This is a genomic window from Ruegeria sp. CE12 (assembly GCF_056537525.1).
The window spans coordinates 114,925-171,389 of sequence record NZ_JBQFRS010000006.1; the positions used below are offsets into that span (position 1 = coordinate 114,925).

A 56,465-nucleotide genomic window follows, 5' to 3' on the forward strand; every position below is an offset into this window, starting at 1 on the left:
GCGTCGTGCCAAGACAACGTTTCAGGTGTCCGGACGGGCAGGGATTGCGAAGTGTTCGGCATCAAGCGGGCGTATTGATCTGCGGTATGACCTCGATTTCACACGGGTCGACAGGGCCCGGTTGGAACAGGCCATCTCGACACTTATTGCGGATCTCTGGGAAGAGGATGATCTTACCCACGGGTAAGAAAATGATATTTGGCTTGAATTTCAGCAATGGCGCCGGAGAGAGTTCCGGCGCCATTTTGTTTGCAAACTATCCCAGCAGATCCGTCGCCGGGTTCTCGGCAATATCGACGTCATCGTAGTATTTCTGGGCCTGAGCGAGCGAGCGATGCAGGGAGAGGCGCATTGCAGCCTGAATCGGCGCACCGTCCAGCGCCGCCTGTGTCAGGAAGCCGGAGCGCAGCCCGTGCGGTGAGGCATAGTCTTCGGGCAGGCCCGCCAGTTTCAGCCGGTGCCGGACAATCTGATAGATCGCATCGGGTGACAGGCGGCGCTTGAGTACGCGATCCGCTTTGGAGACAGGGCGGAACAGCGGCCCATCGCGAATTTCGCCAACCTCGATCCAATGGACCAGCGCCTGTGCGGCGCGCGCCTTGAGCACCAACCGGGGTGTTTCACCTTTCTGGGTGGTTTTGGTTTCCAGCAGCGAAAGCCAGATCAGCCCGGCCTTGTTGAAATCCTTCAGACTGACATCTTCGCACCGCAATCCAGCAATCTCCGAACGTCGTCTACCACCAGAAGCCCAACCCAGCATCAAGATGGCGCGGTCGCGGCAATCTCGCCGGGACCCACGACAAGTGGACAGCAACTGCTCGAGCACATCGCGGGTAATCGGGTGCTGCGATTTCGGGGCAGGGGGACGGGCCATAGCCCGGCGCGCCTTGGCGCGCGTCTGTTTGACCTGGGGCGCATCAAAAGGGCTGGTCAGGTTCTTCATCCGGTGGAATGCCAACCAGGACGCGATGCGCCGGTCCAGCGTGGACGAGGCCGGGCAGGTTAGCGTCTTGCGCAGTCCCTGCGCAATCAGCATGTCCGCTGTTTGCCGGGCGATGTCCGCCTCAGATGCGCTGCTGAGATCGCGGGCGTGATCGAGAATGAAAGCGAGCGCTGTGGCCTCGGATTCCGGCCAGGCCAGTGCGGCACCAAACCGGGCAGATTTCCATGCTGTGATGTAGACCAGATCACGTTCGTAAGCCCGCAAAGTGTTTTCCGGGGTTCCTCGGATATACAGGTCACTCAGCGCCTCCTGATCGACGAGCGTTAGGGCAGGGGGAGTGGCTGGCAGATATGGGACAGGAGGCTTCATGACCGCCATTCTGTGCCGGTTTTCTGGTGAAATCAATCATACATGATAAGAGATACTTATCAAATGTAATGATGAGCGAGTCAAGTTTCTAATGTAACGAACAAAATATGCGAATTATGCGCATAACGGAGGCAGGCATATTGTAAACCAACAAAACTACTGGAAACTGTCACAATTTCTGAACAATGCTGAAGGAGGCAGAAGAACAGCCGACACCCTGTCAAATGCATAGGCTGCTGCTGCAGGGAGTTTTCGGGCGTTAGTCGATCTCTTGCCATCACGCAAACTAGGTCAATGCCTGCCCAATTAGCCTTCAAGGGGTTTTTGAGTGTCGAAGTTCGGCTTTGGTTGACCTTTGGTTTGATGTAGCGATGGGTCGGTTTCGACACGGTGTTGACGCTATGACCCCGTAGGTAAGACAGTTCGTCATGAGCAAACGTGTTTCGAAAGCCCATTTAAATGGATGCCGTTCTCTGCGATCAGTGATTTTATACGCCGTTTGAGCCTAACGTCGTTTCGTACCGAGGGTGTGCGAGTTTGAATACTTGTTGGCGGGGCGCGGCATCATCGTCAGTCACGAAACGATTTGTTCATGGTGATTAAACTCGGACCTCAATTGGGAAGGTGTTTCCGCAGTATCGACACTCGGTGAAGGCTGGCGTTTCTATGCCGGGAATGATCTTCTAAAGTTGCATCCTTGTTTCTTAGAGACCGCTGCATCGTGGCCATGCTGAAGAAAAACGAATTGACCGAGATTCTGGTTCTGGTCACGCCGCATTTCAATCTTGCGGCGACGATGGCGTTTTTGGACCCGTTCAGGGCTGCAAACTACCTGGCTGGAAAACAGCTTTTTCAGTGGTGTGTAGCGTGTGAAACCGGCACGTATTGCCAAGCCAGCAACGGGGTGGAAGTTGCGGTCAGGCCGCTGGATTCCATTAAGCAATCACGACCAGACATAGTCGTTGCGTCCAGCAGTTGGACGCCCGAAGCTTTCACCAGTGAGCCCCTGCTTTCTGCGATACGCAAATACGCACGGACTGGCAGCTATGTTGCAGGGATCGATACCGCGGCCTTCATCCTGGCCGAAGCAGGTCTCTTGCGGGGGCGACGTGCCACCGTCCATTACGAGCATATAGATGCTTTCGGTGAGAAATATCCAGAGACTGAGGTGTGTGAGGATTTGTTCCTTCACGAAGGCAATATCGGTACTTGTTGTGGCGGGACTGCAACCGGCGAATTTGCACTATTTCTGCTGCACGGGATTGTCGGCGATGCACTGACAAACGATTGCGCGAAATATCTGTTCTATCCCAATCTTCGTGGGCTGGGCGCACATCAGACCGACAGCCAACTGGAACCTCTGGGAAACACGGCGCCGCCCAAGGTCCGGAAAGCGATCGTGATCATGGAGCAGCACTTGGAAACGCTGATTGCCATTCCCGAGCTGTGCAAGCTTGCTGGGGTTTCTCAACGTCAGTTGAATCGCCTGTTTCAGGAGTATGTGAAGACCAGTCCGCAATTGTATTACCGGGATATCCGGTTGGACCGGTCGAGGGGGTTGGTCACACAGACTGAGCTTCCCATCTCCGAAGTTGCGCAGGCCTGCGGTTTTCCAAGCCAGGTCCATTTTGCACGTGCTTACAAGCAACGCTTTGGTCTGCCTCCAAGTCAGGATCGGATCGAGGGCAGGGTACCGTTCGAGTTTCGGGCCTGGCCGATGTACCGTCCGGCTGTGGGTGTAAGGGATGGCGAATAAAGTTTAGTCTATGGCGATTAGACTGCCCGCACCATTGTGGTTTTTGGCAGATCATACCTTTGCAAACCGGCAGGCAAAGGAGTGTCCAAAATGACAGACCTACCGACCCAGGCTCAGTTCGCGACCATCGCTGAGGGCTATTCGGCGGATGCGGGCAATTCGCAATCTCTGAAAGCCGACGCTTATGTAAAGCAAGAGTGGTTTGCTGCCGATCAGCGTGAAATCATAGCAAAGTCTTGGCAGTGGGTTTGCCACGTTGAGAAACTGCGGGAATCCGGGTCGTTTGTGACAATCGAAATAGCTGGGCAACCTATTGCGGTGGTTCGGGACCGCGAGGGTGTTCTTAGGGCGTTTTACAACGTCTGCAAACATCGTGCACATGAGTTGCTGAAAGGGGAGGGCAGTACGACCCGTATCATGTGCCCCTATCATGCGTGGGTCTACAAGTTGGACGGTCAGCTGGTACGTGCGCCGGAAACTGAACATCTTGAGAATTTCAGCACCGGTGAGATCTGTCTCGATCAAGTTCAGGTCGAAGAATTCGCTGGCTTTGTTTACGTCAATCTGGATCCGAGCGCGGCTTCGCTGAAAGAGCAGTCAGGTAGTCTGGAAACTGAAATCCGCCATTGGGCACCTGACATTGACCAACTCACCTTTGGTCACCGCCTGACTTATGACATCAAGTCGAACTGGAAGAATGTCGTCGACAATTTTCTGGAGTGCTATCACTGCCCCACCGCGCATAAGGATTTCTGCGATCTGGTGGATATGGATACCTACAAGGTCACCACACACGGCATCTATTCCAGCCACATGGCGGATGCGGGGAAGTCGGCAAATACCGCCTATGATGTTTCCAACGCGACCGTGCGCACCCATGCGGTCTGGTGGTTGTGGCCGACAACCTGCCTCATGCGCTATCCGGGACGATCCAGCATGATTGTCCTGAACATCATTCCCGTAGGCCCGGATCGGACATTGGAGACATACGACTTTTTCCTTGAAACGCCCGAACCCGATGAAGGCGAACTGGATGCCATCCGGTATCTGGATGAAGTCCTGCAGGTCGAGGACATCAGCCTGGTCGAAAGCGTTCAGCGTGGTATGAGTACGCCCGCCTTCACCCAAGGACGCATTGTCAATGACCCGACCGGATCGGGAAAATCCGAACACGCAGTTCACCACTTTCATGGTTTGGTTCTGGAGGCCTATGCCGGGGCCGTCAGATGACGCGGCCCAACATCGTTGTCATCATGGCAGATCAGCTGGCCCCACATTGGACCGGAGCCTACGGCCACCCGATCGCCAAGACGCCCCATATCGACACGCTGGCGGCGCGGGGAATGCGATTTGATGCGGCTTATTGCAATTCGCCGCTTTGCGCACCGTCTAGGTTTGCCTTCATGTCGGGCCAGTTGATCAGCCGCATCGCCGCCTATGACAACGCAAGCGAATTCCGCGCTTCGGTCCCGACCTTTGCGCATTATCTTAAGGCGTTGGGATATCGCACCTGCCTGTCCGGTAAGATGCACTTCGTAGGCCCCGACCAGAAACACGGGTTTCAGGATCGCGTCACCACCGATATCTACCCCTCCGATTTTGCGTGGACCCCAGATTGGGAGGCTCCGGACGAGCGCATCGATAAGTGGTATCACAACATGCAGACGGTCAAGGAAAGCGGTGTCGCTGTCGCCACTTTCCAGACCGATTACGATGACGAGGTCGGTTTTGCTGCGCGTCGCTGGCTGATTGACCGGGGACGCGAACGCGCGGCGGGGCAGGATACACCCTTTTGCATGGTGGCCAGCTTTATCCATCCGCATGATCCCTACGTCGCCAAACCCGAATGGTGGGACCTCTATGATGACGATGAGATTCCCATGCCCGAATTTGTGCCTGCGCTGGATGAGCAGGATCCGTTTTCGCGCCGGGTGATGGATGGGATCGAAGCCAGCGTGGTGCCCCTGACCGAGGAAGAGGTGCGCCGCGCCCGCCGCGCCTATCTGGCAAATGTCAGCTATTTTGACAGCAAGGTCGGTGAAATTGTCAAAGCCATCGAAGATATCGGTGAAAGCGACAACACCATCATCATCGTGACAGCAGATCATGGCGACATGCTGGGTGAGCGTGGGTTGTGGTACAAGATGAACTTCTTCGAACACTCTGCCCGTGTGCCGTTGATTATGGCGGGCGCGAGTGTTTCCCATGGCGTAGCCGGAAACGCTTGCTCGCTTCTGGACCTGTTGCCAACCTTCATCGACATTGCTGGTGGCAGTGCAGCGACTTTGGGCGAACCGGTGGATGGCCGTTCCCTGATGCCGCTCGCGCGTGGCGAAGCCGACCCGGTGGACGAAGCGATCGGCGAATACTGTGCCGAGATGACGCCCTATCCCGTTTTCATGATCCGGCGCGGGCCTTTGAAGTACATTCATTGTGATGCCGACCCGCCTCAGCTTTATGATCTGGCTCAGGACCCGCTGGAAACGAAAAACATAGCTAATGAGCCCACTTATCGCGATGCTGCCGCAGCTTTCGCCGCAGAAGTGACCGAGCGATGGGACAGTGAAGAACTGCGTCGCAATATTATCGCCACTCAGAAATCCCGGCACGCGCTGCATGCTGCGATGGAGGCAGGGGCCGGAGAACATTGGGACTACAACCCGCCGTCTGACGCCAGCCAGCAATATGTGCGCAACCACATGGATTGGACTGTGGCCGCCGAACACTATCGTTTAAACCCGAGGACACCCGATGACAGGAAAACTTGAAGGCAAAACCGCTTTGGTGACTGGCGGGCGCGGTGGCATTGGGCGTGCAATCGTCGCACGCTTCCTCCGCGAAGGTGCCCATGTCTTCGCCGCCGATCTTACCCCGCAGGGTTCGCTGTCTGAACATGACGAAGATGGCAGCGTCTTTGTCAAACTGGACGTCACGCAAGAGACCGACGCAGTCGCGGCGATGGAGCGGGTCAAATCCGATACTGGTAAGCTGGATATCTTGGTCAACGCTGCAGGGATCGAGATTGAAAAAACCATCGAGGACACTTCGCTGGAAGAATGGAACCGCAGCTTTGCTGTAAACTGCACCGGCACGTTTCTGACTTCGAAATACGCACTGCCGCTGATGCGCAAAGCGGCCCAGTCAGGGACCAGTGCCAGCATCATTAACTTCGGTTCCTATGATGGGTTCATCGCTGATCCGGGTCTCGCAGCCTATTGTGCCACCAAAGGGGCAGTCCATGCGTTGACCCGTGCGATGGCCTGCGATCATGGACCAGAAGGCATCCGCGTCAACGCCATTTGTCCGGGCTATATCGATACGCCAATGCTGCAAAGTTTCTTCACCGGTGATGGTTCCGGCGCTGGCGGGAAAACCATTGATCAGCTGCAACAGGCGGTGCGCGATGTTCACCCGATGCGCACCTATGGCACACCCGAAGACATTGCCAATCTGGTCAACTGGCTGGCCTCGGACGAGGCACGTTATGCCTCGGGTCAATTGTGGGTGCTGGATGGCGGGCTGTCAGCCCAGGTGCAGCAGATGAAGCTCTGAGGATCGCGCCATGCCAAAGCAGAAGTCTGTCATCATCACCTGCGCTCCGACCGGGGGGATTCACACGCCCACCATGTCCGAGCATCTGCCGATCACGCCTAGCGAGATTGCAGCCGCATCAATCGAAGCAGCTGAAGCAGGCGCTTCGATTATCCACCTTCATGCACGCGACCCGGAAACCGGAAAGCCCGATCCAAATCCCGACCTGTACATGGACTTCCTGCCACGGATCAAACAGGCCACGGACGCGGTCATGAATGTCTCGACCGGTGGTGGTCTGGGCATGACCCGCGAAGAACGCCTGCGCGCCGCCGTGAAAGCGTCGCCCGAGATGGCAAGCATGAATATCGGATCGATGAATTTCGGCATTTTCCCGATGAAGGATAAGTATTCGAACTGGAAACACGCGTGGGAGCCCGAGTTTCTGGACATGACCCGCGATTTCATTTTCCGAAATACCTTCGCGGATATCGAATACTGCATAAAGGAACTGGGGCAGGGCCACGGCACCCGATTTGAATTCGAATGCTATGACCTCGGCCACCTCTACAACCTCGCGTGGATTCGCGATCAGGGTTGGATCGACGGTCCGGTTTTTGTGCAGATGGTGTTTGGTATTCTGGGCGGTGTTGGCGCCGACCTCGATAACCTGATGCATATGCACACTATCGCCAACAAGCTGTTCGGGGATGAGTATGAATGGTCGGTTCTGGCCGCCGGTCGCTTTCAGATGCCTTTTACGACCCAAAGCGCATTGCTGGGTGGCAATGTCCGCGTCGGGATGGAGGATAGCTTGTACATCGGACCCGGCGAAAAGGCCGTATCCAGCGCTCAGCAGGTCCGGAAAATCCACGACATCATCGAAAATCTCGGCCTTACCGTCGCCACCCCCGCCGAGGCGCGAGTTCGTCTTGGGCTTAAGGGTGGCGATCAGGTTGCCTTCTGAAGGGGGAAACATGCAGACAAACATGCTGATCAATGGCGAGATGGTTGCGGGCGACGGTGCCGAGCTGCCCATTGTCGACCCAGCCACCGAGGCAGAGATTGCGCAGGTGAATGAGGCCAGCCCAGAACAAGTCGAGGCCGCAGTGCGTTCGTCCGAAGCAGCCTTTGAGAGCTTCTCGCGCAGCACCCCGGCGGAACGGTCCGCGCTGTTGCTGGCTATCGCGGATTGCCTTGAAGAAAATCAGGATGAACTGGCCGAGCTAGAAAGTTTGAACGCTGGCAAACCCTGGCCCTCGGCTCGTGACGATGAGATGCCGCTGACAATCGACACATTCCGGTTCTTCGCCGGGGCGGCGCGAACGATGTCTGGTTCTGCCGCAGGTGAGTATGTGGCGGGCCATACCAGTATGATCCGCCGCGATCCGGTTGGGCCAGTCGCGGCCATCGCACCCTGGAATTATCCGCTTATGATGGCCGCCTGGAAGCTGGCCGCTCCCATTGCCGCAGGTTGCACCGTTGTCCTGAAACCCTCGGAACTCACGCCGTTATCCATGTTGCGAGCCGCTGAGCTTTTGAACGATATTCTGCCTAAAGGTGTTATGAATGTGATACATGGCGCCGGTCCGACTATCGGAGATCAATTGATCAACAGCCCCGGGATGGAGGCGATTACAGTAACCGGCAGTCCTGCCACTGGCATGGCGGCGATGCGGGCTGCGGGCAACCAGATCCGGCATGTACATCTGGAATTGGGTGGCAAGGCCCCGGTGATCGTCTTTGACGATGCAGATATTGAGGCCGTTGCCGAAACGATCAGGTTTGGCAGCTTCTTCAACGCGGGTCAGGATTGTGCTCAGCCTTGCCGCGTGCTGGTACAGGATGGTGCCTATGACAAACTGGTCGCGGCAATTGCGGCTCAGGTCAGCCAAATCCAGATCGGTAGGCAGAAGGCTGAAGGCACTGAAATGGGCCCGGTGATCTCAGCCAGCCAGCGTGACCGTGTAGCGGGCTTTGTTGACCGCGCCCGAACCAGTTGCGAGGTCGTAATCGGTGGCGCCTCAGGCGATGGTGCGGGTTACTTCTACAAGCCGACTGTTTTGGCCAATGTAGACAACGATGCTGAAGTGGCCACTCATGAAGTTTTCGGCCCCGTCGTCTCAGTCTCTCGTTTCAGTGACGCCGAAGACGCCTTGCGCATTGCCAATTCTGGTCGTTATGGGCTGGCCTCTTCGGTCTGGACCGCAAATGTCGGTCGCGCAATGGAGATGACCAGCCGACTGCGTTACGGCTTTACCTGGGTCAACACCCATGGGGTAGGGACCCCGGAAATGCCATGGGCTGCGATGAAAGGGTCCGGAACCGGCTGTGACATGAGTGTCTATGCCCTCGATGCCTATACTTCGATCCGTCACGTCATGGTGGCACACTGATGCGGTTGGCTGGGAAAAGAGCACTGGTCACCGGTGGTCGTCAGGGTATCGGGCGCGGGATTGTTGAAGCCTTTTTAGCCGAGGGCGCAACTGTTAGCACATGCGGGCGCGGCAACCGGCCTGAGGGCCTGCCGGATGCGGTAACCTGGTACAGTGCGGACGTATCTGACGTGGGGCAGGTCGAAGAGCTGGCTCAAGCCGCCGGCGCCGCCGATATTCTGGTCAACAATGCTGGCGTGCAGGTTGAAAAGACCGTCGTGGACAGTACCGATGCCGATTGGGATCTGGTCATCGGTGCCAACTGCCGGGGCGTTTTCAATATGTGTCGGGCGTTTATTCCGGTCATGCCGCAGGGCGGTTCGATCATCAATATCGGGTCGATTTCCGGCAAGGTCGCGGACCCATCCCTGGCGCTCTATAACGCTTCAAAGGCTTTTGTTCATGGACTGACACGCTCGATCGCGGTGGATCATGGCCCAAAAATCCGCTGCAATGCGATCTGTCCAGGCTGGATCGAGACAGGCATGTTGGACGCTGGTTTTGATCTGTCCGATGACCCGCAGGCAGCCCGAAAAGACGCGCTGTCCCGGCATGCCACACGCCGGTTTGGCCAGCCTGCCGACATTGCCGCCATGGCCGTTTGGCTGGCGTCGGATGAGGCAGGGTTCGCCACCGGGCAGTTGTTCACCATCGACGGCGGCATGACTGCCGCATCACCGATCAACACAGGGTTATTCTGATGGTAGAAATCTCACATACTGCTGTTCTGGGCGCGGGCACTATTGGCGCCAGCTGGACCGCCCTGTTTCTGGCCTCGGGCCGGTCTGTAACGGTCTACGACCCCGCCGATGGTGTGGAAAGCGGCGTACGCGCCTATATCGACCAAGCCTGGAAATCCATGGATGAACTGGGTTTGACAACACGAGGTTCCCCCGATCAGGTCTCCTTCGTTCGTTCGGCACGCGAAGCGGTTGAGGGCGCGGATTTCGTACAGGAGAACGTCCCCGAACGCTTGCCGATCAAGCACGCAATTTTTGCTGAGATCGAACCGGGTATTGCGCCGCATGCTGTCATCGCAAGCTCGGCTTCCGGCCTGACGCTTGGCCAGATGCAGGCAGGTTGGCAAAACCCGGGTCGCTTTATTCTTGGCCATCCTTTCAACCCGCCGCACCTGATTCCGCTGGTCGAAGTGATGGGCAACGACCTGACTGACGCAGATGCGGTGTCCACGGCCGAGGCATTCTACAAGGACATCGGTAAGGTCACTATCCGCGTTAACAAGGAAGTCCCCGGCCATGTCGCCAACCGATTGCAGGCGGCTGTCTGGCGCGAGGCCATTCACTTGGTGCAAACCGGTGTCGCCAGCGTCGGAGACGTCGACAAGGCCATGTCCGCTGGACCTGGGTTAAGATGGGCCGCCATGGGGCCGACGACACTCTTCAGCCTTGGTGCTGGATCAGGCGGTCTTCCTGCTTTTTGTGATCACTTCGCCGACACGTTCAATGGCTGGTGGGATGATCTTGGAACACCCCAACTCACTCCTGAAGTTGCAGAATTGCTAGGACAGGGTCTGGCGGCATCGCACAACGACACATCAGTCGAAGAACTTGCCGCTTTGCGCGATGCGAGAATTGTGAAGATGCAGGCGGCTTTAACAGAAGTGAAAGAGGGAAAGTGACTATCAAAAAGCAAAATGCAGCCCAGAAATAGCAGGGCTGCCACCTATTCTGCTTGCTGTGCACTCAAGGGAATTTGTGACTGAACCCTTTGGGACCAAAAAAAATCCACTATGGGTTGGGAACAACCATTGTGTGTTCCGGTTTCCAGCTCAGCCAAATTTCGCCGCCTTCTGGTAGGTCCGGGATGTCCTGATCGCGCGCGATGACCTTGAATGTGTTGCCGCCGTTTTCCAAAACACAGGTCGCCATTGCGCCAGCAAAGATGCGTCGGACCAATGTTGCGGGGATCTTGGAAATCTCATCCCCGCCGGGTTCCGAGGTTGAAATGCTCATGTTCTCGGGCCGGACAGCGAGAGTAGACTGCTCTGTCGCCCCGCTTGGCAGCTTGATATCCGCCCCGGCAGAGCTCAGCGCTGTGCCGCCCTGAGCGGTCAGAATGTTTGCTTCACCCAGAAACTCGGCTGTGAAGATATCGACGGGGTTATTGTACACCTCCCGTGGTGGGCCGGCTTGAATCATAGTGCCCTGTTTGAGGATGCCGATCTTGTCGGACAAAGTCAGAGCCTCCTCCTGATCGTGGGTTACAAAGATCGTAGTAATCCCAATCTCGCGCTGGATGCGCTTTAGTTCGATCTGCATATCCACACGCAACGACTTGTCCAGCGCTGACAGAGGTTCGTCCAGCAACAGCACTTTGGGATTGGTCACGATTGCCCGTGCCAATGCCACGCGCTGTCGCTGCCCGCCAGAAAGCTGGTGTGGTTTTCGGTCGCCTAACTGGCCAAGCTGAACAAGCTCTAGCGCCTCACCCACACGGCGGCGCTCTTCTGCGGCGCCTACTTTGCGCACGCGCAGACCAAAGCCCACATTGTCCGCCACTGTCATGTTGGGAAACAGGGCATAGTTCTGAAACATCATCCCGATATCACGCTTTTCGACCGGAATGTTTTCGACAGATTGGTCGCCGATATAGATCGAGCCGCTATCCGCAAAGATGAAACCCGCGATGGCGCGAAGCAACGTTGTCTTGCCACTGCCGGATGGGCCGAGCAAGGCAAAGAACCCGCCGTTCGGGAAATCCATGGTGACATCGTTCAGCGCCTTGAGCGACCCAAAGGTCTTGGTGACGTTCTGGACAGAGACTTCGGCCATCAGCGCTCTCCTCCGAAATTTGAAAACCGGGCTGCAAAGAGCATTACGGCCATTGAGATGACGATTATGATTGTCGAGATTGCGTTGATTTCCGGTGTGAAGCCTTTGCGGATCGACGTGTAGATCAGCACCGGCAAAGTACTGTCACCGGGTTCGGACAGGAAATACGAGACGACGAACTGGTCAAAGCTGACCGCGAAGGCGAACAGGGCACCTGCAATGATACCCGACGCAATCCATGGCATGGTCACGCGTCTGGTCACAGTCCAGCTGTCTGCGCCCATCGATCGAGCAGCTTCTTCCAGAGTCACATCAAAGGTCGCCAACCGGGCGCTTACCACCACGATCACATAAGGCAGAGCGAGAGCGACATGGCCAATCAGAACAGAAGGTGTACCACGCCCCAATCCGACGCCGTAGAAAAAGATCAACATTGCTGTGCCGGTGATGAGCCAGGGGATTGCGATCGGCGGGAACAGCATGACCTGCAGAAATCGCTTTCCGCGAAACTCGAACCTGAAAAGCGCCAGAGAAGCGGCCGTCCCCAGAGTTGTGGCAATCACCGTTGTCGCCAGCGCGATAAGAACCGACCGGGTCGCGGCATTCAGGATCTCGGTATTCTGGCTTAGCTTTTCGTACCAAGTCAGTGAGAACTCAAACGGCAGCTGATAATATTGCGAGGCGTTGAATGACATGAACGCCATGACGATGATTGGCGCGTAGAGAAAGAACAGGATCAGCGCAAGCCAGGCTTTTCCGATCCAGGCGAGATAAGTCCCCTTCATGTCTGAGCCCTCCGCAGAACCGGGCTGGCGGTTGCCAGGATCAGCAACACAACTGCCAGCAGGATAAATGACAATGCGGCTCCCAATGGCCAGTTGAAGACAGCAACGAATTGGTCCTCGATGACGGTGCCAAAATATGTGCCAACGCGTCCGCCTAGGATGCGGGGTTCCATGAATGACCCGACTACGGGCACAAATATCAGCACGGCGCCCGCCAACAGGCCCGGCAGCGAAAGAGGGAGAATGAGGCGCCACAGGATGGTCAACTTGTTAGCACCCATTGAGCGGGCGGCATCAATCAAGCTGTCGTCGATCGCCTGCAGCGCCAGATACGACGTCAGGATCACATAAGGCAGGTAGGAATGAACCAGCCCGATCACGATGGCCGGAGTCGAAAACATCAGGTTCACATCCACCTCAAAGGGCAGAATTGCATTCAGGCCCAAATCAAGCACACCGTTCCCGCGCAGCACGATCGCCCATGAAAAGATACGAACCAGTGAGTTTGACCAGAAGGGTAGGATAACCAGCAGAAACAGTGCCTCACGTGATTTTCCCTTGATCACCTTGGCCAACACATAGGCGCAGGGAAATCCCACAAGCACCGATACCGCGGTCACCGTCAGGCCGAGCTTGATGGATTTCCACAGCAGCGTTGCATAGGTCGAGGTTTGAAAGAACGCCTGGTAATTGTCTGCCGTGTAACGCCATTCGGCATCGCCAAACGGCACATCCGACAGAAAGCTGAAATAGAGCATCGCCGACAGCGGCAGAAAAATTGCCACTGTCAGCCAGATATACGCGGGGGAAAGCAACGAGGCTATCTTGAGCCTGTCCTGACGGGCAAGAACCGTTGACATGTCTGCTTTCTCCCTTGCTTTGGCCTGATTATTGCGCAGCCTTCAGGCCTTGCCACAGTTCCAGGTACTTCTCGCGGTTTTCATCGGAGACCGGACGCTGGAACTGCACACGGGCCACAACGGCAGGATCGCCCAGAACGCGCTTGTTGAATGCGTCATCAGGCAGAGCAGCAGCGGCCTTGGCATTTGCCGAAGCCGGGGCACCGCTTTCGGCCCATTTCACATAGAATTCCGGGTCAATCATCCAGTTGATAAAGGCGTGTGCTGCCTCTTTCTTGGTAGAGGTTTCAGGGATGGACAGCCCGTCAAGCCAACCGATTGCGCCTTCATCAGGGACGACGAACTGAACCGGCAGACCAGAGGCCATCGATCTGCTTGCAGAACCGGACCAGAATGTCGCCACGTCCAGATCACCGGCGGCCATGAACTGGTTCCAGTCGTTCTCCGAACCCCAGTAGGTTTTGATCTGTGGCATCAACGCCGCCAGCTTAGCCTCAATGGCATCCAGATCCTGAATGTCATTGATGTCCTGACCGGTGGCGATTGCAGCGAACTGAACCGCCTCCAGCGCATCGTCGCGGATCGACACCTTGCCTTCATGTGCTGGATCCCAGAACACCTCGATCGAGGTTGGCATTTCGCTGAACTCATTGGTGTTCACTGCAAACGAGGTCAGGCCCCACGTCCAGGGCACACCATGTAGCGCACCACCTGCATTCAGGTCCTGATTGGTGGCCATGTTCTCTGAGACATCGCTAAAGTTGGCAACAAGCGAGCTGTCAACCGGCCCAATCAAACCTTCGGCCTGTGCCTGAGGAGTGAAGGCCGCATTGATCAGAACCACGTCATAGGCACCCGGATTGGTCCGCAGCTTTGTCAGCATCTCCTGTTCCGAGTTGAAGTATTCATGAACAACGGTGTGACCGGTGGCTTCGGTAAACGCAGCGATGGCCCAGTCCTGATCGGTGCCATAGCCCTGCCAATTCAGAACGCGAATTTCATCAGCCAGTACGACCGTGCCCATGGTTGTGAGGGCAACTGAGGTTGCCAGAAAGATGTGTTTGTTCATTGTCGTCTCCCAGTTGGATGGTCTTTAGCTTCGGTTCTCGATCAACCAGCCTCTTTCTTGCTCAGGGCGTTTTCGACGACCGCTTCGGTTGGGGCTGTCGCCGGTCCTTTTTGTGTGGTCGACAAAGCTGCTGCGACATTTGCGTAAACGGCAGCTCGTTTTGGTGTTTCGCCGCGTGACATTCGGGCAATGAAACTGCCGATATGAGTGTCACCGGCCCCATTTGTGTCCAAGGCCTGAACACGGAAAGGTGCGATGTGTTCTAGGGTACCCTGCCGGGCCAGAATGCAGCCGTCTTCGCCCAGACGCACTACGACACCTCCGTCGCCGGGGCGTGTTTCAGCGAGTGTTTTGGCGGCTTCGGCCGGATCAGCGCGTCCTGTCAAAACCGCTGCTTCCCGCATATTCGCGCTGATCCACGTTGCTCGGGTCATCGCTGCCTGAAGAGCCTCGCGATTTAGTGAGGCGACTATGGGCGACGGGTCGAAAACCAGGTTGCGTAATTTGTCGTCACCGGTCAGCCATTGGTGTAGCGACTGACGCGATCCGGCGTAGTGCAAGGCATAACCCGACAGCAGCGTCCAACCGAACTCATGAAAGCTGATCTGAGTCAGATCTTCGTCAGTTACATGCCCCTCGGCACCGTCGCTGGCCACGAACGTTCGCTCGCCTTGCGGGTCGATCATCACGGTACAGCAACCCTGATCGCGGCTGAGATCCTGTGTCCGCAGGAAAGGAATACTCTCAGTGTTGAGGCCTTCGCGAACAATTTTGGCAAACGGACCGGACCCGATCGAGCCACCGTAGAACACCATCATGCCAGCGCGTTTCGCGGCGACCATCGCGTTGAAACCACCGCCCGGCGTGATTGAGAAACCTTTGACAATGGCTTCTTCACCTGGCGCGGGCACGGCTTCGACTTCGTAGAGAAGGTCGGCAACGACACCGGACATCTGCAAGAGGCGATTGGTCATCTCGGTGCCTCCGTCGTGTCGCGTGGCGCATCTGCTGATACGCCGCGTAGGGTCAACAGTTGTTCTGCCGTCGCTTCGATTGCGAGGTCATTTGCCGAGCGGACAGGGGCAAGCACCTTAGGGTCAATACTCTGGATGCCAGCGCAGGCACCTGCCATCGCGCCAGCAATCGCACCGATGGTGTCTGTATCGTCTCCTATGTTGGCCGCGATCCGAGCGGCTTCCCAAACATCACCTGAGGCCATTCGCACTACACCGAATGCCGCCGGGACAGATTCATATGATGCGACAGACGTTCCCACTAACTGCGCAAATTCGTCAGCAGCGATACCTGTGTCCGCAAGGTTCAATGCGTAAGATATCCGCTTGCGCATATCGGTTTCACCTGACCGGTAACCGCGTTCCTGCCCCTTCTCGGCAGCATCCAAAGCGGCTGTGATCGCAGCGTCGTAATCAAGCCCGTCCACGCCGCTGCTGACAACGGCAGCAACTGCCGCGGCTGCGGCGATCGCCTCGCCTGTGTTGTGCGTCATCCGGCAGGCCAGTTCGACGCGGTCCAGAAAAGTGTCGGATGGTTCGTATTTGGTGGCAATTCCAACCGGGGCGATCCGCATCGCAGCGCCGTTCGTTGTACCATTGCGTCCGGTTTCAAGTGCTGACTCCCCGGCCAGCATCGCGGCGAGCGCTGCTTTGGAGGACGGCCCCAGCAAATCGCGCAAACCCCGCGCCCTGACATCGCGTTCCCAATCCAGCAAGTCCTGTGCCCAAAGCGCCTCGTCAAAGCCATTGCAGTCTTCGACAAGGCGTTTCGCCAACAAGAACGCCTGCTCGGTGTCATCCGTCACCTGTGCCGCCCGAAGGCCGTGCGAAACGGGATGATCCGGGTAAGGCGCGACATAGGTGGTGATATCACCATAGTGGTCTGCGATCTGCTGTCGCGACAGGGTTTGGGATGGCATGCCCAATGCATCCCCGATTGCCATACCGGCGAGGGCACCACACGCGCGATCATATGCCAAGCCTCTGTCCGTCAACGCTGTCAAAACTCCATTTGCAGACCGAACAGGTCCGGATCCAGAATGCTTTCGACGTATTCCAGGGTTGCCCCGTCGGCTGAACGCGTCAGACGACAAAGCCGCAGCATTGGCTCTCCCTTCTCACGCCCCATCACGGCCGCATCCGCCGCGCTGAGGGCAGGCAGCACTCGGGCCCATTCTTTTCCCCCGTCGACGCTCAGCCCGCGAAGCCGCAGCGTTTCCGTCAATGACCCATTTTCAAGGCCGTTCTCCAGGATTTCGGAAAATCCAGAACGCCAGGCAACGCGACTGCGTTCGAGCGAAACGCCCTGACCGGTTTTCACGCGAAACCGTAAGCGGTCGACGATCAGGAAGTCGGTGTCGGTCAAATCCGGTACATCAGTCAGATCCATTCCCCCGCGCGCAAGACGTAAGACGCGGGTCGCGAGTTCGGTGTCACCCGAGGACAGCGCGACACTCCATCCGGTGCGGTCGTCGATAGTTTGACCACCAAAGGTCACAAACGATCCGATCCCTCTCCGGGTCGTGATCAAGCCTTTGCGGCAGAGGATTTCGAGGCTTTTGCGCACGGTATTTCGACTGACCGAAAACCGTCTGACAAGCTCATTTTCGCTGGCTAACGGTGTCCCGTTTCCAAGCCCGCCGGACCTGATCTCTTCTTCCAGCTGATGCGCTATTCTGACCGACTTGGAGGCTCCGATCAGATCGCTACTTGTTGATTCTTGTTCAAGCTTGTTCATACATGTACCTTATTCAGATTCGAAAACCTGTCAACAACGGTATTGGGTTCATTCGCCAGTTGGAAACTACCGCAGAGAATGGCAGCAGCAGGTTCTCTGCTGCTGACCTATAAAAATGTAACTGGGGTGTGCTTTCCGCAGCGAGGCACTTGCTGAGATGGACATTGTTTTCTAAGGTTCTGCGAACACAGTCACAATCTACAACGGGAGGGCACAAGCTGAACATGCGTATCATCCGCCGACTTCAGCATGGTCCCCGTTTCGCCCTGTAAATACGTTTGCAGGGCGGGTCCGAGAAACAACATTTCAATCGGTCTGCCCAAAGCCGCATCGCGGCACCTCCTAGTATGAGCAGAGACTCCGATGACTGTTATGAATATCAACGCATTAAGCGTAATCCGTGGTGACCTTCTTTTTGACAATCTGAACCTGGCAATTTCCAAAGGTGATCGCATTGGATTGGTTGCCGCGAATGGCCGCGGCAAGACAACACTTTTGGAATGTATGACCGGCCAAAACGAACCGACGACCGGGCAAATCATCCGAGCGCGCGGTTTGCGAGTTGGATATGTGACCCAATACGTTCCAGATCATGCCTTTGCCAAAACGCTCTACAATTGGGTGTTGGACGCCCTTCATGCCGAGCAGGCGGAATATGAAAGCTGGCGGGTGGATGTGGTGCTTGATGACCTGAGTGTTCCGTACGAGTTACAGCATAGCCCACTCAATGAGTTGAGCGGTGGTTGGCAAAGGACTGCACTGTTGGCCGCTGCCTGGATTCAGGAACCAGATATCCTATTGCTTGATGAGCCAACCAACCATTTGGATCTGCGTCGCATTGGACTGCTCCAAAGCTGGTTGTCTGGGTTGCGGCGTGATGTAGCAGTTGTTGTGTCATCGCATGATCGAGCATTTCTTGATGCGACGACTAACCGAACACTGTTTTTGCGCAGGGAGCGATCACACGCTTTTCCGCTCCCGTTTTCGGCAGCACGCACAGCGCTTGATGAAGCAGACGCCGCTGATCAACGGCGGTTTGCTAATGATTTGAACAAGGCGCAGCAGTTGCGCAGACAGGCGGCAAAGCTCAAGAACATTGGCATTAATTCCGGGTCTGACCTTTTGATCACGAAGACCAAACAGCTAAATGATCGGGCGGCGCAGATTGAGGCGAGTGCCAAACCCGCCCACCGGGAACACAGCGCAGGTGGTATCAAACTGGCCAACAGTGGAACTCATGCCAAAGCTCTGGTCACTTTGGATGACGCACGGGTTGAAACCCCGGACGGTCGGCTGCTGTACAAGACTGGGCGGAAATGGATTTTGCCCGGAGACCGCATCGTACTTTTGGGGGCGAATGGCACCGGGAAAACCCGATTGATTGAGATGGTACAAGATGCACTTTCTGGAGGCGGAGGAGAGGTCAGTTGTGCTCCTTCGGTTGTGCCAGCGTATTCTGATCAACATCTAAGCCAGCTTTCGAATAGCGAGACGCCGATGACGGCTGTGGCGGGGCAGTTTGACATAGGTGACCAACGCGCACGCGGCGTACTGGCGGGTGCGGGCGTGAAGATACAGATGCAAGATACCCGGATCGGAGCGCTGTCCGGCGGACAAAAGGCGCGTTTGGCGATGCTGATATTACGGCTGAAAAATCCGAATTTCTACTTGCTAGATGAACCGACGAACCATCTTGATATCGAGGGACAAGAGGCTCTTGAGGATGAATTGATCACACATAGTGCATCCTGTCTGCTTGTTAGTCACGATCGCAGTTTCTTGCGCAATGTCGGCAATCGGTTTTGGCTGATCACAGGGAAGGGACTGGAAGAAACGGACAGCCCAGAGCCGTTTCTGACAAAAGAGATGGGCTGATCGTGTATCCGGTGCCCTAGTAAATCTCTGAAGGTTAGCCATCGTGAAGCGGGCATTGATGTCTTTGCTGCGAAAGCTCATTTGTCCGCTTCACCGCCCAATGCGAACCACACAAGTAATGCCCGGTTTCTGCACTATGTGACGGCTATGTAAGCGAGACGCCAAAATCAGACCAACGGCAACCCCCGGCTTGAAGGACTTGCTCAGGCTTTGAATATCTCGATCTCCTCACGCAAACCGCGGACGGAATGGTATCCGACCGACTTCAAGTTATGCGCCAGGTGTTTTGCGACGCTCTTTGTTATCAGCATCTTTTCATCCAGCGATTTGCACAGTTCCTGAACGCGACTGGCCACGTTTACTGCCTGACCGACGACCGTGAAATCCAATCGGTCGGGGCTGCCGATGTTGCCGAAGGTCACCTGTCCAAAATCAATACCGATTACAAATTCTATGGCTTCCCGACCTTGCTCTGAGGCTTTGTCGTTAAAACCGCGCAGATTTACCAAAGCTTGATGCGCCGCTTGAACAGCAGACCTGCAAGAGGCTTGAACGTCGTCAGAGTTGAATACGGCAAGTATGCCATCCCCCATGAATTTGAGAACATCGCCACCTGCATCCTGAATGGGTGATACAACCATCTCGAAATACTCACCCATCATGTTCAGCAAATCGGTTTCGGACCAGGTTGAGGCTTTCTCGGTAAAGCCACGGAGGTCCGCGAACAGTATCGCTGCGGAAACCGTCTTGTGTTCGCCTCGTTTTATATGTCCCTGACCGACTTCTTCTGCGGGGCCGCGACCCAGATAGGTTTGAAGAAGACTCATCTGAGAATGGCGCATTGCGATGGGTTCCAAAGCAGCGGCAAGAGCGTAGCGCGTGTCTTCAATGTATCTGATGTGCTTGTCCGAAAACCCAGTTTTCGCATTCGAGGTGAAACTGGTGCCCTGAACCGATCCATTGCCATGTTCCAGTGGGATGGCCAGAAAGTCTGTGGCACCGGCTTGGGTAAGCTCGGAATAAACAGGGTGTTCAGCCGCGAGATCGAGATCAATCAGGCGTTTGCGCAGAGGACGCCGCTGAGTGACGACATACTCAAAAGGACTGCCGTGCCAAGCGCTGGTCGACAGAACTGTGGTCGGCACAGTGTAGCGGTGGGTTTCCTCGGGTGTCCAGATGATCCCCCACGCACTCAGCAGTGGGTTGGAGTAATTCTGAGCAATCCGTGCACGGCTCAACGGTACGCCAAGCTTCTCTAATCCTTCGCAATAACTTTTGACGATTTGCACCTCATCGCCAAGCAATCGACCTTTGGAAATCAACCAATGGTTCAGGTGATCAATCTCGGACACGGTTCTCTCGCAATGTGTTGGCGCACATACAATCTATACACCGTTGGCAGTGAAAGCACCTATGCTGGCTCGAAGGGTGCGATTTTTGGGGCGACGTTGAAAAGGCAGGCCCTCGCTGACCACTGTGTTGCGCCGATGGTAGCGACCAAGCCATCCCGATCACTGTCGTTTGTTTTGCGCTTCCAAGCAGTACAATTACTGCTGCGTGTGCGGAAACGGTGTTGTCGCGATACTGCCAAAAAAGCAGCCGCCCGTGTTTGCCGCAGCGATCTTGCTCAGTCGAAACCACTGACCACAGACCTATTGCAATAAGTCGACGGGGTGAGATTTCCCGACGAACTTTGCCCAAAAATCTGACTGAACTCAAACGATGACCACCGCGTCAGCAGTCTAAGCGCGAGTTCCGTATGAGATCAGCTCTGACAAAAAATGCCTGGGACATTTGTGGTATAAGAACGCCCCGGGCTCCAATTCCAATCAACCGTTCAGATATACCGTTTCACCGGTATCTATCGCCTGTTGCGCAGCTTGCCCCATTCTAACGGCCCAGAGACCGTCTTCTAAACTCACGTCCGGTTTGGCCTTTTCGCCGCGAAGCAAAGCCAGAAAGCCCTCATGCTGATAATAGGTTGACCCGTTGTGATCCCCGGCTGCCAGCAGGCCGGGCTCCACTGGAGCGTCCACTGACACAGGCCCTTTTGGATTGCGTGGACTAACGATTACCTTTGGTGTTGGTGCGTCACCCAGGTGATCCGGCCAGAAGCGTCCGGGTCCGGGTACAAGCGCTTCGATTTTGGCATCCGGCCCAACAGCCGATATTTCTTCTTGATAGCGAGATCCTTCGGCGAACATGCAAAGTTCCAGCATAGCGCGTGCACCTGAAGCAAACTCGGCAATTACATAGCCGTGGTCGAGAATGTCCGGAGATTTGCCGTCGTAACTCTCGTCCAGATGGTTAACGGCCTGCCCCCCGCTCGCGGTGATACGCACCGGGTCAGATTTCAATATCAAGCGCATGAGATCGAAGAAGTGGCAGCATTTTTCAACAAAAGTGCCACCCGTATTGCGGTTGAATCGATTCCAGTGCCCGACCTTTTCAAGAAATGGAAAGCGATGCTCGCGGATTGATAGCATCTTTACACCACCCGTCGCCTCAGCCTTTTCGATCAGAGCTGCAATGGGAGGCATATACCGGTATTCCATAGCAACCCAGATCGGGCACGGGTAATCGCGCTGTACCTGCTCCAGCCGATCCAAATCCCTTGAATCCGTGAACAGTGGCTTCTCTACCAACAGAGGCAGCGGGCGCGTGTCAGCAACTTCGCAGATCTGGTCCACATGCAGATGGTTCGGGCTGGCAATGACGATACAATCCAGTTCTTTAACCGCCAGAAGCTCCTGGACTGAACCTACCATGATTGCGGTCGGTGTAATCTCCGCTGCCGCAGCGGCCATCTTTGGATCAGGTTCAAATATTGCCGTTACACGAGTACCTTCCAGCAAGTCGATATTGTGAAGGTGCTCTTGCCCCATCATGCCGCATCCAATCAGCCCGTAATTGATGGTCCGGGTCATGCGTGCTTCCTTTTACTTTAAACGTTGGACGTAGTTGGCCCGATCCGGATCGAACCATGTTTTCGAGAACTCAACGGGTTCGGCGCTTTCCGACCAGCTGAAACGTTCGATATAGCCGGCTGCTTCGCCTGCCTGTTTAGTGAAATTGGGCGGCGTCCAATCCGGTAATGGTTGGACTGAAACCCTGTCTTCGGCCCTTGCGATCCAAAAACCCAGTTGGCGCTGATAGTAGCGGTAGAGAGAGTCGGAAAGCAGGCTCTGGTCGATCAATCCCGCTGATTCGTCGAGCCAGATTTCCTCGACCGCAATAATTGTATCATTCAGGTAGCGCATCCGGCGCACCCTTGAGCCTGCATCAGAAGCTCCGAAACTTGGCAGATCGGCCGGCTTCTTCAGATGATCAACTGACAGGATATCTGCGCGCGGCAATCCGCCCCCTTCAGGTAACTCAAGCCTGAACATCGCGTAGACGCTGTCTTGTGTTCCGGTCTCGCGAATATAGTTGCCCGAACCTTGAATGCGCTCCAGCATCCCTTTTTTTTCCAGCTCAGCGAGCGATTTTCGCAACGTCCCAACCGAGACTTTCAATTCCGCTGCCATCTCACGTTCAGGCGACAATCGTTCACCATCAATCAGGCGGCCCGCTGCGATATCGCGGATCAGCAGTTCTGCGATCTGGATGTAAACCGGCAGTGCGTTCGGATTTCTGTCGGATGCGTTCATGTGGGGCGCTTCACTCGGTCGCAGGAAAAATTGATACACTATTGATCTACATCAAAGCGATTGCTACGCAAGAGGAAAAGCGAAACCGACGCGGAGAGCGACTCAGATGACCATCGTCCCAATCACATCGCCCGATCTGGAAGCGGTGGAGGTGTCTTGGTTCGCGGCGCTGTGTTCAGATGATTATCAGTTTCTGGGTGTGCCTGATGGTGACTTGCGGTCGAGCTGGGAGCATTGTTCCGGCATCGTGAGAGAGGCCGAGGCGCAAGGATTTCGCAACATCCTGTGCCCGTCATCGTATCAGGTTGGTCAGGACACGCTGAGCTTTGTGGCGGGATGTGCGCCAATCACTGAAAAGATCAACCTGTTGGCCGCCGTGCGTTGTGGCGAGATGCAGCCGATCATGCTGGCCCGCACCATCGCTACGCTGGATCACATGCTGAAAGGCAGGCTAACCGTCAACATCATCTCGTCTGACTTCCCTGGTGAGAAAGCCGACAGTGCGTTCCGCTACCAGCGTTCGCGCGAAGTGGTCGAGATTCTGAAACAGGCGTGGACACAGGATGAGATCAACCATGCTGGTGAGGTCTACAACTTTTCGGGTCTGACGACTGATCCGGCGAAACCCTATCAGACTGGTGGTCCGCTACTTTATTTCGGTGGCTATTCTCCGTCCGCTTTGGACCTGTGCGGCGAACATTGCGACGTTTACCTGATGTGGCCCGAAACCAAGGATCAACTGGCCGAGCGGATGAAGGCGGTGCACGCGGTTGCGGAAAACTATAACCGGACGCTGGATTACGGACTGCGCGTGCACATGATCGTTCGCGATACCGAGGCCGAAGCTCAGGAATACGCAGATTACATCGTCTCCAAACTGGATGATGAATACGGTCGCGCCATCCGCGAACGCGCTTTGGACGCGACCTCTTTGGGCGTCGCGCATCAGGCGAAGAACCGCGATCTGGCAGACGAGTATGGCTATGTCGAACCTGGTTTGTGGACAGGCGTTGGTCGTGCACGCTCGGGCTGTGGTGCCGCGCTGGTCGGGTCGACCGATCAGGTTATGTCCAAGATCGAAGAGTATCAGAAGATGGGCATCCGAGCCTTTATCTTCTCGGGCTACCCGCACCTGGACGAAGCAAGACATTTCGGCGTCCGAGTGATGCCCAATCTGAAAACCTGCTCGCTGCCCGAAGCTTATGGGCGCGTGCCTGCAACCACCCCAGCGACTCCGCTGGGCAACGGAGTTCGTCGCTGATGCAACGTGTGAAACTGTCTGACACGCTGGAAATGAGCCGTCTTGTCTATGGCATGTGGCGCCTGGGCGACGACAGCGATACCTCGGCAGCCCATGTCGAGGCAAAGATCCAGGCCTGTCTGGATCAGGGCATCACCACCTTCGATCAGGCCGATATCTACGGCGACTACAATGCCGAGGCCGTTTTGGGTGCTGCCCTGCGCGAAAATCCTGCACTGCGCCAGAAGATGGAGATTGTCACCAAATGCGATATCGTGGCGCCTTGCGGACGGTATTCGCATGCCAAAGTTAAGTACTACGACACATCACGGGCGCATATCCTGAAGTCGGTCGAGACGTCTCTGTCCGAAATGGCCATCGACCATATCGACCTGCTGCTGATCCACCGCCCCGATCCGTTCATGGACCACAATGAAACGGGTGCTGCACTGGATGAGGTCGTCGCCAGTGGCAAGGTCGGCGCGGTTGGCGTGTCCAATTTCCGTCCTTGGGATTGGTCCCTGCTGCAATCGGCTATGAAAACGGAACTAGTTACGAACCAGATCGAGATTTCGCTGGGTGAGATTAGCCCTTTCACCAATGGCGACCTAGCCTTTCACCAACAACATGGCCATCCGTTGATGGCGTGGTCCCCACTGGGCGGCGGTTTGCTGATGGCCGGAAATCCGCCGGTCGGTGTCGTTGCGGATGAGATTGCGGAGGAATTCGGCGTCGATCGAGCCGCTGTTGCGATTGCCTTTCTGCTTGCCCATCCGGCCAACATTCTGCCGGTTCTGGGTACAAACAATCTGAACCGGATCACACGCGCCTCGGACGCGCTCAAAGTCAAACTGGACCGTGAAAGCTGGTATCGTCTGTATGAGGCGGCGCTGGGACATGAGGTGCCATGATGAATGCAATCTCACGCGACATGACCCACACATTCGTGCCGCACAAGGACGACACTCGAACCCTGCGCGATGCCTTTGGCCGTTTTGCCACCGGCGTCACCGTCGTGACCTGCGACAGCGAAGATGGGCCGATCTGTATCACCGCCAACAGTTTCTCGTCCCTGTCGCTCGATCCGCCGTTGGTCATGTGGGCCGGTGACCGCAATTCGCGCCGGTTTCGTTATTTCCACACGGCACGCCATTTCAGCGTGCATGTTCTGTCAGCCCAACAGGCCGAGCTGTGTTTTGGTTGCTCAAAGGACGCTCATGCACTGCGCAAGATCGAACATGACCGCTGTGAAAACGGCACCCCTTTACTGCCGGGCAGCCTTGCCCGGTTCGAATGCGAGCAGCACGCTTATCACGATGCAGGCGATCACGTGATCGTGGTGGGCAAAGTGCTGAAGGTCAGCATGGCGGATGGAGACGCGCTGACCTTTTATGCCGGAAAGCTCGGCCAATTTGCGCATCACTAAGCGCAATATGACGACTGCGGGGCCAACTCGCGGCTGACAATGGGAGGATCCGCATGGGCGGATTGACGTCGGTGCTGGCACCGATTGCATTCGTAAACGAAACCGTGCTGCGATTGGGCCGCGCGGTTGGCGTTGTTGCGATTGTGCTCATGGTGATCGCAATCCTGATTCAGGTTTTCTTCCGATACGTGCTTAGCAACGCTTTGCCCTGGCCGGATGAGGCCGCGCGGTTCTGCATGCTATGGATGACCGGTTTGATGGCGCCGACCGCGTTTCGGCGCGGCGGGTTTGTGGCCATAGATATGCTGGAGCGACTGCTGCCTCGCAACATTGGTCAGCTGCTAAACTTGTTCCTGTTTGCCATCTCGTTGGCTGTGTTGTTGGTTGCTGTGAAAATCGGCTGGTCCGAAGTCACTGGCTTTGGTGGAAAGTTCGCAACTGCTGCTTTGTACCTGCCGACATCTTTCAGTTTTGACGAATGGTTCCGCATTCCGCGCAGTTGGATGATGGCGTCGCTGCTTGTTGGGATCGTATTGCTGATCTCGGTGAATATCGAACTCATACTGCGGTCCTTCATCACGCTTATTGGCGGTGGTCACCTGTTGCCGGAAATCCCGGATGCCGCGGTGGGGGCCGAATAAATGCTGATCTGGTTCCTGCCCACTTTCCTTGTTTTCCTGCTGATCGGCCTGCCGGTCTTTTTCGCTCTGCTGGCCGCGCCCGGCATTCTGCTTTGGCTAAACGGTCAGACGAATGACATCACGCTGCTTTATCGCAATGTCTACAATGGCATGGACAGTTTCCCACTGATGGCGATCCCTTTCTTCATGCTGGCCGGAGAGCTGATGAATCGCGGCGGCATTACTATCCGTCTGGTCGAGTTTTCACAGGCTTTGATGGGGCATTTGCGCGGTGGGCTTGCGCATGTGAATGTACTGAGCTCAATTTTGTTCGCGGGCCTTTCGGGGTCTGCCGTGGCGGACACTTCGGCGCTTGGGTCGATGCTGATCCCGGCAATGGAGAAACAGGGCTATACCCGCAAATTCGCGGCGGCGATTACAGCGGCGAGTTCCGTGATCGGACCGATCATTCCGCCTTCGGGCATCATGATCATCTATGCCTACGTAATGGGCGAAAGCGTGGCTGCTTTGTTCCTTGCCGGTATCGTCCCCGGAGTGATGGTTGGTGTCGGCCTGATGCTGATGATCAAGGTAATGGCCGACCGTTATGATTTCCCGGTCGCCAGCCGCAAATACACCTGGCCCGAGCGTCGTCAGGCCAGCCTCAAGGCGTTCTTTCCGCTAATGACCCCGGTCATCATTCTGGGCGGCATTCTGGGCGGCATCTTCACCCCGACCGAAGCCGCCGCCGTTGCCGTGGGGTATGCCTTCATCATCGGCTTCTTTGTTCTGCGCACCCTGAGTTTGAAGGAAGTGCCCGAGGTTCTCAGCAATGCGGGCATGACCTCGGCCGTCGTGCTGTTGCTGGTTGGTGCAGCGATGGCGTTCAAAACTGTGGTCAGCCTCAGCCACGCGCCGGAGCAACTCGCCTCGTTGATCCTCAGCCTGTCGGAGAACCCGCTGATCCTGCTGTTTCTGATCAACCTGCTGCTGTTCATCGTCGGCATGTTCCTGGATGCAGGCCCTGCGATCATCATTCTTGGTCCGATCCTGGGCCCTATCTTTACGAGCCTCGGCGTCGACCCGATCCATTTCGCCATTATCATGAGCGTCAATCTGACCGTCGGTCTGGCCACACCGCCGATGGGGCTGGTGCTGTTCGTGGCCGCCGCCGTGTCGCGCGAACGGGTCGAAACCATTGCCAAGGCAATCCTGCCGTTTCTGGCGGTCGAAATCATCGTGATCTTTTTGATCACCTATATTCCCGAACTATCCATGACGATCCCGAGAATAACGGGATTTGCAAACTGAACTGAGTATCACAGGGAGGAAACGCATGCTCAGAGAATTCTTCAGAACCGCAGCGGTGGCGACGTCGCTGCTGGCTGCATCCGCCATCACGGCGACAGCGGCTGATTACACTTTGCGCGCTACGGCCAATTCGAATGAAAACGACGAAGATTATGACGGCCTGATCGTCTTCAAAAATTACGTCGAAGCGGCCTCGAACGGTGCGATCGAAGTCGAGTTGTTCATCGGCACGCAACTGTGTTCGAACGGCGCGGAATGCCTGCAAGGTGTGGCTGATGGCACTATCGACATCTACATCTCTACCTCTGGTGGTGCTTCGGGTATCTTCCCGTACGTTCAGGTCCTAGACCTGCCTTACCTGATGGCCGATGACCGTGTCGCTGAGCGCGTTCTGTCTGGTGATTTCACGCGCACAATGCGCGAGATGGCGCTGGAGGATTCCGGCGGTGCGATCCGTCTGATGACCATCGGCAATACCGGCGGCTGGCGCAATTTCGCGAACACGCAACGCCGCATTGCCGAACCCGCCGACATGGAAGGGCTAAAGATCCGCACCGTGGTCGCCGACCTGCCTCAGGAACTGGTAAAGGCTTTGGGCGCGTCGCCCACTCCGATCCCGTGGCCTGAGCTGTTCACCAGCTTCCAGACCGGTGTTGTTGAAGGATCCAAGAACGGCATCACCGACATCATGGGCATGAAATTCCCTGATGCTGGCCTGCAATATGTCACGCTGGACGGCCACGCCTACATGGGTGCGCTGTGGTGGATGAATAACGCCAAGTTCCAGGAGATGCCTGAAGACCTTCGCCGCGTGGTCGTTGATGGTTTCTACGCTCTGCAGCAGGCCACTTTTGCCTCGCCCAAGCGCAAGTCAATCCAGGCCTACGAAGATTTCGTTGCAGGCGGCGGTGATCTGTACGTTCCGACACCCGAGCAGAAAGCCGCGTTCAAAGATGCTGCTACGCCTGTTTACGAGTGGTTCCAGTCCAATGTGGCCCGTGGTGATGAGATCTTTGCTGCACTGACCGAAGCTGTTTCGATCGCAGAAGGCGAGATCAACGCGTCACGCGATGCAGACCTGAACTAACGATGGTGGGTCGGGCCTGATGGCCCGGCCCTCACCGAAACGGGTACATCCACCCTTTGTAGTCGTTGACCAGAACATGCGCCTTTTCGATTTGCTCCGGCGACATTTTCTTGACCACTTCCTCAAGGCTGATCGCCGCGTCGGGATCGCCGCCAATAGCGCTGAGCGTGTACCACATATATGCCCGCACCAGATCGGGCGCTGGCATGCCCAGACCCAGTTCATAATACCAACCGACGCCGGATTGCGCCCCGGGATGCCCTTTCATCGAGGCGCGCAGGTACCATTCAAAGGCCCGCTCATAGTCCTGCTCGACACCCAGACCAAGGCCATACATCACACCGATCAGTTCTTCGGCCTCGGCGTTGCCCGAGCGTGCTGCTGGCAACAGTTCCTCACGCGCGGCTTCGAACTCACCTGCCTCCATCATGTCACGGGCCTGCTCCAGCTCGGCCAGCGCCGGGGTCGCAAGAAGACAAAGGGCAAAAACAAACTGGCGCATGGGATGGCTGCTTTCCTCTGGGCCGGAACGGCAATGGCACAGGAGTTGCCACGACCGCTGACTGATGACGATTTCCTGTCCTTTGATATGGAACAGGCCGCCATCGGTCATCAACTGTTTTACGACCCGATCCTATCGGGCAATCAGAACATATCTTGTGCACATTGCCACCATCCGGATTTAGGCACGTCGGATGGGTTATCGCTGGGGATCGGAGAAGGTGGGGAAGGTCTGGGGCCTGACCGCACACCGGGAACCGGACCTGACAAAATCCGCAAACGCATACCCCGCAATTCTCCGGGTTTGTGGAACCTTGGGGTAAAGGAAATCCATACTGTCTTTCATGACGGTCGCCTCAGTATCTCAGATATTTACGGCAACGGCTTTAATTCCCCTGCACAGGAATGGTTGCCCGACGGGCTGAACTCTCTACTAGCTGCTCAGGCATTGTTTCCACTGACCTCGCAGTTCGAAATGGCAGGCAACGTTGCCGAAAACCAAGTGACTGGGGCTGTGCATGATCGCATCGACAAAGGTTGGCCGATTTTGGCGAAACGCGTCCGTACCAGCCCATACTACGGTCCTGCGATGGTTGCTGCCTTCGATGAAGTTGAGACTGCTGAAGAGATCACCATTACCCAGATCGCAAACGCGCTGGCAGCCTTCATGGCAATCGAATGGCGCAGCACGGATAGTCCGTTCGATCAATATCTGGCTGGTAACACCAAAGCCCTGACGGCTGCCCAAAAAAGCGGTATGGACCTGTTTTATGGAAAGGCTCAATGCTCCTCTTGCCATTCCGGCCCGTTGATGACGGATCAGAGGTTTCACGCCTTGGGTGTGCCGCCTTTCGGTCCGGGTCGAACCCGGCAATGGGATCCGTATGCCCGTGATGTCGGACGCATGGGTGAAAGCGATCGTCTGGAAGATGCCTATAGGTTCCGCACGCCTATGCTGCGCAACGTGGCCCTGACCGCACCTTACGGTCACAATGGTGCCTTTCCCGATTTGGAAAGCATCATTCGCCATCACTTAGATCCTCACTCAAGCCTGGAGAATTGGAAACCTCAAATGGCTGCGTTGCCAAAAGTTCCATGGTTACAAAAAACTGATTTTTTGGTTTGGGAAGACCGGTTTGAGATGGAACGTCAGATCAGAAAGATCGACATTGATCCGATCCAACTTACAGAGCCGGAAGTCCAAAACCTAATTTCTTTCATGCACTCTTTGACAGGGTTCAGCGTAAATTCACCGAAATTTGGTGTGCCCAAGGGGTTTGTTCCTTAACCCTCCCGCACATCCCTAGTGCTGTTGGGCAAAACTGAACTGCATCCGCAGCATTGTGATACAAATTCGAATGGCGCCGTTGGACCGTTCGCGATTTGCTGCAGTTGCAATGCTCAGACCATCGATGAAAGTCTGATCAAGGCTCGAAGTATCAGTCAAAGCGCACTGCAGAGAACGGCGGTTTTGAACCCAAAGCAACCGAAACAGCAAGGTGCACAAACGTCTACTATTCGTCGGTCTGATTGTAGGCCTAGTGTTGCTCGATCCCGATCGTTCGGAAGGGGAAATGGTATGCATACTATGAAGGGCATCACAGTAGCTTTACCGGGCCAGCCGTTCAGGCAGAGCAATTCTTACAAAACTGTATATCAGCGGTGAGTTGGATTTAAGGCTCAAACATCACTTCCTTTCAGATAGACGAAAGGACAAGATATGAGTTCCCTAACAGCCTTTTACCCCAGAGTTTGCAGCATTCTCAATGCGATGTTCCTCGTCCCATTCGTTGTACTCTTCGGGCTGATGATGTCGGTCTTTGCACTTGGGCTATTTCTGATTTCGGTTGGGGCTTTGTTGGCGATTGGCAAGCAGGTCGAAGACGCAAATCTCAAAGTGCCTCAACCTTCAAACTGAATATCCAAAAATCAAAGCGGTATTCCCAATGTCTCCTAAAACTCTGATCCTTGCTGCCATGTTCGTATTGGCGCACTTTGTTCTCGTTGGCCCATTTGTGCCATTCGCCAATTTTTTTCCTGCCAGTCTCGGGGCATTGTCGATGAGTTCAATGGCCCTGTCGCTGATTTTGGCAGCGCGATGGCGGGTCGTTGATCGCGTGATGGGCGGGCCGGACAAATCGTACGGCGCACATCGATGGCTGGGTTTCTTTGCCCTCGCCGGTGCGCTCGGGCATTGGGCGACTGCAGAGACCTTTGGTTCAGGGGTGGTGCCACTATTGGCGGAAAGTGGTGAAAGCTTGGGTTGGTACGCTGCGATGGGTTTGCTTCTGCTGACGTGCGCTGCGATGGTGCGGGCGATCCCCTATCACTTGTGGAAAGCCAGCCATATGCTGATGGGGCCAGTTTTTCTGTTGGCAGCGTATCACACGTTCTTTGTTGCAAGCCCTCTTGCGGTCGGTGTTGCACCCTGGACGTTGATGGCTGTGGTCTCGGTTGTTGGCTTGCTTGCTTGGGGCCAAACCTTACTACGCAAGTTTGAGTTGACGCGACTAGTGACCGTCGAAAACGCAACTCCCTTTGAGGGTGGTGTGGATGTAACGTTTCGCGCTGACAACCCGCTGCCCGCGTTTCAGCCCGGACAGTTTGCAACGATCGCCCACAATAGGGCTCGCGCCGAACCTCACCCCTTTACAATTGCTGGCGGCGACGAAACCTCACGCCGTTTCGTGATCCGCGCTGCCGGGGACTGGACCGATGAGTTCGTCAACACCGTCACCGCAGGCGACCAATTCCGTCTCGGGCGCGGTGTCGGGCGTTTCCTGCCGCAGGTTCGAGCGAAGCGTACAGAACAACTTTGGGTTGCGGGCGGGGTTGGAATTACGCCATTTCTGGCGGCGTTGGAGCGCATGGAGCCTGACAGCAGCGCCCGAGTGAGCCTGATTTACTGCATTAGATCCAGAGAGTCGGCTGGAGCAATGGCTGACGTCGAACGTCACGCTGCCCGACTGCCGCAAGTTGACCTCTATGTCCTCAGCGATATTGAAGGGGACAAGCTGACGCCAGCGCGTCTGACGCAGATCATGCGCGACATGCAGGCAGAGTCACAGGTCTATCTATGCGGCCCAGAAGGACTGAAATTGATGGTCACGACCGCGTGGGAGATGCTCGGTAAAACCGGCCGCGTCCACAGCGAGCGCTTTGACTTCAGGGGTGCCTACGGATTGACGGATCTCATATACATCGGCAGACCTGCTCTTGAGGCGGCGCGAAACTGGATGGCCGGACGAAGGGAGATGACCGATGCGGCTTCTGGTACTTGAAGATGATCCTAAGCTTGGCCCTTGGGTGGAACAGGGACTGCGCGAGGCGGGCCATGTGGTCGATCTGTTCACGGATGGCAAGGATGCGCTCTTTGCCGCGATAGATCAAAGCTATGACGTCTTGGTACTGGATCGCATGGTGCCCGGTCTGGATGGTTTGTCCGTCCTCAAGGCATTGCGGCAGGCCAAAGTGATCGCGCCCGCAATCTTTCTGACGGCGTTGAGCGAAGTGGACGATCGGGTTGAGGGCCTGCGTGCCGGGGGCGAGGACTACTTGGCCAAACCGTTCGCCTTCAGTGAACTTCTGGCACGGATCGAGGGCTTAGCTCGGCGCCCCGGTGCCTCTGAAGAGACCGCTTCCCAACTCACTGCCGGGGATATTACCATCGACCTGCACAAACGCACCTGTGTGCGTCAGGGTATGCCTGTGGACCTGAATCCCAAGGAGTTCCTGTTGCTTGAGGTATTCTTGCGCTCAAAGGGACGCGTACAGACGCGTACCATGTTGCTTGAAAAAGTATGGGACATGAATTTTGATCCCACGACGAGCGTTGTCGAAACCCATATCAGCCGCTTGCGTGGAAAGATCGAAAAGCCTTTTGGCGACACGGTAATCCGCAACATTCGCGGCACAGGTTATGTTTTTGAACAGGTTTAGCTCTTTGTTTCGCCTGTCGGCGATACGGCAGGCTCTGGTGTTGCTGACACTTTTTTCGATGATCTCAATCGCTGCGTGGGGGGGAACCTACTGGCTGGTTCAACGCGAAATGAGGCGGACGGTGGACGCAAGGCTGAGCAATCGGATGGAGATTGCGGTCCAGGCCTTGGCGGCGGGCGAAGCCTTACCCGCACCTGATGATGGCGAAAGCGCTCGGTTGATAGAGGATACTGGACGCCTTGGCTTCTGGACTGATCCGGAGCAGGGTGCCGAAACGCGCTATCTTCAGCGCCAAACCCCTCAAGGCGTGATCTTGTTGGGTGAAAACACGGAGCGGCAAGAAGAACTTCGTCATATTCTGGCGGCAGGGATGCAGATTAGCCTTTTGGGCAGTCTTCTTGCCGCTGGCTTGGCAGCCGTGTGGATGGCTCTGCGGGCGCAAAAGCGATTGAACATCATCACTGGTGGTTTGGCGGACGTTGCCCGTGGGCAGTTGGACAAACGCATTGTTCTGGAGGGGAACGATGACCTTAGTCTAGTGGCAGACCGCATCAATTCGACGACTGCACGGCTTGAGCAGGCAATGGCGGACATGCGCGTGCAGTCCTCGAACATTGCGCATGACCTGCGTACGCCGTTGGCAAGACTGCGGGCAGAGATCGAGACCTCTTTGAGCAAACTGGTCGAGAATGGCCGCTCCGTCACAGAAGGTGATCTTGGGGAAGCATTGGATCAGATTGACCAGATTACGGGGACGTTTGAGGCTTTGCTTCGATTATCCCGCATCGAAAGTGGAGCAGGGCGCGCAGATTTTAAACCGGTCTCTTTGGATGAGCTGATTGATCGAGTGCTGGAGACGTTCAACCCTGTTGTTGAGGAAGCTTGCCATGAACTCGTGGTCGAAAAAGCGGCACCTGCGCAGGTGCATGGTGATCCGGATCTACTGATGCAGCTTTTGGCCAACCTGATTCAAAACGCGCTCCGATATGGACCCGAGGGCCAGAAGATCACCTTGCGGTGCCATCAAACCCTGCTCTCGGTTAGCGACGAAGGGCCCGGAATTCCCTTTGCAGAACGTGAACGCGTTCTCCAACCGCTCTATCAATTGAAAGCGGATCGCCAGGGTGAAGGGCTCGGATTGGGCTTGTCTCTGGTTCAAGCCATTGCGGACCTTCATGAGGCGGAACTGTCGTTGTCGGACGGACCAAAGGGTCACGGTCTGACAGCCACGATCCGTTTTCCAGCTCAAGCAACATTGTAAGTTCCGAGTAAATCACAGGACAGTTTGATCGGTGACACCTCTGCCAAAACAGGCAGGAGAGTTCAGAATGTCACCGTCAAAGAAACGCCGTCTGCGGCATCTGTTATGGATGGTCGCCCTTATCTCACTTGTTGGTGCAACTCTTTATCCCAGCGATATGGAGGGTCATTATGCAGTTTCCCGGAATGGCCATGACAATGCTCTGGTCACGGGCGTTGAAGATTATGGGCGACACTTGAATACGCTCATTCCGATTGGCACGGCAATCGTATTGCGAGACATCAAGGGTCTTTGGCAAATTGCAACTGTGGTTGTCGCAGGAACAGCTGCGACACACGGACCAAAAAGGCTTCTCAATGACGTCGAAGTGTTTGGCACCCGCCTGGGCCAAAGGCCAAACGGGGGCGATTACAATCTGCCTTCGGGCCATTCCGCCCTCGCCAGTGCCGGCGCCTACATAGCTGTCAGGCGATACTGGAATTGGTTCGGCATTGTCGTCTGGCCGATCCTTCTGCTTACGATGTTTGCGCGCTACATGCTTGATGCTCATACGATATCAGCCACCATCGCTGGTGCCATCGTCGGAATGCTTGTCGCCGATCTTTTTGCCCGCCCATGTTTGCGTTTTCGTCGTCTCATCGCAGGTCGCGTATCGCGACCGGCCCTTCGAGGCAAAACTGTCGGCAATCGCGTTGCTTCGACTTGAGAGAAAGAACCATCCGAGCCGCGATCACTGACAAAACTGTAAGTCCTTTGAAAGCGCGACGTGACCCCCGGCGACTAAGTTTTCCTGCATCAAAGCTTGAGGCAGTGCCTCACAAAAGGAGCATACAATGAAATTTCTTCAGATCATCGCAGTCACAACATCGCTTAGTGTTATTGCGGTTCCAGCTATTGGACAAAGCGTTGAAAATACACCTTTGTCCATTGATGAAGCCATTGCAATCGCGCTTGAAGCCCAACCCGGCACAGTTGCCGAGGCCGAGCCGGAGCAGTACGAAGGTCGTCCTGTGATCGACATCGAAATCGTGAACGACGCAGGGCAAGAAGTGGAGTTCAAAGTCGACGTCGAAACCGGTCAGATATTGAACCAATGGATCGATGATGATCCCTCCGATGACCCAATCACGACGAATACGCTGACGGACAACACTAATGCCGAACCCTATGTGGAGCGGAGTATCCCGCTCGATTGGGCCCTTACAGCAGCATCTGCCGCTCAGGAGGCTTGCTCGGATCTGGGTTTTGCCACGACCGTCACAGTGGTCGATCAGCGTGCGTTGCCTCGTGTACAGTTGATGCGCGAAGGCGCGTTTCCGCACACCGTCCACACCAGCAGTCGCAAGGCCATTACGGCAGCATCGCGTCGGGAGGCAACAGCTGTCATCGAGGCCGAGAATGAACATGAACCAACGCTTGGAGCGGTCTTCAACGAAATTGGCCTGATCACCTTATCGGGCGGCATACCAATCGTTTACGAGGGTGAAGTTATTGGCGGTATCGGTATCGCTGGATCCCCGGGTGAAGACCAGACTGGAAAAGAGTTTGACGACATTTGTGCCGAAGCTGGCATTGCTGCGATCGCTGACAGGCTCCAATAATCGGATTTTCTGATGACTGAGAGCGCGCGTCTTTCGCGCTTTCAGATCAGCATGGGTGGCATCCAACTGGGGAACATCAAATCAATCCCCCAAGCAAGTTTATTAGTGGTCGCCGGGCACGCAATTAGTTGAAGGCCTTCAAGCGAAGAGTAGCTCTCGTTCAAAATGTGCCCTTGGCTAATATGGGCAGTAGGAGAGCCGTTGAATCCAGGCAGTTTTGGGTTCGCAACGAATGGCAACTATGTGGCACTAACCGGAAGTTTGAATGAGTTCCGCGGAAGACAGGATCGCGCAAACACGGCAGAGATCGGCTTAGTGGCCTCGTCTCAGACTGAACCAGAGGCAGCGATTGGTGTTCTGTGTCACCGACTGCGAACTGGTAGATGGCTGACCCAACACGTGAGGTTTAACCCTTTGTCACGATCAATTGGTGTCTATGTCGTGTGCAGCCAGCATGTCCTTCCAGGCGAAGTAAGACGCTTTCGGGGTGCGCTTCATTGAATTGAAATCCACATCAACCAGTCCAAAGCGTTTTTCATACCCCAAGGCCCATTCGTAATTGTCCAATAGGGACCAGACAAAGTACCCCTTAACCGGTACCCCTTCGCCCAAGGCGATCTGGACTGCCGACAAGTGCTGATCCAGATAGTCGATACGGTCATCGTCTTGCTGACGCTCGGGGCTGGCCATACCGTTTTCGGTCACGTAGATCGGCAGGTCGCCGGTGTATTCACGCGCTGCTCGGATCAGGAACCTGCTCAGGGCGGCGGGCTCGATTTCCCATCCCATTTGGGTCTTCGGAAGCGGGCCCGGAACTTCGGCGAGACTTGGCCAGGCGGTTTCTGCGGGCGCGATCAGTTTGCGGGTGTAGTAGTTCAGTCCACACCAGTCGACGGGCGCTCCGATGGTATCGAAATCATCTTGCCAACCCGACGGAAGGTGGGGCTCCAGCCCATCCAATACCTTCTCGGGATAGGCTTTGTTGAACACGCCGCCCAGAAAGAACCGGTTGTATATTCCGTCATACAAATCGGCGGCTTGTTGTGCCTCAATGCTGTCATCGGCAGGTTCGGCCCATTCCAGATTGAATACGCCGCCCAGATTGGACATGCCCAACCCGCGCATCGTCTGAATGGCCTGACCATGGGCCAGCAGAACGTGATGCATAGCGCGCGCCGTGGCTCGAATATCGCGCAGCCCGGGGGCGTGGTGCCCTTCGAAATGGCTTAACCAACTGACACACCACGGTTCATTGATGGGGGCGACGCTGTACATGCGGTCGCCAATCCGTCCCATGATAACTTCGGTGAAATCGGAAAACCAACTGGCGATATCCCGGTTGCGCCAACCGCCCAAGTCGGCCAGGGGCGAAGGCAATTCCCAGTGATACAATGTCGCGCACGGACGGATCCCACGCTCCAACAGCGCGTCGGTCAGGCGATCATAAAAATCCAATCCCTCCTGATTAACGGGTCCACGCCCCTCGGGCATCACGCGCGCCCAGCTGGTTGAGAAGCGATAGCAATCGAATCCCGCGTCGCGCACAAGATCGAGATCCTGTTCAAACCGGTTCAGGTGATCACAGGCCAGATTGCCGTTTTCTCCCCGCACCACATTTCCGGGTGTCGCTGCAAATGTATCCCAGTGTGTTGAACCGGCACCGCCTTGGGCGTGACCTTCGATCTGGTAGGCAGAAGTGGCGACTCCGAACATAAAGTCATTGGGAAAATCGCTGCGCGTATGTTTCATTGTCAGATCCTGTTGGGTGCTGGGCCGGTCGATTTGCCAACAACCAGTTCCGCCTCAAGCAATCTGGTTTTGACCGGATCATCAGGCGATTTGATCCTCTCAATCAACATCTCGGCGGCCAGCTCTCCTGCATGCCGTACTGAGGACCGCGTGGCCGTAAAGATGGGCACATCCTGTCCGTTTTTGAGATAGGACAGGTCATCATCATGCGCGATGACCGAGACATCCCGGCCTATCCGCAGCCCTGCCTCGTCCAGTGCCCGCCTCACACCAATCGCCGAAATCATCGAAGATGCAAGAATGGCGGTTGGTGGATCGTCCAATTGCAGCATATCGCGGGTTTCATGATGGCCGTAGACCTCGGTCATCTCGGCGCTGCGCATCAATTGTGGGTCCGGGATCAAGTCCGCCTGTTCCAGCGCTTGCAGATACCCGGCGCGACGGCGCTGTGCGAAATCCATATCCTCAAGCCCGTTGATCAGAGCAATTCGGCGGTGACCCAAATCGATCAGGAACTGTGTTGCGCGTCGAAAGGAGCTTTTGTTATTCACATCGATCCAGTCATACTCTGCATCTATCCCGGTCGAACGACCGTGTACGATAAATGGTACCGCCATCCGGTTTAGCAGATCGATGCGACGCTCGTTGACCTTGGGGCCTTGCAAAACGACGCCATCCACGGCCCCGCGCTGAAACAAGCTGCGATAGGCCCCTTCGATCGAAGTGTCATCCGCGGTGGTGAACATCATGTCGTAGCCGTTCGCAGAGTATGTTCTTGCAGCGCCGGCAACAAAGTCGCCGAAGATCGGGTTCACCATCTCGTGCTGGGACGAACTGGGGATGACGTGCCCGATCACCATAGACTTGCCAGTCGCCAGACCTTTGGCGCGGCTGTTTGGCCGATAGCCATGCTTGTCTGCAGCGGCCTGCACGCGCACCCGAGTCGCCTCGTTCACCTCTGGATAGCCGTTCAGAGCGCGACTAACCGTTGTCTGCGAAAGACCGAGAATCTCAGAGAGCTGCTTCAGGTTCATTGCGTTCAAAGCGCCTTCAAATGGATGCCTACTTGTTTTGTTGTGATTTTTGGCTTCCGTCAACCCGTTTTGGTCAAGAGGTCAAAATCGACAATAATTGAAGGCTATAAAACGATATGTTGACAGAATCTGATTGTCAGCAGATAAAGTGCAGCATCCAAAGCGCTTTGAAAAGCTTGCAATGCGCAGATATTACTGGGAGGAGATTTCATGAAACACGCGCTTTATGCAGGTGTGGCCACATTCGCCCTGATGGCGGGAACGGCTCAGGCTGATAAGGTTACCGTGTTCGGGCCATGGCTGGGCCCGGACCAGGAAAACGTCGAAGCGGTTCTGGATAGCTTTGCAGCCGCGACAGGCCACGAATACGCGTATGTTGGTTCAGATAGTTTCGAGCAGCAGATCAGGATTGATGCAGAGGCAGGCTCGGCGCCGAACATAGCCGTTTTCCCCCAGCCTGGTCTGGCGGCGGATATGGCCAAGTCGGGTTTTCTGACACCGTTGGGTGATGGCACCGCTGATTGGGTTCGTGACAACTACGCAGCCGGACAATCCTGGGTCGATCTGGGCACCTTTCCGGGGCCTGAAGGGCAGGATCACCTTTATGGGCTTTTTTACAAGGTAGATGTGAAATCCCTTGTTTGGTACGTGCCTGAAAATTTCGAGGATGCCGGTTACGAAGTTCCGACCACGATGGAGGAACTGAAGGCTTTGACCGATCAGATCGTTGCAGACGGTGAGACACCGTGGTGCATCGGTCTTGGTTCAGGTGGTGCGACCGGTTGGCCAGCGACCGATTGGGTTGAAGACATGATGCTGCGCACTCAGTCGCCCGAGGATTATGACGCCTGGGTATCCAATGAAATGAAGTTCAATGACCCAAAAGTTGTAGCTGCCATCGAAGAATTCGGCGCGTTTGCACGCAATGATGACTATGTTGCGGGTGGGGCAGGTACGGTCGCAACGACCGATTTCCGTGACAGTCCAAAGGGCATGTTCAGTTCGCCACCACAATGTTACATGCACCGTCAGGCATCGTTCATCCCGGCATTCTTTCCTGAGGGCACGGTTGTCGGTGAAGATGCTGATTTCTTCTACTTTCCCGCATATGAAAGCAAAGATCTGGGTAGCCCGGTTCTTGGTGCCGGCACTCTATGGGCAATCACCAATGACAGCCCGGCTGCACATGATCTGATCGCCTATCTGCAGACCCCAGAAGCACATGAGACATGGATGGCCCTGACCGGCTTCCTGACACCGCACAAAGGCGTTGATACCTCCGTTTTCTCGGATCCGACGCTCAAGAAGATGAACGACATTCTTCTGGGTGCGACCACCTTCCGGTTTGATGGTTCGGACTTGATGCCGGGCGGCGTAGGGGCCGGCACATTTTGGACCGGTATGGTTGACTATGCTGGTGGAAAGCCCGCTCAGGAAGTCGCTGACGAGATCCAATCTTCTTGGGATGCGCTGGACTAAGCGCGTTAAAACCCGGGCGGTCTGCGTGTCAGGCCGCCCCTGTCCCCCTTCGCAACGGAGAGCGTGATGCATCCGGCAATTCAGGGCCTGCTGACCATCGCCATAGGCGTGTCGGGCTGTGTGGGCTATTTCTTTCTGTCCAACCAGTTTCTGGACAAGGTTCTGTTCCCTGCGCGCGGGCCGAATGCCGGCCGCAACATCAACCGCGCGAACATGATCCGTCCCTGGCTGTTTTTGCTTCCGGCGCTTGTGGCGATTGGCCTGTATCTGGCCTATCCGGTGGTTGAAACGTTGCGCCTGTCGCTCACGGATCGCGTGGCCGGCGGTGGGTATAAGTGGGTTGGTCTCGATAACTACATCCAGATGGTGGCAGAACCGAAATTCTGGGAAGCCATGCGCAACAATATGTTCTGGCTGATCGTGGTCCCGGCAATGTCGACTGCATTTGGTCTGTTGGCAGCTCAGCTAACTGATCGGATCCGCTGGGGTAACATCGCAAAAGCCCTGATTTTCATGCCTATGGCGATCTCTTTCGTCGGGGCTTCGGTCATCTGGAAACTGATCTACGATGCGCGTCCGGCCGAGCAAGACCAGATCGGGATTCTGAATGCGCTTTATCTGTTCTTTGGCGGGGCCGAGCCACAAACCTGGCTGACCATTCCTTTCTGGAACAATTTCTTCCTCATGGGGATTCTGATCTGGATTCAGACAGGCTTTGCCATGGTGATCTTGTCCGCTGCTTTGCGCGGCATCCCCGAAGAAACCGTTGAGGCGGCGGTTTTGGATGGGGCCAATCCCTTCCAGATATTCTTCAAAATCAAGGTGCCTCAAATCTGGAACACAATTCTGGTTGTTTGGACAACCATCACCATTCTGGTCCTGAAGGTCTTCGACATCGTTTTTGCGATGACCAATGGCCAGTGGGAGACACAGGTTCTGGCCAACTACATGTACGACAAGATGTTCCGCGCCAATGATTGGGGCGTGGGTTCGGCATCGGCCATGGTGATCATGTTGCTGGTGACGCCGATCCTGGTCTGGAACATCCGCAACGCACGCCGGGAAATGGAGTAGGGGATGAGCGATATAGCAGGAACCAAACCCGCCCTCAGATGGATCGTCCAGGCCTCGGTCCTCTTTCTCGTGGTGCTTTGGGTAATACCGACACTGGGATTGTTGATCTCATCCTTTCGCACGGCTGACCAGATCGCGACGAGCGGATGGTGGAAATCCCTGTTCCCATCTGAACAAAACCTCACGCTGCGCACGGCCGCGCCCGATACGCAGATTCTGGAAAACGGGATGTATGTGATTGAAGGGAACCTGTTCGACGAAGGGCAGAAGGCCACGATCTCAAAGTGGGGTGTCAGTTCCCGCGCGGTCGATGCGTTTGAACCTGGTCAGACAGCGGAATTGCGCCGTGGCGGGACTATCACGGTCGATGCTAACGGAAACTACAAAGCGCAAAATGCTGAGGAGTTTACTGGCAGTCGCGGCCCGCGTGTTTTCGTAAGTGCGGAACTTCCACCCGAGTTCACGCTGGACAATTACCACAAGGTTCTCTTGGCCGAGGACAGCACCGACAGTATGGGGCGTGCGTTCTTTAACACTCTGACCGTGACTATTCCTGCCACGATCATACCCATTCTGGTTGCGGCGTTCGCGGCTTATGCATTGGCGTGGATGGAATTCCCGGGCCGCGCATTGTTGATTGCAGCCATTGTCGGGCTTTTGGTTGTTCCGCTTCAGCTCGCACTGATCCCCTTGTTGAAATTCCATCTTAATATTGGGATCGGCAAAGGGTATCTGGGTGTCTGGATGGCCCACACTGGCTTTGGAATGCCGCTGGCCATCTACCTTCTTCGCAGCTACATGGCCGGACTGCCACGCGATTTGATCGAGAACGCTCGGGTCGACGGGGCGTCTGAGTTCCAGATCTTTACGAAACTGATCCTTCCACTCAGCTTCCCGGCGCTGGCGTCATTCGCGATCCTGCAGTTCCTGTGGACCTGGAACGACCTTCTGGTGGCCAAAGTCTTCCTGATTGATGCATCAGGTCAAACCACCGTCATGACCAATCGAATTGTTGAACTGCTGGGTACAAGAGGGGGCAACTGGGAAATCCTCGCCACCGCTGCGTTTGTTTCGATCATCGTTCCACTGATTGTTTTCTTCGCAATGCAAAAATACCTGGTCCGTGGCCTGCTGGCCGGATCCGTTAAATAGAGGCGTCTGATGAACGTGCAGAACACTGTAGAACTTTCCAAATCAACCAAAGCAAAGTCAGAGTGGTGGCGCGGTGGCGTGATCTATCAGATCTATCCGCGCAGCTTTCAAGACAGCAATGGTGATGGGATCGGTGACCTGAAAGGGATCACTAAACGTCTGGACTACATCGCGGAACTGGGTGTTGACGCGATCTGGATTTCACCCTTCTTCAAATCTCCGATGAAGGATTTCGGATATGACGTCAGCGACTACCGCGACGTGGATCCTATGTTCGGCTCGCTGCAAGATTTCCGCGAGTTACTTGATCAGGCCCATGCCAAGGGTCTGAAAGTGATGATCGATTTGGTGCTGTCACACACATCTGATCAGCACCCTTGGTTCGGTGAGAGTCGCGCCAATCGGGACAACATGAAATCCGACTGGTATGTCTGGGCCGACCCTAAACCGGACGGCACACCACCCAATAACTGGTTGTCTATCTTTGGCGGTTCAGCGTGGCAGTGGGAGCCTCGTCGCCTTCAATATTATCTGCATAACTTTCTGACTTCGCAGCCGGACCTGAACTTTCACTGTACCGATGTGCAAGACGCACTGCTGGACGTGGCTCGGTTCTGGCTGGAGATGGGCGTGGATGGTTTCCGCCTGGACACGATCAATTTCTATTTCCATGACAAACATCTGCGGGACAATCCGGCCCTCCCGGTCGAAGAGCGCAACGCATCAATTGCGCCAGCAGTGAACCCCTATAACCACCAGGATCATCATTATTCCAAAAGTCAGCCCGAGAACATCGCCTTCCTCGAAAGACTGCGCGCGCTGACCGACGAATATGAAGATCGTGCCTGTTTGGGTGAAGTCGGTGATGCACAGCGCGGGCTGGAGATTATGGGTCAGTACACCTCGGGCGATCAACGGATGCATATGTGCTATGCCTTCGAGTTTCTGGAAAAGCGTGCGTTGACTGCACCTTATGCAAAGCAGGTCTTTGATCAGCTCGAGGAAAAGGCAGGCGATGCATGGCCATGCTGGGCGTTTTCGAACCACGATGTTGAACGTCATGCCTCTCGCTGGGACCTAAACGATGCGGCCATTCGCCAGCACGCGGTTCTGATGATGTGTCTGCGTGGCTCTGCCTGTCTGTATCAAGGAGAGGAACTGGGCCTGCACGAGGCAGATGTTCCATTTGAGAAACTGCAAGACCCCTACGGCATCGAGTTCTGGCCCGAGTTCAAGGGTCGCGACGGATGTCGTACACCAATGGTTTGGGCGACGCAGGACGAACACTCAGGTTTTAGTACCGGTGAGCCCTGGTTGCCGGTCAGTACGGCCCAAACGGAAAGAGCCGTAGACCGGCTCGAGGCGAGCGACCAATCGATGCTGCACCATTATCGTCGCGCAATCGCGCTGCGCCACGCCCACCCGGCGTTAACTTCGGGTGCGCAGTCCAACATGAAACAGATTGGACCTGTGCTGACATTCCAGCGTGAGGACACGTCTGAAGCGGTGTTTTGTGCTTTCAACCTTGGAACGGAAGCTCAGCGGGTCGACTTGCCCTTGGGCGATTGGCGGGTCATCGGGCAGGAACTCGGCGGTAGCGACGGTGCGGGAAGCGTTACGCTGCACCCCGCACAGTTTTGTCTGATGGCTAAGGACAAGGGGTAAACCATGTCAGAACTCAAACTTACGGATGTGGCGAAATCCTATGGTCCGATCGATGTTCTGAAGCATATCGATCTGGACATCGAAAAGGGCGAGTTGATCGTCTTTGTCGGTCCATCGGGTTGTGGAAAATCAACCTTGTTGCGAATGATTGCCGGGCTGGAAAAGATCACCGGCGGCACCTTGGAGATCGAAGGGCAGGTCATGAATGATGTGCCGCCCGCTCAAAGAGGCATTGCCATGGTGTTTCAGTCCTATGCGCTTTATCCGCATTTGACCGTGCGCGAGAACCTGGCATTTGCGCTGAAGATCGCCAAGATGTCTGCCACCGAGATCGATGCCGCAGTTGAACGCGCGGCCCAGACCCTTCAACTGGATCCGCTCTTGGATCGTCTGCCCAAGGCTCTGTCCGGAGGGCAACGTCAGCGTGTCGCTATCGGGCGCGCCATCGTGCGAGACCCCAAGGTCTATTTGTTCGACGAACCGCTATCAAACCTCGATGCTGCGCTGCGCGTTGCAACCCGGATTGAGATTGCGCGCCTGAAAGAGGCGATGCCCGAAAGCACAATGATCTACGTGACCCACGATCAGGTCGAGGCGATGACGCTGGCCAGCCGGATCGTCGTTCTCGCCAACAAAGGCATCGCGCAAGTTGGTACGCCACTGGAGCTGTACGAAACGCCGGATAACGAGTTTGTAGCGCAGTTCATCGGATCACCCTCTATGAATCTGCTGTCTGGCAAAATTTCCAAAACCGGAGATCTGACTGAAGTCACACTTGATGCGGGTGGAACAGCCGTTTCATCCATTCCAACTGAGCCCGAAGAAATAGGTTTGCAGGTCAATGTCGGCGTACGGCCAGAGGATTTCGTTGCCGACGATGCCGCCGGGTTTCTGGACGGTACAGTCGATTTTGTCGAAGCCTTGGGTGAAGTAACCTTGCTGTATTTTGCCAGCAGGCCGGGGGCTGAGAGTATCGTCGCCAAGTTTCCTGGCGTTGAAAGAAACCGACGTGGAAAAGCTGTCAAATTGAATGCGGACCCGGGCAAAGTGCATCTGTTTCACAATGGTCTGTCGATGCGGAAATGAGGATCGAGCTATCCACTCAGTGCTTAGATTGATTTGGGTTTGTTTAACCTCAGTCGAGGTGCACAGAAGGGTTAAGGAACTAAGGAGCAACTGATGTTTGCTCTGCGGACTCTGGAGCCTTTCTTTTGCTAGTCAATGACGTTCGATTTTCAACGCCCGGCAGTTATGCAGTAAATTTACTGCACTTGACATGCAGTGATTATACTGCATATAGGGCGCATGACAGATGACCAGCTCGACTTAATTTTCAAGGCTCTTTCGGACAGCACTCGTCGACGCATCATCGACCATCTGAGCAAAAGGCCAGCTCAATCGTTGTTCGAGGTGTGCGCGGCCTCGGTTGCAGAGGATGGGATTGCGTTGTCCCGACAAACGGTCTCCCAGCATCTCGCCGTCTTAGAGAAAGCAGGATTGATTGAGATCGAGTGGAAGGGGCGAATAAAGGCGCATTCTCTGAGCGTCAGCGAAGACGACATAGCGGCGGCATCATGGCTCACGAAATACAAACCGAAGGGAACCAAGACATGAAAATCTATGTCACAAGCGTCTTTGTTGACGATCAAGACAAGGCCGAGAAATTCTACACCGAAGTCCTCGGCTTCAAGGTGAAGCACAACATTCCATTGGGTACCAACCGCTGGTTGACAGTTGTTTCAGAAGAAGACCCAGATGGAATAGAGTTGCTACTTGAGCCAAGCGACCATCCCGCTGTTGGGCCCTACAAAGAAGCGATTGTCTCCGATGGCATCGCCGCGCACTCATTTCAGGTGCAAGACCTCGATGCCGAGTGGAAGAAGCTGACTGATCGAGGCGTGGAGTTCACAACCGAGCCAATGGATGCGGGCGCTGTTCACATGGCTGTTTTTGAAGACACCTGCGGTAACCTGATCCAGTTGATCCAGATGAAAGACGCCTGAACAAAGCTAATCCTTGGACGAACGCAACAAAAAGTTGTCGTTCGGCCAATATGCAGAATCTGGTAGATTTAAACTCTCGCAGTTCACAAGAACTCTGGCATATCGCGTTTCTGCGCACGCCACTTTCAAGGCAGGTTGCCGCGCTCTATCGGGGCTCAACAAACCGCCTCGAAAGCACTCGGTGCGGAGTTTTTTGTGCCGTACTTTAGGTTATCTCGGGCGGTCTGGTTCGTCGGGGATGCGCGTGACCAGGGTTTCTATTTCATCCATTATTTCGACCGGCAAAGCACCGAAGTTTAGCGCTCCTGCAATACCCTCGATTTGCTCTTCTGTCCGTGCACCCGGGATCGGAACATAGGTTTCAGATTGGCCCCATATCCACCCGAGAGCTCCTTGCACAAGTGTTCTGCCATTTGAGGTCAGTAAGTCGCGAACTGCATCTAGTTTTCGCATGAAGTCAGGGTTTGCCTTACCATCCTTGAAGTATTCCATCCAACTTTCGCCGGATGCACGTACGTCGTCCGATGCCATGGTAGTGTTCTGATCGTATTTCCCTGAAAGCAAACCCATCGCGAGCGGTGAGCGTATGAGAGACAATAGCCCTTCTTTTTGCACTACGTTTTGCATGCGGGGCGCATCAAAGAATACGTTCATGACATATTCAACTGCCTTGAAGTTGTTTTTCGCTGCAACGGCTCGGGCGCTTTGAGAATAGTCGGTGCTCCAGCCGTGGGCGCGTAGTTTTCCGGCGCCTTTCAACCGATCCAGTTCATCGAATACGGCTTCGGCCATGCCTATCGACATATCGTTCACGTGCAGCAGCATCAGATCGATCCGATCACGGTTCAAACGCGACAGACACCCGTCAACGGCTGGAGAAACTTGATCAGGGGAGAAGGGTTCGAATGAGATCTGTTTGCTCGTCTCGTCAATTCCGACACCGATCTTTGTAGCAACCAAGGCATCGGGTCGATGTTTTAACGCTTTACCCAGCAGCCGTTCCGAATGTCCTGCACCATACGCAGCTGCCGTGTCGAACAGGGTGATCCCGCCATCTAAGGCAGCGTGGATCGTCCGAATGGAAACATCGTCGTCTGAACGGGTGTAACCCAGGGATTGTTCGCCCCAATACATCTTGCCGCCGATTGGCCAGCATCCCATGCCAAGTGGGGCGATTTCGGTTTCGAGAAATTTCATCTGTGAGTCTCCTATGTGACCCTTCAGAAAAAATGCGATCTCTATCTTTTCATCAACAACACAGAATGCAAGCATTGTTTCATGAATGAACGTGACTTTGACTGGGATAACCTGCGGCTTTTTCTTGCGGTCGCCAGAGCAGGTGGACTTGGGCCAGCGGCAGAACAGACCGGCAAGAGTGCACCAACGCTGGGCCGGCGTATGATCGAGCTTGAGCGTAATCTTGGGATTGAATTGTTTCGGCGCAAACCGCGAGGCTATGACCTGACTGAGGATGGGCAAGCATTGCTGGAAAAGGCGGCAGGCATCGAAGCGCGTGTTTTGCCTATCACCGAAACCAGCCTCGCAACTGCACCACCTTTGGTTAAGATTTCGGCTGGAACCTGGGTTACCAGATTATTGGTAGGTGCTGTTGGAAAGCTCTACGGATCAATACCGGTGCGGTTGCGGTTCATTTCCTCGGAAGAGGTGCTGAAAATCGGGCACCGGGAGGCGGCGATTGGAATTCGAAACCACCGGCCCGAAGAGATTGGCTTGGCTGGCCGCAAAATCGGACGGGTCCGGTTTGCCGTCTACGCCGTAGATGAGAGTGTTTCGACCTGGGCTCGGGTCTTGTCCAATACACCTTCCGCAAATTGGCTGAGGGAGAAATCGCAAGGAGACGAGGCCATTGAAGTGACCGCGCCGCAAAACGCCCTTGATCTTGCCAATGCGGGAATGGCTCGGGCTGTTCTGCCAACATTCATTGGAAATGCGCAGCGAAGGCTAAAGCCGGTGTCACCTCTGATTGTTGATCTAGAACATGATCAGTGGCTTGTGTCCCATCAAGACGACAGGTTTCTCCCTGAGGTACGACACGTCATAGATCGCACTTACGCGATGTTGTCAGAAGCTTGTGAAAACGGGTGATTAGACACCTAAAAAGGACTGCATCATATCAGGCTTGTGGTTCTCGATCACGGTCCGGAGCAATCTTGTGTCGTGATAGACAGCACTGTGATGTGGCTTGCCAAAGGCAGACCCCAGTCCCGATAGTGTGCGTAAGTCAGTGCTCTTGAAATTAGAGAAAGTTCAGGAGCGTCCTTGATTTCCAGCGCGGCTGAAGACCCCGCACAACCACTGCTGCATCTTGATTAAGTGCTGGGAATGCATTGCAGGGTGATTTTGTTTTTCTCAGATGGACTTAGTGCAGTTCGGCGTCACTTGATGATATGCTATGGCTTTGTCACTTTGGCTGGGACCATTAAGAATTGATCCCGCCTGCTGCAGGACCCAGAGATTGCCGATAAAATACGCTGACATCTACCCGTCTGAACCGCTGCTCAACAGCGATGCGATGGACCGTCCTTCGGCGGCGGGACTGATGTCTGTGCGATATTTTCAGGCCGAACCGGATCAGATGCCCGAAGAGGTGTTCGAGGAACATCACGTGCTTCTGAACCTTAATCCCAAGGCACATCGCGTGCAAAATTGGCGAGATGGTGAATTGCGCGATTTCACGTTCCTGGTCGACGAGATTGTCGTCACGCCGGCCGGGATGCGATCGGGCTGGCGCTGGCATGAAAAGTCAGATGTGATCGTGATCACGCTGGATCCCGCCAAGATAGAGCAGTTTGCACAGTCCGAGTTAGGCATGTTGCTGGATCCTCAGCAGTTTCGGGATTTGCCACAGTTTTCCGACCCCGACCTTTGCGCTGCTGGTGTCATTCTGAGAGATGCTCTGGAAACGGACGACATGTCCTCCGCCGTTATGTTCGAGGCGATGAGCCGCGTGTTCCTGGTCAAGCTATTGCAAAAATATGGGAAACGCCGCGCAGAAGATGTCGAACTCTCTTCGCGTTTCACTTCGCGGCATTACCAACGTGTTCTGTCCTTTGTACAGCGTCGGTTGGATCAGACGATCACGGTGGATCAACTGGCTGCCGAGGCAGGAATGAGCCCATCTCATTTTGCTCGGGTGTTCAAGGAAACACTTGGTTCAACACCCATGCAATACGTCATGGCTTATCGGATCGAGCAGGCCATTAAGATGATGGATGACGCTGAACGCCCGTTAGGAGACATTGCTCTGGCCTGCGGATTTGCGGATCAGGCGCATTTCACACGCAGCTTCAAGCAGGTTGTGGGTCAGACTCCGCGGACGTATCGGGCTGCAAAACCAACCTGAGCAGGATTTTTCAAAAACCCGGCAGTCAGGTGCAATTAATCCTGGCGAGGGCGTCGTATCTCTTTGGTCATAGGGGCTGAGCCCAGTTGAACCAATCAACGGAGATACAACTATGAAACTGACTGCTTTGACCACTGCTACCACGCTGTTGGCTTCCACTGCTGCCATCGCTCAGGTCGAAACTCGCACCGTGACGTTTGAAAACGAAGGCACCACTTTGTCAGGCACGCTGTATCTACCAGAAGAACGTGGTGACGCCCCGCTGCCGACTGTCGTCGTGACCGGTGCATGGACTTCGGTTCAGGAGCAGATGCCCGCCAACTATGCCCGCGAAATGGCCGAACGTGGCTTTGCCGCCTTCACTTTTGATTTCCGTGGCTGGGGAAAATCAGGTGACCTTCCAAACAAAGTGCGTTTCGTAGAAAGCCCCGAAGCTAAGACCTCGGACATCAAGGCTGCGTTTGAATTTGTCGCAACCCTGCCCGAAGTCGATGCGGATCATATCAACGGTCTAGGGATCTGTGCCTCGGCTGGCTACATGGTTGACGCTGTGGCGGGCAACCCGCTGGTGGATCGCCTTGGTCTGGTAGCCCCGTGGTTGCACAACAAAGAGATTGTTGAGGCCGTTTATGGCGGGGAAGAAGGTGTTGCTGGCCTGATCGAAATCTCGCATGCCGCTGAAGCCAAAGGGGGCGAGATAATTCCCGCGGCAGGTCCTGAAGGGGCAGAGGGCGTTCTGATGCCGATCGGTGGTTATTATTACGAAAGCGATCGTGGCGCGATCCCGGAATATGACGACAAGTGGAACAACGCAGGCTGGGAAGGCTGGCTGACCTATCATCCTGCCGATAATCCGCAGCGTTTGGACAAGCCTCTGGCCATCGTGCATTCGGAAAGCGCCGCCATCCCGCAAGGTGTGCAAACCTTCCTGGCAGGCTTTGCCGGCGAGGCTACCGCACAGTGGCTCGAGGATGTGACTCAGTTCGATTTCTACGACAACCCCGAGGATGTGACCCGCGCTGCTGACACCGTGGCCAACCACTTCCGCCTCGGCCTTGACGGCTGAATCGATCCGGTAGGTGCCGGGCCATGCTGCCCGCCATCATCTCATTTCGGAGTAAAACAAATGACCCGCAAAACTCTCACTACCCTTGTAACCGCAACCCTTGTCGGAGGCGCTGCTATGGCCGGAACACCCGAAGAAAACATGAAAGTCGTTCAGGACTTCTTTGCCGCATACGGCGCAAATGACCTTGGCGGGATCGCTGCCGTCATGGATGAAAACGTGAAATGGCACATTCCGGGTCGCCATCCCCTCAGCGGTACCAAGAATGGTCGCGATGAGGTTCTGGCCTTTTTTGCCCAGCTTGGCGTGGCCGGATTTCAGGCAGACCCGATCTACTTCGGTGCTGATGACACCCACGTGGTTGATATTCACCGAGGCTGGTCCAATGCCGAAGGCAAGCCGAATGTCGATACTACCTGGGCGTTGGTCTACCGGATCGAGAACGGCAAGATCGTTGAGGCAACCAACCTCAGTGCCGATCAGGACGCAGCCAACACCTTTTTCTGGTCGCAATACCAATTGGCTCCTGTGCCCGAGCGCTTAGCCAATGAGTGAAGTGACGCCTCCAATCGAAGTAAGGACACTGAAATGACCCGCAGAGTTATTGCAACCCTCGCAGCCGCAACCCTTATCGGAGGAGCCGCAATGGCCGACCAAACCGAGATCACCCGCACCTTGACCGACATCGCCGCCGGTGCCGACCGTCACGATTGGACCCGCGTGCGTGATGCCTTTGCCGACACCGTAACCACCGACTACACCAGCCTTTGGGGTGGAGATCCGGTCACCCAGCCCGCAGACGATCTGGTCACAGGTTGGGCTGCTTTCCTGCCGGGGTTCGATGTCACTCACCACATGGTGACCAACCACACGGTGAACGAGATGACCGACACCATCGCCAAGGCCGAAGCTGACTTCACCGCCACCCACCGGATTGATGATGAGTTATGGGTGTTGGGTGGACGCTACAGCTATGAGCTGGAGAAGGACGGCGCCGATTGGAAGGTCACCTCAATGACTATGACTGCCTTATGGGAAACCGGTGACCGCGCCCTTGTGGCACAGGCTGGCGAACGCGCTGCCGCAGCGAACTAATCCCGAAGGTACCGATCCATGTTCAGATTGACGTTTTTGGCAGGCCTAGTCACCCTTGCGACCCCGATTTGGGCCGACGACCTGCCCACCGCGATCAGCTGTTACCAGACCGCGACCAACTCACAGGACATTGAAGCATATCTGGCCTGCTTCACTGATGACGCCGTGATGATCGATGTCAATCGCGAGTTCGTCGGACATGATGCTATCCGAGTTTGGGCTGAGCGCGAGGTTATACCCGATGGACAGAGCTTCAAACATCTCCAGATCCTGGAATACGAAGACGGTTACGCCAAAACCGAGGTCAATTGGGCCTCTTTAGTGGTGCACTATCACTATTGGTGGAACGGCGAAGGCAAGATCACCAAAATGTCGCTTCAATATGCGGACTGAGAGACTTGGGAGTGCATTCTCATGACCAAACAACGTATTGCCCTTGTGACCGGCGCCAATCGTGGCATCGGTAAAGAAGTTGCTCGCCAGTTGTCCCACGATCACGGATTGAAAGTCCTTGTCGGGTCACGCGATCTGGAGAGGGGACAGGCGGCGGCACATCAGATCGGGCACGGCGCGGAAACCTTGCAGCTTGATGTGTCAGATCCAACTTCGGTCGTGGCCGCCTTTACACATATTGAAGCCGCGTATGGTCGCCTCGAAATCCTCGTGAAAAACGCCGGCGTGGATTATGACACCGACCAACAAGCGCATACCGCAGATCTCGCTCGCATCCACCGCGCGTTTGAGACCAATCTTTTTGGTCCTTGGGCTACAACAATCGCCGCGGTACCGCTTTTGAAACAGGGCCAAAACGCCCGGATCGTGAACGTATCTTCCGGAGCTGGGGCGTTTAGCGGCATGTCTTCCGGCACACCGGGCTATGGCATCTCAAAGGCGGCTCTGAATGCTCTGACACTCAAGACCGCAGCGGAATTGAAATCAAAACGTATCCTCGTTAACGCTGTTTGTCCGGGTTGGGTGGCGACTGACATGGGGGGCGGTGGTCGCCCCGTTTCCGAAGGCGCAGCGGGCGTTGTTTGGGCTGCAATGCTCCCTGATACAGGCCCGACTGGTGGCTTCTTCCGAGATGGGCAACCCATTGATTGGTGACATTAGCCGGATGCCATGTGGTCGATCAGCTTCCTGACCCGCACCGGCAACAATCGGCGGCTTGGGTAAACTGCAAACATGTCTCTGGTCAGCGGGGTGGCATTCTCTACCTGCAATGGCTGAATGCCGTCCCCGACCATATCACGTGGCAACATCGCGATCCCCAGATTGCGGCGGACCGCCTGTTCGACAACATCCAGGTCAATGAAATTGTGGGAAACCTGGGTTGGCTGAAGCACCTCTCCGGATTCGAGTACCCATGACTGTCCCGCGACCAGCGCGGGAAGAGCTAGAAACTCTTCCCGAGACAATTGTCCCCTCAAACCACGGTCAGAGATGAACTTCGCCCCGGCGCAGAAGCAATAGTGAACGGACCAAAGTCGTTTAGCAACGAGGGTGGAATCCGATAGCGGCCCCAGTCGAAAAGCCAAGTCGATGTTGTCGCGAAAAAAATCCAGAAACAGGTTGGTCGTCGTCAGTTCAAACTCCACTTCCGGGTGCCGCTGTGCAAAGTCCAATAGGCGAGGACCAATAGTTTTACGGGCGGCCAGCGGTGGGGCTGTGATACGGATCTTGTGTCGCCGTGTATCATCGGCAAAACCCGCAACCTCTTGAAGCGCATCTATCGGATCCTGGCACCGATCCAGCAAACGGCGCCCCTCCTCGGTTAAGCGGACATGGCGGGTCGTGCGTTCAAACAATTTGGAACCAAGGTGGTCTTCAAGTTCAGCAATCCTGCGGCTGACCCGGCTGAGCGGTATGCCCAATTGTTTAGCGGCGGCGGAAAAGCTGAGGTGATTGGCGACAGCGGTGAACAGGGCAAGGTCGTTGTAGATCATTATCTCATGATTGGGATTATATCTTCCTGAATCAACCATTATCCCCAACGGTTCCGATCTTTATCTTCTCCCTAACACAAGGAGAACACCATGACTTATGCACTCGAAATCACCCGGATCGGTGGACCAGAAGTCTTGCGCAAAACTGCACTTGCAGAGGTTGCGCCGGGTGAGGGCCAAGTCCTGATCCGAAACTATGCAAGCGCAGTGAACTTTATCGACACGATCATCTGCCGGGGCGAAATGCCCGAAGGAATGATGCCCGATCTGCCTTTTGTGCCGGGTGTTGAAGGGGCCGGGGTTGTTGAAACTATTGGCGCAGGTGTTGACGGGATTGCTGTGGGTGACCGAGTGGCTTGGATGGGGCCTGTTGGCGCAGGTGGCTATGGTACGCATTCAGTAATCGAAGCGTCATTTGTAACCCGGTTGACTGATGACGTCAGCTTTGAAACCGCCGCTTCGATTCCGGTGAATGCAATGACCGCCTATCACATGCTGGTCAATCTGGGCGCTGCCAAAGCAGGAAAAACGGTACTGGTTCATGCGGCTGCCGGGGGCGTTGGCACTATGGCCCTACAGATCGCAAAACATCTGGGTTTGACAGTGATCGCCTCGGTCAGCACCGACAAGACCAGCTATGCGCGCGAGCAAGGTGCAGATCATGTGATCAAGTATCGGAAAGAAGACGTGGCCGCACGGGTAATGGAACTCACCGGTGGACGCGGCGTTGACCTGACGCTGAATCCGGTTTCGGGCGATACGCTCAAATCCGATCTCGATGCGCTGGCCCCCCTTGGAACGGTGGTGCTCTTTGGGTTCCTTGCCGGTTCGCCCTCAGGCAGCTTCGCTGAGGATCTGGCGAAGCATTTCCAGAAGTCGGTGGCAGTGCGCGTCAGCGATATCTACACCTATTTCACCAATCACCCCAATGCGTTCAATGCAGATATGGCGACTGTATTTGAAATGTTGAAGCAAGGTGTATTGCGCCCGCAGGTCACGACCCTGCCAATTGAAGAGGCGGCAGAAGCACATCGCCGACTGGAAGCGGGCGACACCACTGGGAAACTGGTGCTGCACATCGACTGACCCATTCAAATCGACCGATTTATGGAATGACTGAAATGAACACTGTTTTTGAAACTGCCCTTGCAAACAAACACGTCGTCATCGTTGGCGGCAGCAGCGGGATGGGAAAGGCCACGGCCAAGTTGGCCGTAACTCTCGGGGCAAAGGTCACCATCGCCAGCCGCAACACCGCAAAGCTCGAGGCTGCCGCAATAGAGATTGGGAGCGCCCTGCAAGTTTCTCCGCTGGATATGACGGATGAAGTCGGCGTGAAAGCCTGGGCCGGAAAACTTGGTAGAGTGGACCACTTGGTGATCTCGGCCTCCAGTGCGGCGCATGGAGCCTTTGCCGACCTGCCGACAGATCAGTTGCGCAGCATGTTCGAGGCCAAGTTTACAGGCCCCTATGTCACCGCAAGACAAGTGCTGCCGTCATTGACCGATGGGGGCTCGATTACCTTCTTCTCAGGTGTCTTGAGTCGCCGTCCTTCCGTGGGTGCGACGGGTCTTGGGGCTGTGAATGCGGCGGTCGAAGCGTTGACTAAAGGATTGGCGCTTGAACTTGGCGGACGCGCGCGTGTGAACTGCATCAGCCCCGGCATGGTCGACACAGAGGCATATAACGAGATGCCTCAGCAAACGCGGGATGCCATGTACGACGAGGTCGGTGGCAGCTTGCCGGTTGGGCGTGTGGGGCAGGCCGAAGACATCGCGCAGGCCGTTATCATGGCTATGACAAACGATTATCTGTCAGGCGCAGTGTTGGACGTGGATGGCGGGCATCTGGTGCGGGCTTGAGGCAACTGTCGCAATCGCAGGGGATGAAAGCGCAAGGCGCGCTTTCTCCCGCTTGTGACCGTCATGTCAGTGGTACAAAGACAAACCCGTCGCCACTGCGCGTGACGCGCCCGGTTCCGGGGTAACTCAGATGGGTGGCCGAGAAGACGGTTTGATCGTCGGCCAACTGGCCAAGAAGCTTTGTTCGGGTTGCAATCGCCTGTTCCGGATCGGAATCGAGGGCATAGCGCACTGTTGGGTTCGCGAACTGAAGCGCTTCCGAGATGATGGCGTCACCAACAATGAACAATTCCTCGCCATTGTCGGCCAATATACGCACACCGCTGTGCCCTGGGGTGTGACCAACCAGCGGCACCAATGTGATACCACCACCCAAATCCGCTTCGCTCGCATAGGTCTTGATGCGATCCGCAAGCGGGCCTGCGATGGATTGCAACAGATCAATCATGGGCTTGTCAGCATCCGGCGCGGCTGCTGGCAGGTCCGGGTTGGTCCAGAAAGCCCATTCGGCCTCTGCGACATGGATGGTCGCATTCCGGAACCCGCCCGCATCCGGCCCCATCAAGCCGCCGATGTGATCGGCATGCATATGGGTCAGGATGATGTCGGTGATCGTGTCTTTTCCAATTCCCTCAGCAGCAAACAATGCGTCCAGTTTGCCAACGGTTAGGAACATCTCGGACAGGGCTGCACCCGAGCCTGTGTCGACAAGGATGGTGCGCTCCCCGTCACGTACCAACCAGACGGTCGCCCCAATGTCGATGGGGTTACCTGCCAACGCCATCGCCGCGCCGTCGGCACCCTGAAAGAAGGCGGATGGGATTTCGAAATGGCCGTCGGACAGCATCGAAACGGTTGTTGCGCCAATTTTCAAAGTAGCGATTTCTGCTGCAAAAACGGCCTTGGGTAATCCGGCGATGGTGGCGGCCCCAAGAAGTGTCGTCGAGAAAGTACGGCGGGTAAGCTCTGGAGTTTTCATCGGCTGATCCTTTCATGTCTCTGGATCCCAATTTGCTGTTTCCCAAATTCTGAGCTACTGGCATGGAAGACAAATACTATGCATGAACTGCCATTATGACCGATCAATCACGTATTGCGATTGTCAGATACCGGGGCGCTTTGACTTCAGCCGTTCACGGCATCGAAGAAATGTTGAGTTTTGCCGGAGGTCTTG

At 55.5% G+C, this 56,465-nt stretch carries 57 protein-coding genes (2 of these 57 only partly in view); 40 read left to right on the forward strand and 17 right to left on the reverse strand.

Features of this window, described 5'->3' with window-relative positions; genetic code table 11:
* Positions 1-187, forward strand: the end of a protein-coding gene (locus tag ACR0IO_RS15275; protein ID WP_480742449.1) for a ParB/RepB/Spo0J family partition protein. The gene continues 920 nt to the left of window position 1, outside the view; 187 of the gene's 1,107 nt are visible here — the last part of the coding sequence; its start codon lies off the left edge, out of view; the stop codon is at positions 185-187.
* 69 nt (positions 188-256) lie between these two features.
* Here the strand turns inward: ACR0IO_RS15275 and ACR0IO_RS15280 are convergent, their stop codons facing one another.
* Complete coding sequence (locus ACR0IO_RS15280) at positions 257-1,312, reverse strand: tyrosine-type recombinase/integrase (RefSeq protein ID WP_480742450.1); 1,056 nt, start codon at positions 1,310-1,312, stop codon at positions 257-259.
* 727 nt (positions 1,313-2,039) lie between these two features.
* On the opposite strand from ACR0IO_RS15280, the gene ACR0IO_RS15285 reads away from it, so the two are divergent.
* The 8 genes from ACR0IO_RS15285 (at position 2,040) to ACR0IO_RS15320 (ending at position 10,673) form a co-directional block, all read left to right on the forward strand.
* Entirely contained in the window at positions 2,040-3,068 is a 1,029-nt protein-coding gene (locus ACR0IO_RS15285) for a GlxA family transcriptional regulator (RefSeq protein ID WP_480742451.1), read from the forward strand.
* 90 nt (positions 3,069-3,158) lie between these two features.
* A complete protein-coding gene (locus tag ACR0IO_RS15290; RefSeq protein WP_480742452.1) occupies positions 3,159-4,298 on the forward strand; it encodes an aromatic ring-hydroxylating oxygenase subunit alpha in 1,140 nt (379 codons plus the stop codon).
* Positions 4,295-5,836, forward strand: coding sequence for a choline-sulfatase (gene betC, locus ACR0IO_RS15295; protein ID WP_480742453.1), 1,542 nt, complete (start codon positions 4,295-4,297; stop codon positions 5,834-5,836). Before ACR0IO_RS15290 ends, betC begins: the two co-directional genes overlap by 4 nt.
* A complete protein-coding gene (locus ACR0IO_RS15300) occupies positions 5,820-6,620 on the forward strand; it encodes an SDR family NAD(P)-dependent oxidoreductase (RefSeq protein WP_480742454.1) in 801 nt (266 codons plus the stop codon). Before betC ends, ACR0IO_RS15300 begins: the two co-directional genes overlap by 17 nt.
* 10 nt (positions 6,621-6,630) lie before the next feature.
* Positions 6,631-7,566 carry a 3,5-dioxohexanoate:acetyl-CoA acetone transferase gene (kce, locus tag ACR0IO_RS15305; RefSeq protein ID WP_480742455.1) on the forward strand — a complete coding sequence of 312 codons (936 nt, stop codon included), beginning with the start codon at positions 6,631-6,633 and terminating at the stop codon, positions 7,564-7,566.
* 10 nt (positions 7,567-7,576) lie between these two features.
* Positions 7,577-8,995, forward strand: coding sequence for an aminobutyraldehyde dehydrogenase (locus ACR0IO_RS15310; RefSeq protein WP_480742456.1), 1,419 nt, complete (start codon positions 7,577-7,579; stop codon positions 8,993-8,995).
* Positions 8,995-9,735 (forward strand): SDR family NAD(P)-dependent oxidoreductase, encoded by a 741-nt coding sequence (locus ACR0IO_RS15315; protein ID WP_480742457.1) that lies wholly within the window; start codon positions 8,995-8,997, stop codon positions 9,733-9,735. The genes ACR0IO_RS15310 and ACR0IO_RS15315 overlap by 1 nt, the downstream gene beginning before the upstream one ends.
* A complete protein-coding gene (locus tag ACR0IO_RS15320; RefSeq protein WP_480742458.1) occupies positions 9,735-10,673 on the forward strand; it encodes a 3-hydroxyacyl-CoA dehydrogenase NAD-binding domain-containing protein in 939 nt (312 codons plus the stop codon). The genes ACR0IO_RS15315 and ACR0IO_RS15320 overlap by 1 nt, the downstream gene beginning before the upstream one ends.
* Positions 10,674-10,782: 109 nt before the next feature.
* On the opposite strand, the gene ACR0IO_RS15325 is transcribed toward ACR0IO_RS15320, so the two are convergent.
* From ACR0IO_RS15325 to ACR0IO_RS15355, 7 genes are read right to left on the reverse strand one after another with little or no spacing between them, the layout of a single operon-like run.
* Complete coding sequence (locus ACR0IO_RS15325) at positions 10,783-11,826, reverse strand: ABC transporter ATP-binding protein (protein WP_480742459.1); 1,044 nt, start codon at positions 11,824-11,826, stop codon at positions 10,783-10,785.
* Positions 11,826-12,611 carry an ABC transporter permease gene (locus ACR0IO_RS15330; protein ID WP_480742460.1) on the reverse strand — a complete coding sequence of 262 codons (786 nt, stop codon included), beginning with the start codon at positions 12,609-12,611 and terminating at the stop codon, positions 11,826-11,828. Before ACR0IO_RS15330 ends, ACR0IO_RS15325 begins: the two co-directional genes overlap by 1 nt.
* Entirely contained in the window at positions 12,608-13,471 is an 864-nt protein-coding gene (locus ACR0IO_RS15335) for an ABC transporter permease (RefSeq protein ID WP_480742461.1), read from the reverse strand. The genes ACR0IO_RS15330 and ACR0IO_RS15335 overlap by 4 nt, the downstream gene beginning before the upstream one ends.
* A 28-nt stretch (positions 13,472-13,499) precedes the next feature.
* On the reverse strand, positions 13,500-14,540 hold the full coding sequence (locus ACR0IO_RS15340; RefSeq protein ID WP_155149404.1) for an ABC transporter substrate-binding protein: 1,041 nt from the start codon (positions 14,538-14,540) through the stop codon (positions 13,500-13,502).
* Positions 14,541-14,581: 41 nt separating this feature from the next.
* Positions 14,582-15,514, reverse strand: coding sequence for a PfkB family carbohydrate kinase (locus ACR0IO_RS15345; protein WP_480742462.1), 933 nt, complete (start codon positions 15,512-15,514; stop codon positions 14,582-14,584).
* Positions 15,511-16,533, reverse strand: a complete 1,023-nt coding sequence (locus ACR0IO_RS15350) for an ADP-ribosylglycohydrolase family protein (RefSeq protein WP_480742463.1) — start codon at positions 16,531-16,533, stop codon at positions 15,511-15,513. The genes ACR0IO_RS15345 and ACR0IO_RS15350 overlap by 4 nt, the downstream gene beginning before the upstream one ends.
* Before the next feature lie 20 nt (positions 16,534-16,553).
* On the reverse strand, positions 16,554-17,291 hold the full coding sequence (locus tag ACR0IO_RS15355) for a GntR family transcriptional regulator (RefSeq protein WP_155149400.1): 738 nt from the start codon (positions 17,289-17,291) through the stop codon (positions 16,554-16,556).
* A gap of 363 nt (positions 17,292-17,654) precedes the next feature.
* Between ACR0IO_RS15355 and ACR0IO_RS15360 the strand changes: the two genes are divergently transcribed.
* Positions 17,655-19,166 carry an ABC-F family ATP-binding cassette domain-containing protein gene (locus ACR0IO_RS15360; RefSeq protein WP_480742465.1) on the forward strand — a complete coding sequence of 504 codons (1,512 nt, stop codon included), beginning with the start codon at positions 17,655-17,657 and terminating at the stop codon, positions 19,164-19,166.
* A 203-nt stretch (positions 19,167-19,369) separates the two neighbouring features.
* On the opposite strand, the gene ACR0IO_RS15365 is transcribed toward ACR0IO_RS15360, so the two are convergent.
* From ACR0IO_RS15365 to ACR0IO_RS15375, 3 genes are all read right to left on the reverse strand, one after another.
* Positions 19,370-20,518: an adenylate/guanylate cyclase domain-containing protein gene (locus tag ACR0IO_RS15365; protein ID WP_480742467.1), complete on the reverse strand. Its 1,149-nt coding sequence runs from the start codon at positions 20,516-20,518 to the stop codon at positions 19,370-19,372.
* A gap of 477 nt (positions 20,519-20,995) precedes the next feature.
* Positions 20,996-22,093, reverse strand: a complete 1,098-nt coding sequence (locus ACR0IO_RS15370) for a Gfo/Idh/MocA family protein (protein ID WP_480742468.1) — start codon at positions 22,091-22,093, stop codon at positions 20,996-20,998.
* 12 nt (positions 22,094-22,105) lie between these two features.
* A complete protein-coding gene (locus tag ACR0IO_RS15375) occupies positions 22,106-22,816 on the reverse strand; it encodes a GntR family transcriptional regulator (RefSeq protein WP_480742469.1) in 711 nt (236 codons plus the stop codon).
* Positions 22,817-22,922: 106 nt separating this feature from the next.
* Here ACR0IO_RS15375 and ACR0IO_RS15380 point away from each other — a divergent pair, with 106 nt between their 5' ends.
* From ACR0IO_RS15380 to ACR0IO_RS15405, 6 genes are read left to right on the forward strand one after another with little or no spacing between them, the layout of a single operon-like run.
* Positions 22,923-24,077 carry an LLM class flavin-dependent oxidoreductase gene (locus ACR0IO_RS15380; RefSeq protein ID WP_480742470.1) on the forward strand — a complete coding sequence of 385 codons (1,155 nt, stop codon included), beginning with the start codon at positions 22,923-22,925 and terminating at the stop codon, positions 24,075-24,077.
* Positions 24,077-24,967 carry an aldo/keto reductase gene (locus ACR0IO_RS15385; protein ID WP_480742471.1) on the forward strand — a complete coding sequence of 297 codons (891 nt, stop codon included), beginning with the start codon at positions 24,077-24,079 and terminating at the stop codon, positions 24,965-24,967. The genes ACR0IO_RS15380 and ACR0IO_RS15385 overlap by 1 nt, the downstream gene beginning before the upstream one ends.
* Entirely contained in the window at positions 24,967-25,482 is a 516-nt protein-coding gene (locus tag ACR0IO_RS15390) for a flavin reductase family protein (protein WP_480742472.1), read from the forward strand. Before ACR0IO_RS15385 ends, ACR0IO_RS15390 begins: the two co-directional genes overlap by 1 nt.
* Positions 25,483-25,535: 53 nt before the next feature.
* The gene (locus ACR0IO_RS15395) at positions 25,536-26,123 is read left to right on the forward strand and encodes a TRAP transporter small permease (RefSeq protein ID WP_480742473.1); all 588 of its coding nucleotides are present in this window, start codon (positions 25,536-25,538) and stop codon (positions 26,121-26,123) included.
* Entirely contained in the window at positions 26,124-27,413 is a 1,290-nt protein-coding gene (locus ACR0IO_RS15400) for a TRAP transporter large permease (RefSeq protein ID WP_155149384.1), read from the forward strand.
* Positions 27,414-27,438: 25 nt separating this feature from the next.
* Positions 27,439-28,500 (forward strand): TRAP transporter substrate-binding protein, encoded by a 1,062-nt coding sequence (locus tag ACR0IO_RS15405; RefSeq protein ID WP_480742474.1) that lies wholly within the window; start codon positions 27,439-27,441, stop codon positions 28,498-28,500.
* Between the two features lie 31 nt (positions 28,501-28,531).
* Here the strand turns inward: ACR0IO_RS15405 and ACR0IO_RS15410 are convergent, their stop codons facing one another.
* Positions 28,532-29,002, reverse strand: coding sequence for a tetratricopeptide repeat protein (locus ACR0IO_RS15410; RefSeq protein ID WP_480742475.1), 471 nt, complete (start codon positions 29,000-29,002; stop codon positions 28,532-28,534).
* A 3-nt stretch (positions 29,003-29,005) separates the two neighbouring features.
* Here ACR0IO_RS15410 and ACR0IO_RS15415 point away from each other — a divergent pair, with 3 nt between their 5' ends.
* The 7 genes from ACR0IO_RS15415 to ACR0IO_RS15445 all read left to right on the forward strand — a co-directional run bounded on the left by ACR0IO_RS15415 (position 29,006) and on the right by ACR0IO_RS15445 (position 35,802).
* Positions 29,006-30,289, forward strand: coding sequence for a cytochrome-c peroxidase (locus ACR0IO_RS15415; protein WP_480742476.1), 1,284 nt, complete (start codon positions 29,006-29,008; stop codon positions 30,287-30,289).
* 432 nt (positions 30,290-30,721) lie between these two features.
* The gene (locus ACR0IO_RS15420; RefSeq protein WP_480742477.1) at positions 30,722-30,919 is read left to right on the forward strand and encodes a hypothetical protein; all 198 of its coding nucleotides are present in this window, start codon (positions 30,722-30,724) and stop codon (positions 30,917-30,919) included.
* 28 nt (positions 30,920-30,947) lie between these two features.
* Positions 30,948-32,282 (forward strand): ferredoxin reductase family protein, encoded by a 1,335-nt coding sequence (locus tag ACR0IO_RS15425; RefSeq protein WP_480742478.1) that lies wholly within the window; start codon positions 30,948-30,950, stop codon positions 32,280-32,282.
* Positions 32,263-32,940: a winged helix-turn-helix domain-containing protein gene (locus ACR0IO_RS15430; RefSeq protein ID WP_480742479.1), complete on the forward strand. Its 678-nt coding sequence runs from the start codon at positions 32,263-32,265 to the stop codon at positions 32,938-32,940. Before ACR0IO_RS15425 ends, ACR0IO_RS15430 begins: the two co-directional genes overlap by 20 nt.
* A complete protein-coding gene (locus ACR0IO_RS15435; protein ID WP_480742480.1) occupies positions 32,927-34,201 on the forward strand; it encodes a sensor histidine kinase in 1,275 nt (424 codons plus the stop codon). The genes ACR0IO_RS15430 and ACR0IO_RS15435 overlap by 14 nt, the downstream gene beginning before the upstream one ends.
* A 67-nt stretch (positions 34,202-34,268) precedes the next feature.
* Positions 34,269-34,907, forward strand: coding sequence for a phosphatase PAP2 family protein (locus ACR0IO_RS15440; RefSeq protein WP_480742481.1), 639 nt, complete (start codon positions 34,269-34,271; stop codon positions 34,905-34,907).
* 127 nt (positions 34,908-35,034) lie between these two features.
* A complete protein-coding gene (locus ACR0IO_RS15445) occupies positions 35,035-35,802 on the forward strand; it encodes a heme-binding protein (protein WP_480742482.1) in 768 nt (255 codons plus the stop codon).
* 423 nt (positions 35,803-36,225) lie between these two features.
* Here the strand turns inward: ACR0IO_RS15445 and ACR0IO_RS15450 are convergent, their stop codons facing one another.
* Both ACR0IO_RS15450 and ACR0IO_RS15455 read right to left on the reverse strand, forming a co-directional pair.
* Positions 36,226-37,551, reverse strand: coding sequence for a GH1 family beta-glucosidase (locus ACR0IO_RS15450; protein WP_480742484.1), 1,326 nt, complete (start codon positions 37,549-37,551; stop codon positions 36,226-36,228).
* Between the two features lie 2 nt (positions 37,552-37,553).
* Positions 37,554-38,585: a LacI family DNA-binding transcriptional regulator gene (locus ACR0IO_RS15455; RefSeq protein ID WP_480495814.1), complete on the reverse strand. Its 1,032-nt coding sequence runs from the start codon at positions 38,583-38,585 to the stop codon at positions 37,554-37,556.
* Positions 38,586-38,795: 210 nt separating this feature from the next.
* Here ACR0IO_RS15455 and ACR0IO_RS15460 point away from each other — a divergent pair, with 210 nt between their 5' ends.
* The 7 genes from ACR0IO_RS15460 (at position 38,796) to ACR0IO_RS15490 (ending at position 45,958) form a co-directional block, all read left to right on the forward strand.
* Positions 38,796-40,064, forward strand: a complete 1,269-nt coding sequence (locus ACR0IO_RS15460; RefSeq protein WP_480742485.1) for an ABC transporter substrate-binding protein — start codon at positions 38,796-38,798, stop codon at positions 40,062-40,064.
* 66 nt (positions 40,065-40,130) lie between these two features.
* A complete protein-coding gene (locus ACR0IO_RS15465; protein WP_480509106.1) occupies positions 40,131-41,138 on the forward strand; it encodes a carbohydrate ABC transporter permease in 1,008 nt (335 codons plus the stop codon).
* A 3-nt stretch (positions 41,139-41,141) separates the two neighbouring features.
* Positions 41,142-42,290 carry a carbohydrate ABC transporter permease gene (locus ACR0IO_RS15470; protein WP_155149358.1) on the forward strand — a complete coding sequence of 383 codons (1,149 nt, stop codon included), beginning with the start codon at positions 41,142-41,144 and terminating at the stop codon, positions 42,288-42,290.
* A gap of 9 nt (positions 42,291-42,299) precedes the next feature.
* Entirely contained in the window at positions 42,300-43,955 is a 1,656-nt protein-coding gene (locus ACR0IO_RS15475) for an alpha-amylase family glycosyl hydrolase (protein WP_480742486.1), read from the forward strand.
* A gap of 3 nt (positions 43,956-43,958) precedes the next feature.
* Complete coding sequence (locus tag ACR0IO_RS15480) at positions 43,959-45,041, forward strand: ABC transporter ATP-binding protein (protein ID WP_480742487.1); 1,083 nt, start codon at positions 43,959-43,961, stop codon at positions 45,039-45,041.
* Positions 45,042-45,260: 219 nt separating this feature from the next.
* Positions 45,261-45,569 (forward strand): ArsR/SmtB family transcription factor, encoded by a 309-nt coding sequence (locus ACR0IO_RS15485; protein WP_480742489.1) that lies wholly within the window; start codon positions 45,261-45,263, stop codon positions 45,567-45,569.
* A complete protein-coding gene (locus ACR0IO_RS15490; RefSeq protein ID WP_480742490.1) occupies positions 45,566-45,958 on the forward strand; it encodes a VOC family protein in 393 nt (130 codons plus the stop codon). The genes ACR0IO_RS15485 and ACR0IO_RS15490 overlap by 4 nt, the downstream gene beginning before the upstream one ends.
* A 210-nt stretch (positions 45,959-46,168) precedes the next feature.
* Here ACR0IO_RS15490 and ACR0IO_RS15495 read toward each other — a convergent pair whose 3' ends face one another.
* Complete coding sequence (locus tag ACR0IO_RS15495; RefSeq protein ID WP_480742491.1) at positions 46,169-47,155, reverse strand: aldo/keto reductase; 987 nt, start codon at positions 47,153-47,155, stop codon at positions 46,169-46,171.
* Between the two features lie 81 nt (positions 47,156-47,236).
* On the opposite strand from ACR0IO_RS15495, the gene ACR0IO_RS15500 reads away from it, so the two are divergent.
* The 7 genes from ACR0IO_RS15500 to ACR0IO_RS15530 all read left to right on the forward strand — a co-directional run bounded on the left by ACR0IO_RS15500 (position 47,237) and on the right by ACR0IO_RS15530 (position 52,590).
* Complete coding sequence (locus ACR0IO_RS15500; RefSeq protein ID WP_480742492.1) at positions 47,237-48,064, forward strand: LysR family transcriptional regulator; 828 nt, start codon at positions 47,237-47,239, stop codon at positions 48,062-48,064.
* A gap of 370 nt (positions 48,065-48,434) precedes the next feature.
* Positions 48,435-49,322, forward strand: a complete 888-nt coding sequence (locus ACR0IO_RS15505) for a helix-turn-helix domain-containing protein (protein WP_480742493.1) — start codon at positions 48,435-48,437, stop codon at positions 49,320-49,322.
* Positions 49,323-49,434: 112 nt separating this feature from the next.
* Positions 49,435-50,388, forward strand: coding sequence for an alpha/beta hydrolase (locus ACR0IO_RS15510; RefSeq protein ID WP_480742494.1), 954 nt, complete (start codon positions 49,435-49,437; stop codon positions 50,386-50,388).
* Positions 50,389-50,448: 60 nt separating this feature from the next.
* Positions 50,449-50,943, forward strand: coding sequence for a nuclear transport factor 2 family protein (locus ACR0IO_RS15515; protein ID WP_480742495.1), 495 nt, complete (start codon positions 50,449-50,451; stop codon positions 50,941-50,943).
* A 33-nt stretch (positions 50,944-50,976) separates the two neighbouring features.
* The gene (locus ACR0IO_RS15520) at positions 50,977-51,483 is read left to right on the forward strand and encodes a nuclear transport factor 2 family protein (RefSeq protein ID WP_480742496.1); all 507 of its coding nucleotides are present in this window, start codon (positions 50,977-50,979) and stop codon (positions 51,481-51,483) included.
* An 18-nt stretch (positions 51,484-51,501) separates the two neighbouring features.
* A complete protein-coding gene (locus tag ACR0IO_RS15525; RefSeq protein WP_480742497.1) occupies positions 51,502-51,876 on the forward strand; it encodes a Cif family virulence factor in 375 nt (124 codons plus the stop codon).
* Between the two features lie 21 nt (positions 51,877-51,897).
* Positions 51,898-52,590 carry an SDR family oxidoreductase gene (locus ACR0IO_RS15530; protein WP_480742499.1) on the forward strand — a complete coding sequence of 231 codons (693 nt, stop codon included), beginning with the start codon at positions 51,898-51,900 and terminating at the stop codon, positions 52,588-52,590.
* A gap of 2 nt (positions 52,591-52,592) precedes the next feature.
* Here ACR0IO_RS15530 and ACR0IO_RS15535 read toward each other — a convergent pair whose 3' ends face one another.
* Positions 52,593-53,429 (reverse strand): LysR family transcriptional regulator, encoded by an 837-nt coding sequence (locus tag ACR0IO_RS15535; protein ID WP_480742500.1) that lies wholly within the window; start codon positions 53,427-53,429, stop codon positions 52,593-52,595.
* A gap of 90 nt (positions 53,430-53,519) precedes the next feature.
* Here ACR0IO_RS15535 and ACR0IO_RS15540 point away from each other — a divergent pair, with 90 nt between their 5' ends.
* Positions 53,520-54,515 (forward strand): quinone oxidoreductase family protein, encoded by a 996-nt coding sequence (locus ACR0IO_RS15540; protein ID WP_480742501.1) that lies wholly within the window; start codon positions 53,520-53,522, stop codon positions 54,513-54,515.
* Between the two features lie 26 nt (positions 54,516-54,541).
* Positions 54,542-55,291 carry an SDR family oxidoreductase gene (locus ACR0IO_RS15545; protein ID WP_480742502.1) on the forward strand — a complete coding sequence of 250 codons (750 nt, stop codon included), beginning with the start codon at positions 54,542-54,544 and terminating at the stop codon, positions 55,289-55,291.
* A 61-nt stretch (positions 55,292-55,352) separates the two neighbouring features.
* Here the strand turns inward: ACR0IO_RS15545 and ACR0IO_RS15550 are convergent, their stop codons facing one another.
* Complete coding sequence (locus tag ACR0IO_RS15550) at positions 55,353-56,270, reverse strand: MBL fold metallo-hydrolase (protein WP_480742503.1); 918 nt, start codon at positions 56,268-56,270, stop codon at positions 55,353-55,355.
* Positions 56,271-56,365: 95 nt separating this feature from the next.
* Between ACR0IO_RS15550 and ACR0IO_RS15555 the strand changes: the two genes are divergently transcribed.
* On the forward strand, positions 56,366-56,465 hold the 5' end (the start) of the coding sequence (locus ACR0IO_RS15555) for a GlxA family transcriptional regulator (protein WP_480742504.1). 797 nt of this gene lie beyond the right edge of the window; 100 of the gene's 897 nt are visible here — the first part of the coding sequence; its start codon is at positions 56,366-56,368; its stop codon lies beyond the right edge, outside the window.

Excerpts from the sequence above, each read along its gene's own strand:
- ACR0IO_RS15370 (WP_480742468.1), bottom strand. The coding sequence starts at position 22,093 with ATGACCCGGACCATCAATTACGGGCTGATTGGATGCGGCATGATGGGG.
- ACR0IO_RS15355 (WP_155149400.1), bottom strand. The coding sequence starts at position 17,291 with ATGAACAAGCTTGAACAAGAATCAACAAGTAGCGATCTGATCGGAGCC.
- ACR0IO_RS15285 (WP_480742451.1), top strand. The coding sequence starts at position 2,040 with ATGCTGAAGAAAAACGAATTGACCGAGATTCTGGTTCTGGTCACGCCG.
- ACR0IO_RS15525 (WP_480742497.1), top strand. The coding sequence starts at position 51,502 with ATGTTCAGATTGACGTTTTTGGCAGGCCTAGTCACCCTTGCGACCCCG.
- ACR0IO_RS15385 (WP_480742471.1), top strand. The coding sequence starts at position 24,077 with ATGCAACGTGTGAAACTGTCTGACACGCTGGAAATGAGCCGTCTTGTC.
- ACR0IO_RS15460 (WP_480742485.1), top strand. The coding sequence starts at position 38,796 with ATGAAACACGCGCTTTATGCAGGTGTGGCCACATTCGCCCTGATGGCG.
- ACR0IO_RS15455 (WP_480495814.1), bottom strand. The coding sequence starts at position 38,585 with ATGAACCTGAAGCAGCTCTCTGAGATTCTCGGTCTTTCGCAGACAACG.
- ACR0IO_RS15420 (WP_480742477.1), top strand. The coding sequence starts at position 30,722 with ATGAGTTCCCTAACAGCCTTTTACCCCAGAGTTTGCAGCATTCTCAAT.
- ACR0IO_RS15535 (WP_480742500.1), bottom strand. The coding sequence starts at position 53,429 with ATGATCTACAACGACCTTGCCCTGTTCACCGCTGTCGCCAATCACCTC.
- ACR0IO_RS15480 (WP_480742487.1), top strand. The coding sequence starts at position 43,959 with ATGTCAGAACTCAAACTTACGGATGTGGCGAAATCCTATGGTCCGATC.
- ACR0IO_RS15545 (WP_480742502.1), top strand. The coding sequence starts at position 54,542 with ATGACTGAAATGAACACTGTTTTTGAAACTGCCCTTGCAAACAAACAC.
- ACR0IO_RS15375 (WP_480742469.1), bottom strand. The coding sequence starts at position 22,816 with ATGAACGCATCCGACAGAAATCCGAACGCACTGCCGGTTTACATCCAG.
- ACR0IO_RS15390 (WP_480742472.1), top strand. The coding sequence starts at position 24,967 with ATGAATGCAATCTCACGCGACATGACCCACACATTCGTGCCGCACAAG.
- ACR0IO_RS15320 (WP_480742458.1), top strand. The coding sequence starts at position 9,735 with ATGGTAGAAATCTCACATACTGCTGTTCTGGGCGCGGGCACTATTGGC.
- ACR0IO_RS15490 (WP_480742490.1), top strand. The coding sequence starts at position 45,566 with ATGAAAATCTATGTCACAAGCGTCTTTGTTGACGATCAAGACAAGGCC.
- ACR0IO_RS15290 (WP_480742452.1), top strand. The coding sequence starts at position 3,159 with ATGACAGACCTACCGACCCAGGCTCAGTTCGCGACCATCGCTGAGGGC.
- ACR0IO_RS15450 (WP_480742484.1), bottom strand. The coding sequence starts at position 37,551 with ATGAAACATACGCGCAGCGATTTTCCCAATGACTTTATGTTCGGAGTC.
- ACR0IO_RS15510 (WP_480742494.1), top strand. The coding sequence starts at position 49,435 with ATGAAACTGACTGCTTTGACCACTGCTACCACGCTGTTGGCTTCCACT.
- ACR0IO_RS15520 (WP_480742496.1), top strand. The coding sequence starts at position 50,977 with ATGACCCGCAGAGTTATTGCAACCCTCGCAGCCGCAACCCTTATCGGA.
- ACR0IO_RS15360 (WP_480742465.1), top strand. The coding sequence starts at position 17,655 with ATGACTGTTATGAATATCAACGCATTAAGCGTAATCCGTGGTGACCTT.
- ACR0IO_RS15470 (WP_155149358.1), top strand. The coding sequence starts at position 41,142 with ATGAGCGATATAGCAGGAACCAAACCCGCCCTCAGATGGATCGTCCAG.
- ACR0IO_RS15345 (WP_480742462.1), bottom strand. The coding sequence starts at position 15,514 with ATGACCAATCGCCTCTTGCAGATGTCCGGTGTCGTTGCCGACCTTCTC.
- ACR0IO_RS15530 (WP_480742499.1), top strand. The coding sequence starts at position 51,898 with ATGACCAAACAACGTATTGCCCTTGTGACCGGCGCCAATCGTGGCATC.
- ACR0IO_RS15330 (WP_480742460.1), bottom strand. The coding sequence starts at position 12,611 with ATGAAGGGGACTTATCTCGCCTGGATCGGAAAAGCCTGGCTTGCGCTG.
- ACR0IO_RS15325 (WP_480742459.1), bottom strand. The coding sequence starts at position 11,826 with ATGGCCGAAGTCTCTGTCCAGAACGTCACCAAGACCTTTGGGTCGCTC.
- ACR0IO_RS15280 (WP_480742450.1), bottom strand. The coding sequence starts at position 1,312 with ATGAAGCCTCCTGTCCCATATCTGCCAGCCACTCCCCCTGCCCTAACG.
- kce (WP_480742455.1), top strand. The coding sequence starts at position 6,631 with ATGCCAAAGCAGAAGTCTGTCATCATCACCTGCGCTCCGACCGGGGGG.
- ACR0IO_RS15335 (WP_480742461.1), bottom strand. The coding sequence starts at position 13,471 with ATGTCAACGGTTCTTGCCCGTCAGGACAGGCTCAAGATAGCCTCGTTG.
- ACR0IO_RS15485 (WP_480742489.1), top strand. The coding sequence starts at position 45,261 with ATGACAGATGACCAGCTCGACTTAATTTTCAAGGCTCTTTCGGACAGC.
- ACR0IO_RS15405 (WP_480742474.1), top strand. The coding sequence starts at position 27,439 with ATGCTCAGAGAATTCTTCAGAACCGCAGCGGTGGCGACGTCGCTGCTG.
- ACR0IO_RS15380 (WP_480742470.1), top strand. The coding sequence starts at position 22,923 with ATGACCATCGTCCCAATCACATCGCCCGATCTGGAAGCGGTGGAGGTG.
- ACR0IO_RS15495 (WP_480742491.1), bottom strand. The coding sequence starts at position 47,155 with ATGAAATTTCTCGAAACCGAAATCGCCCCACTTGGCATGGGATGCTGG.
- ACR0IO_RS15340 (WP_155149404.1), bottom strand. The coding sequence starts at position 14,540 with ATGAACAAACACATCTTTCTGGCAACCTCAGTTGCCCTCACAACCATG.
- ACR0IO_RS15430 (WP_480742479.1), top strand. The coding sequence starts at position 32,263 with ATGCGGCTTCTGGTACTTGAAGATGATCCTAAGCTTGGCCCTTGGGTG.
- ACR0IO_RS15440 (WP_480742481.1), top strand. The coding sequence starts at position 34,269 with ATGTCACCGTCAAAGAAACGCCGTCTGCGGCATCTGTTATGGATGGTC.
- ACR0IO_RS15515 (WP_480742495.1), top strand. The coding sequence starts at position 50,449 with ATGACCCGCAAAACTCTCACTACCCTTGTAACCGCAACCCTTGTCGGA.
- ACR0IO_RS15400 (WP_155149384.1), top strand. The coding sequence starts at position 26,124 with ATGCTGATCTGGTTCCTGCCCACTTTCCTTGTTTTCCTGCTGATCGGC.
- ACR0IO_RS15300 (WP_480742454.1), top strand. The coding sequence starts at position 5,820 with ATGACAGGAAAACTTGAAGGCAAAACCGCTTTGGTGACTGGCGGGCGC.
- ACR0IO_RS15500 (WP_480742492.1), top strand. The coding sequence starts at position 47,237 with ATGAATGAACGTGACTTTGACTGGGATAACCTGCGGCTTTTTCTTGCG.
- ACR0IO_RS15425 (WP_480742478.1), top strand. The coding sequence starts at position 30,948 with ATGTCTCCTAAAACTCTGATCCTTGCTGCCATGTTCGTATTGGCGCAC.
- ACR0IO_RS15395 (WP_480742473.1), top strand. The coding sequence starts at position 25,536 with ATGGGCGGATTGACGTCGGTGCTGGCACCGATTGCATTCGTAAACGAA.
- ACR0IO_RS15445 (WP_480742482.1), top strand. The coding sequence starts at position 35,035 with ATGAAATTTCTTCAGATCATCGCAGTCACAACATCGCTTAGTGTTATT.
- ACR0IO_RS15315 (WP_480742457.1), top strand. The coding sequence starts at position 8,995 with ATGCGGTTGGCTGGGAAAAGAGCACTGGTCACCGGTGGTCGTCAGGGT.
- ACR0IO_RS15550 (WP_480742503.1), bottom strand. The coding sequence starts at position 56,270 with ATGAAAACTCCAGAGCTTACCCGCCGTACTTTCTCGACGACACTTCTT.
- ACR0IO_RS15415 (WP_480742476.1), top strand. The coding sequence starts at position 29,006 with ATGGCTGCTTTCCTCTGGGCCGGAACGGCAATGGCACAGGAGTTGCCA.
- ACR0IO_RS15410 (WP_480742475.1), bottom strand. The coding sequence starts at position 29,002 with ATGCGCCAGTTTGTTTTTGCCCTTTGTCTTCTTGCGACCCCGGCGCTG.
- ACR0IO_RS15475 (WP_480742486.1), top strand. The coding sequence starts at position 42,300 with ATGAACGTGCAGAACACTGTAGAACTTTCCAAATCAACCAAAGCAAAG.
- ACR0IO_RS15540 (WP_480742501.1), top strand. The coding sequence starts at position 53,520 with ATGACTTATGCACTCGAAATCACCCGGATCGGTGGACCAGAAGTCTTG.
- ACR0IO_RS15465 (WP_480509106.1), top strand. The coding sequence starts at position 40,131 with ATGCATCCGGCAATTCAGGGCCTGCTGACCATCGCCATAGGCGTGTCG.
- betC (WP_480742453.1), top strand. The coding sequence starts at position 4,295 with ATGACGCGGCCCAACATCGTTGTCATCATGGCAGATCAGCTGGCCCCA.
- ACR0IO_RS15310 (WP_480742456.1), top strand. The coding sequence starts at position 7,577 with ATGCAGACAAACATGCTGATCAATGGCGAGATGGTTGCGGGCGACGGT.